Source organism: Thermopolyspora flexuosa, assembly GCF_006716785.1.
GTDB lineage: Bacteria > Actinomycetota > Actinomycetes > Streptosporangiales > Streptosporangiaceae > Thermopolyspora > Thermopolyspora flexuosa.
In genome coordinates this window covers 400656-458326 of the sequence record NZ_VFPQ01000002.1, presented here as the reverse complement: position 1 = coordinate 458326, position 57671 = coordinate 400656, and the positions used below count along the sequence as shown (strand labels likewise).

47 protein-coding genes, 4 tRNA genes and 1 riboswitch (1 of these 52 only partly in view) are annotated in these 57671 nt (G+C 72.2%); of the genes, 26 read left to right on the top strand and 25 right to left on the bottom strand.

Annotated elements, in window-relative coordinates; translation table 11 throughout:
- Positions 1-8: 8 nt before the first annotated feature.
- The 3 genes from hcp to FHX40_RS24460 all read left to right on the top strand — a co-directional run bounded on the left by hcp (position 9) and on the right by FHX40_RS24460 (position 3771).
- Positions 9-1670 carry a hydroxylamine reductase gene (gene hcp, locus FHX40_RS24470; RefSeq protein WP_142262312.1) on the top strand — a complete coding sequence of 554 codons (1662 nt, stop codon included), beginning with the start codon at positions 9-11 and terminating at the stop codon, positions 1668-1670.
- Complete coding sequence (locus tag FHX40_RS24465) at positions 1667-2743, top strand: 2Fe-2S iron-sulfur cluster-binding protein (protein ID WP_142262311.1); 1077 nt, start codon at positions 1667-1669, stop codon at positions 2741-2743. The genes hcp and FHX40_RS24465 overlap by 4 nt, the downstream gene beginning before the upstream one ends.
- A gap of 239 nt (positions 2744-2982) precedes the next feature.
- Positions 2983-3771, top strand: a complete 789-nt coding sequence (locus FHX40_RS24460) for a phosphotransferase enzyme family protein (protein ID WP_142262310.1) — start codon at positions 2983-2985, stop codon at positions 3769-3771.
- A gap of 12 nt (positions 3772-3783) precedes the next feature.
- On the opposite strand, the gene FHX40_RS24455 is transcribed toward FHX40_RS24460, so the two are convergent.
- The 5 genes from FHX40_RS24455 to FHX40_RS24435 all read right to left on the bottom strand — a co-directional run bounded on the left by FHX40_RS24455 (position 3784) and on the right by FHX40_RS24435 (position 6893).
- Entirely contained in the window at positions 3784-4644 is an 861-nt protein-coding gene (locus tag FHX40_RS24455; RefSeq protein WP_142262309.1) for a CPBP family intramembrane glutamic endopeptidase, read from the bottom strand.
- 283 nt (positions 4645-4927) lie between these two features.
- A tRNA-Phe gene (locus FHX40_RS24450) sits at positions 4928-5001 on the bottom strand.
- 24 nt (positions 5002-5025) lie between these two features.
- Positions 5026-5100 (bottom strand) — tRNA-Asp (locus FHX40_RS24445).
- Positions 5101-5176: 76 nt separating this feature from the next.
- Positions 5177-5249: transfer RNA gene (locus tag FHX40_RS24440), tRNA-Glu, on the bottom strand.
- A gap of 84 nt (positions 5250-5333) precedes the next feature.
- Positions 5334-6893 (bottom strand): metallophosphoesterase family protein, encoded by a 1560-nt coding sequence (locus tag FHX40_RS24435; protein ID WP_142262308.1) that lies wholly within the window; start codon positions 6891-6893, stop codon positions 5334-5336.
- A gap of 80 nt (positions 6894-6973) precedes the next feature.
- Here FHX40_RS24435 and FHX40_RS24430 point away from each other — a divergent pair, with 80 nt between their 5' ends.
- Together FHX40_RS24430 and FHX40_RS24425 are read left to right on the top strand one after the other, a co-directional pair.
- Positions 6974-7324, top strand: coding sequence for a metallopeptidase family protein (locus FHX40_RS24430; RefSeq protein ID WP_373286918.1), 351 nt, complete (start codon positions 6974-6976; stop codon positions 7322-7324).
- A gap of 182 nt (positions 7325-7506) precedes the next feature.
- Entirely contained in the window at positions 7507-8817 is a 1311-nt protein-coding gene (locus FHX40_RS24425) for an MFS transporter (RefSeq protein ID WP_142262306.1), read from the top strand.
- A 119-nt stretch (positions 8818-8936) separates the two neighbouring features.
- Here the strand turns inward: FHX40_RS24425 and FHX40_RS24420 are convergent, their stop codons facing one another.
- The 5 genes from FHX40_RS24420 to FHX40_RS24400 form a co-directional block, all read right to left on the bottom strand.
- Positions 8937-9368, bottom strand: coding sequence for a PspC domain-containing protein (locus tag FHX40_RS24420; protein WP_142262305.1), 432 nt, complete (start codon positions 9366-9368; stop codon positions 8937-8939).
- A 191-nt stretch (positions 9369-9559) separates the two neighbouring features.
- On the bottom strand, positions 9560-10357 hold the full coding sequence (locus tag FHX40_RS24415) for an ABC transporter permease (RefSeq protein ID WP_211350497.1): 798 nt from the start codon (positions 10355-10357) through the stop codon (positions 9560-9562).
- Positions 10358-10362: 5 nt separating this feature from the next.
- Complete coding sequence (locus FHX40_RS24410) at positions 10363-11223, bottom strand: ABC transporter ATP-binding protein (RefSeq protein ID WP_142262304.1); 861 nt, start codon at positions 11221-11223, stop codon at positions 10363-10365.
- A gap of 45 nt (positions 11224-11268) precedes the next feature.
- The gene (locus FHX40_RS24405) at positions 11269-12288 is read right to left on the bottom strand and encodes an ABC transporter substrate-binding protein (RefSeq protein WP_211350496.1); all 1020 of its coding nucleotides are present in this window, start codon (positions 12286-12288) and stop codon (positions 11269-11271) included.
- Between the two features lie 148 nt (positions 12289-12436).
- Entirely contained in the window at positions 12437-13222 is a 786-nt protein-coding gene (locus tag FHX40_RS24400) for an IclR family transcriptional regulator (protein ID WP_142262302.1), read from the bottom strand.
- A gap of 621 nt (positions 13223-13843) precedes the next feature.
- Here FHX40_RS24400 and FHX40_RS24395 point away from each other — a divergent pair.
- From FHX40_RS24395 to FHX40_RS24385, 3 genes are all read left to right on the top strand, one after another.
- A complete protein-coding gene (locus tag FHX40_RS24395) occupies positions 13844-14383 on the top strand; it encodes a UGSC family (seleno)protein (protein WP_142258295.1) in 540 nt (179 codons plus the stop codon).
- Positions 14384-14459: 76 nt separating this feature from the next.
- Entirely contained in the window at positions 14460-15554 is a 1095-nt protein-coding gene (locus tag FHX40_RS24390) for a hypothetical protein (RefSeq protein WP_142262301.1), read from the top strand.
- Positions 15554-15802, top strand: coding sequence for a hypothetical protein (locus tag FHX40_RS24385; protein WP_211350495.1), 249 nt, complete (start codon positions 15554-15556; stop codon positions 15800-15802). Before FHX40_RS24390 ends, FHX40_RS24385 begins: the two co-directional genes overlap by 1 nt.
- 315 nt (positions 15803-16117) lie before the next feature.
- Here the strand turns inward: FHX40_RS24385 and fxlM are convergent, their stop codons facing one another.
- The 4 genes from fxlM to FHX40_RS24365 all read right to left on the bottom strand — a co-directional run bounded on the left by fxlM (position 16118) and on the right by FHX40_RS24365 (position 20933).
- On the bottom strand, positions 16118-17401 hold the full coding sequence (gene fxlM, locus FHX40_RS24380) for a methyltransferase, FxLD system (RefSeq protein ID WP_211350494.1): 1284 nt from the start codon (positions 17399-17401) through the stop codon (positions 16118-16120).
- Positions 17402-17571: 170 nt separating this feature from the next.
- Positions 17572-18762, bottom strand: coding sequence for a helix-turn-helix domain-containing protein (locus FHX40_RS24375; RefSeq protein ID WP_142262300.1), 1191 nt, complete (start codon positions 18760-18762; stop codon positions 17572-17574).
- 807 nt (positions 18763-19569) lie between these two features.
- Complete coding sequence (locus FHX40_RS24370; RefSeq protein ID WP_142262299.1) at positions 19570-19983, bottom strand: PPOX class F420-dependent oxidoreductase; 414 nt, start codon at positions 19981-19983, stop codon at positions 19570-19572.
- Between the two features lie 95 nt (positions 19984-20078).
- On the bottom strand, positions 20079-20933 hold the full coding sequence (locus tag FHX40_RS24365; protein ID WP_142262298.1) for a CmcJ/NvfI family oxidoreductase: 855 nt from the start codon (positions 20931-20933) through the stop codon (positions 20079-20081).
- A 258-nt stretch (positions 20934-21191) separates the two neighbouring features.
- Between FHX40_RS24365 and FHX40_RS24360 the strand changes: the two genes are divergently transcribed.
- A complete protein-coding gene (locus FHX40_RS24360) occupies positions 21192-22016 on the top strand; it encodes an SDR family NAD(P)-dependent oxidoreductase (protein WP_142262297.1) in 825 nt (274 codons plus the stop codon).
- Positions 22017-22022: 6 nt separating this feature from the next.
- On the opposite strand, the gene FHX40_RS24355 is transcribed toward FHX40_RS24360, so the two are convergent.
- Positions 22023-22325, bottom strand: a complete 303-nt coding sequence (locus FHX40_RS24355) for a DUF1905 domain-containing protein (RefSeq protein WP_142262296.1) — start codon at positions 22323-22325, stop codon at positions 22023-22025.
- Positions 22326-22461: 136 nt separating this feature from the next.
- Here FHX40_RS24355 and FHX40_RS24350 point away from each other — a divergent pair, with 136 nt between their 5' ends.
- The 10 genes from FHX40_RS24350 (at position 22462) to FHX40_RS24305 (ending at position 32718) form a co-directional block, all read left to right on the top strand.
- Positions 22462-23223: a protein phosphatase 2C domain-containing protein gene (locus FHX40_RS24350; RefSeq protein WP_142262295.1), complete on the top strand. Its 762-nt coding sequence runs from the start codon at positions 22462-22464 to the stop codon at positions 23221-23223.
- Positions 23224-23390: 167 nt separating this feature from the next.
- A complete protein-coding gene (locus FHX40_RS24345) occupies positions 23391-23711 on the top strand; it encodes an MSMEG_0570 family nitrogen starvation response protein (protein WP_142262294.1) in 321 nt (106 codons plus the stop codon).
- Entirely contained in the window at positions 23708-25012 is a 1305-nt protein-coding gene (locus tag FHX40_RS24340) for an MSMEG_0569 family flavin-dependent oxidoreductase (protein WP_142262293.1), read from the top strand. Before FHX40_RS24345 ends, FHX40_RS24340 begins: the two co-directional genes overlap by 4 nt.
- A gap of 13 nt (positions 25013-25025) precedes the next feature.
- A complete protein-coding gene (locus tag FHX40_RS24335) occupies positions 25026-25841 on the top strand; it encodes an amidohydrolase family protein (protein WP_142262292.1) in 816 nt (271 codons plus the stop codon).
- Between the two features lie 86 nt (positions 25842-25927).
- Positions 25928-26455: an MSMEG_0572/Sll0783 family nitrogen starvation response protein gene (locus tag FHX40_RS24330; protein ID WP_142262291.1), complete on the top strand. Its 528-nt coding sequence runs from the start codon at positions 25928-25930 to the stop codon at positions 26453-26455.
- Positions 26456-26468: 13 nt separating this feature from the next.
- Positions 26469-27572 carry an MSMEG_0568 family radical SAM protein gene (locus FHX40_RS24325; RefSeq protein WP_211350493.1) on the top strand — a complete coding sequence of 368 codons (1104 nt, stop codon included), beginning with the start codon at positions 26469-26471 and terminating at the stop codon, positions 27570-27572.
- Positions 27573-27577: 5 nt separating this feature from the next.
- Positions 27578-29260 carry an MSMEG_0567/sll0787 family protein gene (locus FHX40_RS24320; RefSeq protein WP_142262290.1) on the top strand — a complete coding sequence of 561 codons (1683 nt, stop codon included), beginning with the start codon at positions 27578-27580 and terminating at the stop codon, positions 29258-29260.
- On the top strand, positions 29257-30108 hold the full coding sequence (locus tag FHX40_RS24315; protein WP_142262289.1) for a carbon-nitrogen hydrolase family protein: 852 nt from the start codon (positions 29257-29259) through the stop codon (positions 30106-30108). Before FHX40_RS24320 ends, FHX40_RS24315 begins: the two co-directional genes overlap by 4 nt.
- Positions 30109-30472: 364 nt before the next feature.
- Positions 30473-31321: a carbon-nitrogen hydrolase family protein gene (locus FHX40_RS24310; protein ID WP_142262288.1), complete on the top strand. Its 849-nt coding sequence runs from the start codon at positions 30473-30475 to the stop codon at positions 31319-31321.
- A gap of 323 nt (positions 31322-31644) precedes the next feature.
- Positions 31645-32718, top strand: a complete 1074-nt coding sequence (locus FHX40_RS24305; RefSeq protein WP_142262287.1) for an MSMEG_0565 family glycosyltransferase — start codon at positions 31645-31647, stop codon at positions 32716-32718.
- 41 nt (positions 32719-32759) lie between these two features.
- Here the strand turns inward: FHX40_RS24305 and FHX40_RS24300 are convergent, their stop codons facing one another.
- The 7 genes from FHX40_RS24300 to FHX40_RS24270 all read right to left on the bottom strand — a co-directional run bounded on the left by FHX40_RS24300 (position 32760) and on the right by FHX40_RS24270 (position 42873).
- Positions 32760-33755, bottom strand: a complete 996-nt coding sequence (locus tag FHX40_RS24300; RefSeq protein WP_142262286.1) for a ribonucleotide-diphosphate reductase subunit beta — start codon at positions 33753-33755, stop codon at positions 32760-32762.
- A gap of 47 nt (positions 33756-33802) precedes the next feature.
- Positions 33803-36178: a ribonucleoside-diphosphate reductase subunit alpha gene (locus tag FHX40_RS24295; RefSeq protein WP_229788427.1), complete on the bottom strand. Its 2376-nt coding sequence runs from the start codon at positions 36176-36178 to the stop codon at positions 33803-33805.
- 143 nt (positions 36179-36321) lie between these two features.
- Positions 36322-36538, bottom strand: a riboswitch (cobalamin riboswitch).
- Between the two features lie 72 nt (positions 36539-36610).
- Entirely contained in the window at positions 36611-38353 is a 1743-nt protein-coding gene (gene cydC, locus FHX40_RS24290; RefSeq protein ID WP_142262284.1) for a thiol reductant ABC exporter subunit CydC, read from the bottom strand.
- Positions 38353-40056 carry an ABC transporter ATP-binding protein gene (locus FHX40_RS25600; protein WP_142262283.1) on the bottom strand — a complete coding sequence of 568 codons (1704 nt, stop codon included), beginning with the start codon at positions 40054-40056 and terminating at the stop codon, positions 38353-38355. Before FHX40_RS25600 ends, cydC begins: the two co-directional genes overlap by 1 nt.
- A complete protein-coding gene (locus tag FHX40_RS24280; protein WP_142262282.1) occupies positions 40053-40805 on the bottom strand; it encodes an ABC transporter ATP-binding protein in 753 nt (250 codons plus the stop codon). Before FHX40_RS24280 ends, FHX40_RS25600 begins: the two co-directional genes overlap by 4 nt.
- Positions 40802-41860 (bottom strand): FecCD family ABC transporter permease, encoded by a 1059-nt coding sequence (locus FHX40_RS24275; RefSeq protein WP_142262281.1) that lies wholly within the window; start codon positions 41858-41860, stop codon positions 40802-40804. Before FHX40_RS24275 ends, FHX40_RS24280 begins: the two co-directional genes overlap by 4 nt.
- Positions 41860-42873 carry an ABC transporter substrate-binding protein gene (locus FHX40_RS24270; RefSeq protein WP_142262280.1) on the bottom strand — a complete coding sequence of 338 codons (1014 nt, stop codon included), beginning with the start codon at positions 42871-42873 and terminating at the stop codon, positions 41860-41862. The genes FHX40_RS24275 and FHX40_RS24270 overlap by 1 nt, the downstream gene beginning before the upstream one ends.
- Positions 42874-43019: 146 nt before the next feature.
- Between FHX40_RS24270 and FHX40_RS24265 the strand changes: the two genes are divergently transcribed.
- Both FHX40_RS24265 and FHX40_RS24260 read left to right on the top strand, forming a co-directional pair.
- A complete protein-coding gene (locus FHX40_RS24265; RefSeq protein ID WP_142262279.1) occupies positions 43020-43622 on the top strand; it encodes a superoxide dismutase in 603 nt (200 codons plus the stop codon).
- Between the two features lie 4 nt (positions 43623-43626).
- Entirely contained in the window at positions 43627-44190 is a 564-nt protein-coding gene (locus FHX40_RS24260; RefSeq protein ID WP_142262278.1) for an N-acetyltransferase, read from the top strand.
- A 341-nt stretch (positions 44191-44531) separates the two neighbouring features.
- Here the strand turns inward: FHX40_RS24260 and FHX40_RS24255 are convergent.
- Positions 44532-44606 (bottom strand) — tRNA-Lys (locus FHX40_RS24255).
- 413 nt (positions 44607-45019) lie between these two features.
- Between FHX40_RS24255 and FHX40_RS24250 the strand changes: the two genes are divergently transcribed.
- From FHX40_RS24250 to FHX40_RS24235, 4 genes are all read left to right on the top strand, one after another.
- Positions 45020-46135: a CapA family protein gene (locus FHX40_RS24250; protein WP_142262277.1), complete on the top strand. Its 1116-nt coding sequence runs from the start codon at positions 45020-45022 to the stop codon at positions 46133-46135.
- Positions 46136-46142: 7 nt separating this feature from the next.
- Entirely contained in the window at positions 46143-46781 is a 639-nt protein-coding gene (locus FHX40_RS24245; RefSeq protein WP_142262276.1) for a protein-L-isoaspartate(D-aspartate) O-methyltransferase, read from the top strand.
- Positions 46782-46871: 90 nt separating this feature from the next.
- Positions 46872-50123 carry a UvrD-helicase domain-containing protein gene (locus tag FHX40_RS24240; protein WP_142262275.1) on the top strand — a complete coding sequence of 1084 codons (3252 nt, stop codon included), beginning with the start codon at positions 46872-46874 and terminating at the stop codon, positions 50121-50123.
- A 38-nt stretch (positions 50124-50161) separates the two neighbouring features.
- Complete coding sequence (locus FHX40_RS24235) at positions 50162-50617, top strand: SRPBCC family protein (RefSeq protein ID WP_142262274.1); 456 nt, start codon at positions 50162-50164, stop codon at positions 50615-50617.
- Positions 50618-50697: 80 nt separating this feature from the next.
- On the opposite strand, the gene FHX40_RS24230 is transcribed toward FHX40_RS24235, so the two are convergent.
- A complete protein-coding gene (locus tag FHX40_RS24230) occupies positions 50698-52887 on the bottom strand; it encodes a transglycosylase domain-containing protein (protein ID WP_229788428.1) in 2190 nt (729 codons plus the stop codon).
- 516 nt (positions 52888-53403) lie between these two features.
- Entirely contained in the window at positions 53404-56505 is a 3102-nt protein-coding gene (locus FHX40_RS24225) for an AfsR/SARP family transcriptional regulator (protein ID WP_142262272.1), read from the bottom strand.
- Between the two features lie 575 nt (positions 56506-57080).
- Between FHX40_RS24225 and FHX40_RS24220 the strand changes: the two genes are divergently transcribed.
- Positions 57081-57671: the 5' portion of a hypothetical protein gene (locus FHX40_RS24220; RefSeq protein ID WP_142262271.1), read on the top strand. The gene runs 636 nt beyond the window's last position; 591 of the gene's 1227 nt are visible here — the first part of the coding sequence; its start codon is at positions 57081-57083; its stop codon lies beyond the right edge, outside the window.

Genomic DNA, 57671 nt, shown 5'->3' with positions numbered 1-57671 from the left:
GAGACGACGTGTTCTGCTACCAGTGCGAACAGACCGACCGCAGCGGTGCGAATCCCGGGTGTGGCGGCCCCGTCGGCAACTGCGGGAAGAACGCGATCACCTCTGACCTGCAGGACCTGCTCCTCCACGCGGTCAAGGGCATCGCGCAGTACGCCACGAGGGCGCGCTCCCTCGGCGTCCCGGACGACGAGGCCTCCGAGTTCATCCTCTACGCGGTCTTCACGACCCTCACCAACGTGAACTTCAACCCGACCCGGTTCGCCGGGCTGCTGCGCGAGGCCGCGGCCGTGCGCGACCGGGTGCGGGCCCGATACGAGGAGGCGGCGCGGGCGCGCGGCCTGGAGCCCGAGACGCTCGGCGGGCCGGCCGCCTGGAGCCCCGAGGCCGACCAGGACGGGCTGCGCCGCCAGGCCGGCACGAAGGGCGTGCTCGCCGGCCTCGACATCGTCGGCGCCGACGTGGTCGGCCTGCGCAACCTCCACCTGTACGCGCTCAAGGGCATCTGCGCCTACGCGTACCACGCGTGCGTGCTCGGCCACCGGCGGCCGGAGATCTTCGCCGAGATCGAGAAGGCGTTCGCCTACCTCGCCGAGGACCCCAAGGATGTGGAGGAGCTGTTCGAGCGGGCGCTCGGCCTCGGCCGGCTCAACCTCTCCGTGATCGAGCTGCTCGACGCGGCGAACACCGGCACCTTCGGCGCCCAGCAACCCACCGCGGTGCGGGTCACCCCGGTCAAGGGCAAGGCGATCCTGGTCAGCGGCCACGACCTGCGCGACCTCGCCGCGCTGCTCGAGCAGACCGCGGGCACCGGGATCAACGTGTACACGCACGGCGAGATGCTGCCCGCGCACGCCTACCCGAAGCTCAAGGCGTACCCGCACCTCGTCGGCAACTACGGCGGGGCCTGGCACGACCAGCAGCGCGAGTTCGCCGCGTTCCCCGGGCCGATCCTGATGACCTCGAACTGCATCATCGAGCCCCACGCGAGCTACCGGCGGCGCATCTTCACCGCCGGCCCGGTGGGCTGGCCCGGCGTGCGGCACATCGCGGACCACGACTTCACGCCGCTGATCCAGGCGGCGAAGGCGACGCCCGGGTTCACCGAGGACGGCCCGGAGGAGTACATCACGGTCGGCTTCGCCCGGGACAGCGTGCTCGCCGTCTCCGACCGCGTGGTGGAGGCGGTCAAGCAGGGCGCGATCCGGCACTTCTTCCTCATCGGCGGCTGCGACGGGCCCACCCCGGGCCGGGACTACTACCGCGAGCTCGCGCTCGCGCTGCCGCAGGACACCGTGATCCTCACCCTCGGCTGCGCCAAGTACCGGTTCAACCGGCACGACTTCGGCGAGATCGGCGGCATCCCGCGGCTGCTCGACGTCGGCCAGTGCAACGACAGCCACTCCGCCATCAAGATCGCCGCGGCGCTCGCGGACGCCTTCGGGTGCGGCATCAACGACCTGCCGCTCACCCTCACCCTCGCGTGGACCGAGCAGAAGGCGATCGCGGTGCTGCTCACCCTGCTCGCGCTCGGGGTGAAGGACATCCGCGTCGGGCCGCAGCCGCCCGCGTTCCTCACCCCCGCGCTCGCCGAGCGGCTCGCCGAGCGGTTCGGGCTGCGGATCATCGGCGACGTCCAGGCCGACCTCGCCAGCGCGCTGGAGCGGGCATGACCTCGATCGCCGAGACCGGGGCCGTCGGCGCGCGGCAGGCCGACGGCCTCCCGGTGACCCTCACCACCGCCGACGGGGAGGAGCTCCAGGTCACCTGCGCGCCCGGGCAGACCGTGCTCGAGGCCGCGGCGGAGGCCGGGGCCGCCCTCCCCGCCTCGTGCCGCAGCGGCACCTGCGGCTCCTGCCGCGCCACCGTGGTGCAGGGCGGGTACGAGCTCGGCGCGCACAGCCCCGCGGCGCTGCCGGAGGAGCGGCGGGCCTGCGGCGAGGTGCTGCTGTGCCGTACCGTGCCGCGGGAGCCGCTGGCGGTGGCGCTGCCGTACGAGTCGTCGCGGATCCTGTACGGCGGCATCCCGGTGCGCGAGGCCGAGATCATCGGGCTCGACCCGGTGGCGCGGGACACGGTACGGCTGACGCTGCGGCTCGCCGAGGACGAGGCGGGCGGCCTCGACGCCCAGTTCGAGCCCGGGCAGTTCATGGAGCTCCAGGTGCCCGGTGAGGAGGGCGTGAAGCGGGCGTACTCGCTCGCCAACACCGGGAACTGGGAGGGGCTGCTCGAGTTCTACATCCGGCTGCGGCCCGGCGGGGCGTTCTCGTCCTACCTGCGGCAGGACGCCCGGATCGGCGGGCGGCTGCTGGCGCACGGGCCACAGGGCGCGTTCGGGCTGCACGAGACCGGGCTGCGGCCGCGCTGGTTCGTGGCCGGCGGCACCGGGCTGGCGCCGCTGCTCGCCATGGTGCGGCACATGGCCGAGTGGCAGGAGCCGCATCCGGCGCGGCTGTTCCTCGGGGTGAACGAGGAGGCGGACGTGTTCGGCGTCGCCGAGCTGGACGCGGTCGCGGCCGAGCTGCCCGGCTTCGGCTACGAGGTGTGCGTGTGGAAGCCGGGGCCGTCGTGGCAGGGGCGCGTGGGCACCCCGGCCGACGCGGTCGCCGCCGCGCTCGCCGAGGCGCCGGAGGTGCCCGACGTGTACGTGTGCGGGCCGCCGCCGCTGATCGACGCGGTCACCCAGGCCACCGCCGGGATCGTGCCGCCCGACCGCGTCTTCTACGAGCGGTTCCTCGCCACCTGAGCTCCGGTGCGGCGGCCGCATCGGGCGGACACACACGGCCGCCGACCGGCCCTTCCCTTTCCGGGGGTCGCAGAGAGAGGGGTGCCCGCCTCCCGCCCTGGGGCGGGCACCCCGCCCTCGCGCCGCACGCCGTAGGGATCGCAACCGGTTGCACCGGGGCGCCGGGCGGGCCGGGCCGTACCGCCCGCGCCCGGAAAATCGTGTGCCGCGCGGCCGCCCGCGCGGGCAGAGTGGGGGCCGTGCGGACGGACGACGAGGTGCCGCTGCACGGCGGCAACGTCAGCGGTGGCGTGGTGCGGGTCGGCGACACGGTGCGGCGGCCGAGCGGCCCGTGGACCCCGGCGGTGCACGCCCTCCTTGCCCACCTGCACGAGGTGGGGTTCCGGGGCGCGCCGCGCCCGCTCGGTATCGACGAACGGGGCCGGGAGGTGCTCACCTTCGTGCCCGGCGAGGTGGTGTGGCCCGACCGGTTCGCCCTGCTCGACCCGCCGGACCGGCTCGCCCGGGTCGCCCGCCTGATCCGGGAGTTCCACGACGCCGTGGCGGACTTCGTCCCGCCGCCCGACGCCCGGTGGCAGGTGCTCATGCCGCCGGACGGCGAGACCGACATCATCGCCCACAACGACCTGGCCCCGTGGAACCTCGTCGCCGACGGCCACGACCGCTTCGCCTTCATCGACTGGGACTGCGCCGCGCCCGGCACCCGGCTGTGGGACCTCGCCTACGCCATCCACGGCTTCGTGCCGCTGTCGGCCCACCCCACCTGGCAACGCCCCGACCCCGACGCCGCGGCCCGCGTGCGCGCCTTCGCCGACGCCTACGGCCTGGCCGAGGCCGAGCGCCGCGCGCTCGTCCCCCTGCTGGCCCGCCGTACCCGGGCCATGCACGACTTCCTCCGCGACCAAGCGGCCATCGGCGCCGAACCGTGGACCACGCTGTGGCGCGACGGCCACGGCGGGTACTGGCGCGACGACGCCGACTACATCGAGGCGCGCGAACGGCTGTGGGCGGACGCGTTGCTGGCGTGACCCGTCCGCCGGCTAGGCGCGGCCCAGGAGCATGGGCACGTAGACGAGGTTCGTCACCGTGTGCACGAAGACGATCGCCCAGAAGTTGCGGTACCGCGCCCACAGGTGGCCGAGCATGAGCCCGAACACGCCCTGGAAGGCGACGATGGTGGCCAGGCCGAGCAGGATGCCGTCCGAGGTCACGCGGCCGCTGTGCATCGCGGCGAACAGCAGGGCCTGGGCGACGATCGCGGGCCACCGGCCGTACCGGACCTCCAGCCGCGTCTGCAGCCAGGCCCGGTAGAACACCTCCTCCAGCAGGCTCGCGGTCAGGAACGTCAGCAGCGAGCCCACGGCGAGCGTGACCGGATCGGGCAGTTGCCGGGTCAGCGGAATCGCGAGCGGGCCCACCTGCGACAGCAGGAACCACGCCGCGACCGCGGGCAGCGGGGCGAGCCAGGTGACCGGGGCCGGGATCGCCCTGGCCTTCTCCCCCGTGCCCCTGGTCAGCCGGAAGGCCACCAGCGGCACGATCAGCAGCAGGAGGAGCTTGGCGAGCGGGTAGAGCCCTCCCTGCGCGAACGGCGCGGCCAGCGCCATGACGACCGCCGCCCCGACCAGCGCCCAGGCCTCCCTGGCCACGCGGCCTGGCGGCAGGCCGGCGAGCGGCAGCGGCACCCGGGCCCGCGGCGAGACGGCCCAGGTGAGCACGATGGCCGCCAGCGGCGGCAGGATCGCCGACCACAGCGACGCCTTCGCCGCCCCCGGATCCCGCGACACGCTGATCGCGGTGTTCCCGGTGGCCAACAGGTACCCGTACGCGAGCACGAAGACCGCCAGACCCGCGGCCAGGAACACGCGCTGCGGCGGCGTCATCCGTGATTGCACCGGCATGGTTTCTTCCTACGTCGCGACCAGGACGATCGCGAGGCACCCGGGACCAAGGCGGCGCCCGCCGCGGCCTGCACCCGCCCGTGGGTGGCCCGTACGCCGTCGTGGCACGCGTGCCACGCACGCTCCGGCCGGCCCGGTTCACCGTACGGCTCCGGCCGCCTGACGAATGCGAGACGGGTTTCCCGGCCACCCGGTGCCGTGGTCGCGCAAATAGGTCGCCCGGCAACGCAAAAACGCCCCGGCCCAAGTGCTTGGGCGGGGCGTCGTCGCTACTCGGATCGGGTGGTCAGGGGCGGGGTCGAACCGCCGACCTTCCGCTTTTCAGGCGGACGCTCGTACCAACTGAGCTACCTGACCTCGGTAGGGTCCGCCTACCGGGAGCGGTCCTGACGGGATTTGAACCCGCGACCTCCACCTTGACAGGGTGGCGAGCACTCCTAGCTGCTCTACAGGACCTTGTGTCGAGGAAGTTTGTGGCTTCCGCGTTGTTCGGCTCGTTTAGCGTACCAGCTCTCTGGTGTGCTTCGCGCCGTGCCCCCAACGGGATTCGAACCCGTGCCGCCGCCTTGAAAGGGCGGTGTCCTAGGCCGCTAGACGATGGGGGCTAGGGCTGCCGCCCTGTCCTTGACGCCTTCCCGTCGGGGACGACTGAAGCATAGGGGACGATGGTCCTCGATGCCAAAGTGATTTCAGCCCGCGAGCGTGGACGGCGTCGCCGTGGGGCCGGCTGAGCTCGCTGGCGACGAGTCGGCCGGTGGTCCCGGCTCGATTGTACGCCCCGGGTCGGTCTCCAGGTGACGCTGGATCTGAACCGACTGCTGCCCCAGGCCGCCGAGGGTGATGTCGTCCCACGCCTGCAGCCGCTTGTCCTTCTTGTCGAAGTAGAGCACCGAGGCCATGATCGGGGTCGGCTCCTCGTGCTCCAGGCCGCGCAGGCCCGCGCCGCCGGTGGAGCCCTGGATCATGAGGCGGGTGCCGCCGGGCAGCATCTCGGTGCGCCGGTCGTGCACGTGGCCGCTGAGGATCAGGTGGACCCGGCCGGCGAACGGGCGGCCCATGGTGTGGTCGTGCACCGCGACGACGTCGGCGGGGATGCGGTCGGGCGCCGAGGTGGACGACGAGCGCGGCCACTCCGGCGGGACCACCCGCGAGGCGTGCTCGCGGCCGATCTCGGCGAGCTTCTCGTCCGGGATCGGCTTGGCCGACTTGTCCGGGGTGAACCGCGGGTCGCCGATGCCGTAGATGCGCAGGCCCTTCACGGTCGCGGCGGTACCGTCGAGCACGATCGCGTTCTTGTGCCTGGCGACCGCGCGCTCGGTGGTCTTCGAGTCGTGGTTGCCGCGCACGAACACGTACGGCACGCCGAGGCGGCCGATCTCGTCGAGGAGCCTGTTCTCCGCCTTGGTGCCGTGGTCGCTGATGTCGCCGGTGTCGATGATCAGGTCGATCTGGAACTGCTCGGTGAGCGACTTGATCACGTTCCACGCGGCCACGTTGAGGTGGATGTCGGAGACGTGCAGCACCCGGATCGTGTCCGGGTCGGGCTCGAACACCGGCAGGCTGCGGCCGGCCTGGTAGAGCCGGGACACGTTGGTGACGAGCTTGGCGAGCTGGCCCCGGTACTCGGAGAACCGGGTCACGATCGCCTCGGCCTCGCCGACGAGGGACGGCACGCCGGTGAGCAGGCCGGTGTAGCGGGGCTCGGAGATCGCCTTGGGGTTGAACGTGGCCGCGGACAGCCCGGCCGTGAGCGCGACCGCGACGAGCCCGGTGAGCGCGGCCCAGGTGGCCCTGCGCAGGCTCCGGAACACCACGAGACCGGCGATCCCGGCCCCGAGGACCGCGAGCACCGCCGCCTCGGCGAGGAGCCGCCACAGGCCCTCCTGGAGGTCCTCCTCGATCCGCTCCGGCAGCCGGTCGGCCCAGCGCGGGTTCTCCAGGATTTCCTGGGCCTTCTCCGGGTGCACCCCGTCCACGGTCATGTCGAGCCGCAGCGGGGCGTTGTGGGTGTCGAAGCCGAGGGTGCCGAGCGGGCGTACGTCGAGGACGGTCTCGCCGGTGAGGGACGGGGTGAGGCGCAGGCCGATGTCGGCCGGTCCGACCTCGGTGCGCACCTGCGCGCCGAGCGTGATGCCGAGCAGGGCCCCGGCGAGGGCCACGGCGACCACGAAAAAGATCGCGGCCGCCCGCCGTACCAGGCGGTGCCGCGTCAGCGCGCGAGCGTGCTCGACCAGACGTGTCGGATTCATCCAACCTTTGCCTACCCCGTATCGCCTCCGTTCTCGCCTGTGCGCCGCGGTCTCGCGCGGCCCCGCGTACCGATGGAACGATGGACGGCGTGATCGATGTTTCGCGGGAGAGGTTCGAGGAGCTCGTCGCGGAGGCGTTGGACACGATTCCGCCGGAACTCGCGAAGTTGATGGACAACGTGGTCGTCGTGGTCGTGGACGACCCGCCGGAGCCGGGGCTGCTCGGCCTCTACACCGGGGTGCCGCTCACCGAGCGAGGGAGCTGGTACTCGGGCGTGCTGCCCGACCGCATCGAGATCTACCGCAACCCCACGCTGGAGATCTGCGAGACCGAGGAGGACGTGGTCGAGGAGGTGCAGATCACCGTCGTGCACGAGATCGCGCACCACTTCGGCATCAGCGACGAGCGCCTCCACGAGCTGGGGTGGTGAATCCCGGCCTACCCGACCTTCCCCCCGTTACCCGCCGCATCGCGACCACCACATCCGATTACAGTTTGAAACGGCCTGACTCCAACCGGTTGCAAACGCCTCCGGCGGCGGGCACTGTAGGTTACGTCGTGAACACAACCTGTCAGTGATGGGCCGCGCGCCCGCGACTCAGGCGGAGGCACATGACGGCCACCGGGTCCGGCCGGCTGCCGCGGCGACCGCTCGACACCGAGCGCGCCACATCCGACGGCCGGGCGACGTATCGCGAGGTCATCGCCCTTGGCGAGTTCCGCGCCCTGTGGCTCGCCCAGGGGCTGTCGCTGCTCGGCGACCAGTTCGCCCAGGTCGCGCTCGGCGTGCTCGTCTACCAGCGCACCGAGTCACCGCTGGTCACCGCCGTGGTGTACGCGCTGACCTACCTGCCGCCGATCGTGGGCGGCCCGCTGCTCGCCGGTCTCGCCGACCGGTACGCGCGCCGGCGCGTGATGATCGTGTGCGACCTGGCCCGGGCGGTGCTGGTCGCGGCGATGGCCGTACCCGGCATGCCGCTCTGGGTGCTGTGCGTGCTGCTGTTCGGCGTGATGACGCTGAGCGCGCCGTTCTCCGCGGCCCGGGCCGCGCTGCTGCCCGACATCCTCACCGGGGACCGGTACGTCGTCGGGTCGGCGCTGCAGAACATGACCAACCAGGGCGTGCAGCTGCTCGGCTTCGCGCTCGGCGGCGTGGCCATCCTCAACCTCGGCCCGTACCGCGCGCTCGCGCTCGACGCGGCCACCTTCCTCGCCTCCGCGCTCATCCTCGTCGCCGCGGTACGGCGCCGCCCCGCCCCCTGCCGGGACGGCGAGGCGCGCCCGTCGCCGCTGCGCATGGCGGCCGCGGGCGCCCGGCTGGTGTTCGGCGACCGGCGGCTGCGCACGCTCGTGCTCATGGCCTGGCTGTGCGGGTTCTACGTGGTGACCGAGGGCATCGCCGTGCCGTACGCGGCCACGGTCACCGACGACCCGGGCATGCTGCCGGTGGCGAGCGGGTTGCTCATGGCCGCGCTGCCGACCGGGACGGTGATCGGGGCGGTGCTGTTCACCCGGTACGTCTCGCCCACGGGGCGGCTGCGGCTGATGGGCTGGATGGCGATGCTGAGCTGCGCGCCGCTCGTGCTCTGCGTGCTGGAGCCGCCGCTGCCGGTGGTGCTGCTGCTGTGGATCGTCTCCGGGATCGGCGGCGCCTACCAGCTGGCGGCGAACGCGGCGTTCGTGCTGTGCGTGCCCGCCGAGCGGCGGGGGCAGGCGTTCGGGCTGGTGCAGTCGGGGCTGTTCGCCGTGCAGGGGGTGGGGATCCTGCTCGGCGGGGCGGCGGCCGAGCGGCTCGGCCCGGAGCCGGTGGTCGCCCTCGCCGGGCTGGGCGGGCTGGTCTGCGCCGCCCTGCTGTTCCCCGGCTGGGCGCGGTCGCAGGACGGGATCATCGCCCGGATGCGCGCCCAGCCGACCTCGGGCTGACCGGCCCCGCCACCACGCGGGTGCGGGCTGGCCGCCCGCGGGTCGTGGCTCCCCCACCGGGCCGTCCCGGTCCCGCCCGGCCGGGCGAGAGCGAGCGGCCCCGGTGGGAGGGCCGGCGGTCAGACATCCGTCCCCGGCCGCTCGCCGGTGGGACGCGGGCCGGTCGGGGCCTGCTCGGGCTGGGGCCCGGGCTGGGGCGCCGCCTCGGCCGGGCCGTACGGGGCGCCGTTGCCGTACGTGGTCGGCGTGGTGGACGACGGGGTCGGCCACTGGATCCGCGGCCAGGAGCCGTCGGCCTGCCGCGCCTTCTGCTTGTCGATCAGGTCCTGCAGGATCGAGCCGCTCTTGCCCTCCTCGGGGATGATCAGCCAGGCGACGGCGTAGACGCCGATGCCGAGGCCGCCGAAGAAGCTCGCGATGGCGAGGGCGACGCGGACGATGTTGGGGTCGACGCCGATGAAGTCGCCGATGCCGGAGCAGACGCCCGCGACGATGCGGCCGTGACGGGTACGCCGAAGCTGTTTCACCGGGTGTGGCTGCAGTTCGCTCATGCCTCCACACTGCCCGCGACTTATCGCCGCGTATATCCGGATTCACCCCGGCGTCACCCTGGTTCCGCCCTGAGGCCGGCAGGGGAGCCCCGCCTCCCCACCCCTGGTACGGCGGGCCGTACCCTGGGCCGGGATCCCTGACCCGCCCCGAGGCCCGGCCGGGAGAACCGGGCCCCGGGAGGGTGGTCTTGTCAGCCGTTGAGGTCCTGCTGCGCGTAGACGGACTCGTGCCAGGGGATGAGGAACCGCTTGAGCGCGTTGACCGCGAAGTAGAGCAGCAGGCCGATGAGCGACAGCAGGATGGTGGTGGCGAACATCGCCGAGGCGTTGAGGTCGTTGAGGGTGCGCACCAGCATGTAGCCGAGCCCCTCGCTGCCGCCGAGGTACTCGCCGACGATCGCGCCGATGATCGCGAGCACGATGCCGACCTCCATGCCGGCGAGCACGTACGGCAGCGTGCTCTTCATCTCCAGGTGCCGGAACGTCTGCCACCGGGTGGCGTTGAGGCTGCGCATCACCTCGCGCTGGCCCGCCTCCACCGAGCGCACGCCGAGCTGCGTGTTCAGCATGATCGGGAAGAAGGCGAGCATCGCGGAGATGACCACCTTCGAGGTGATCCCGAACCCGAACCAGATCACGAACAGCGGCACGAGCGCGACCTTCGGCACCACCTGGGAGGCGACGATCACCGGGCGGAGGCTCAGCTCCAGCCACGGCACCTTGCCCAGCACCACGCCGGCCACGACGCCGACCACGAGGGCGATGAGGAAGCCGCCGAGGGTCTCCGAGGTGGTGATCCAGGCGTGCTCCCAGGTCTCCGCCGTGGTCAGCACCGTGACCATCTCCGACAGCACCCGGCCCGGCGGCGGCAGCACCGCGTCGGAGATCTCGGAGACGCGGACGAAGACGTCCCAGGCGACGAAGGCCAGCACGAGAATGATCGGCGTGCTGATCCAGGGCAGCAGCTTGCGGGATCGATCGCGGGACACGCCCCTCACCTCTTCTCGTCCTCGTCGAGCGCGTGGCGCAGTTCCCGGACGATGACGCCGAACTCCGGCTCGGTCTGCACGTCGATGCTCCGCGGCTTGGGGAAGTCGATCGTACGGATCTGGTGGATCCGGCCGGGCCGGGGCGTCAGGTGCACGACGCGGTCGCCGAGGAACACCGCCTCGTTGATGTCGTGGGTGATGAAGACCACCGTCGCCTTGGTGGCGAGCGAGATCCGCTGCAGCTCAAGGTTCATGCGCTCGCGGGTGAGCGCGTCGAGGGCGCCGAACGGCTCGTCCATCAGCAGCAGCTTCGGGTTGATGCTCAGCGCCCTCGCGATCGCGACGCGCTGCCGCATGCCGCCGGAGAGCTCCCGCGGGTAGGAGCGCTCGAACCCGCCGAGCCCGACGAGCTCGGCGAGTTCGTACGCGCGCTTCATCCGCGAGGCCTTGTCGTCACCGCGAAGCTGCAGCGGCAGCGCGATGTTCTCGGCCACGGAGTACCAGGGGAAGAGGTTCGCCTCCTGGAACACCACGCCGAGCTGCGACACGACGGAGGTATCGACCTTGGTGCCGTTCCACAGCGACCTGCCCTCGACCAGGATCTGTCCGGTCGTGGGACTGAGCAGCCCTGCGAGCATGCGCAGCAGCGTGGTCTTGCCACATCCCGACCGCCCGATGATCGAGACGAACTCGCCGTCGTTGATCGTCAGATTGATGTCCGACAGGGCGACGGTGTGCGCACGCTTGGTGCGGAACTCCTTGCCGACACCGATGAGCTCGAGTTTCGCCGCTCCGGCGGCCCCGGTTCGGGAGCTCTGCCGGGCTCCGGCGGTCGTCTTGACCGCCTCGGCGCTGTCCGGGGACATCCGGCTCCTTTCGTCGATACGTGCCCGTCGGCCGGCCCGCGAGGCCTACGACTTGGGCAACAGGCTGTTGTCGAACCAGGACTTCGGGTCCTCGCCGGACTGGAGGAGCCCTGCGTCGGTCAGTTCCTTGTATCCGGCCGCCCACGCCGCCTCGTCGGTGACGAGCAGGGGCTTGCTGCGATCGCCCCCGGTCCAGCTCTCGCGCAGCATGCCGAGGCTCGCGCGGGCGATGGCGTCGTTGTCGAGGGTGGCGAACTTGTACTTGCCACGCAGGATGGTGATCGTCTCGTCGAAGTTCTCGTCGGCCACCATGAACGCCATCGCCTCGCGGATGGCCGCGAGGAACCGGCGCAGGCTGTCCGCCTCCTTGGTGAGGTTCTCCTTGGTGGTGGCGTAGAGCTGGCCGTCCGACTTGACGTACTTGGTGGGGTCGAACACCCCCGCATCGGGATTCTGTGCGGTGAGGATGTTGGCCGTGTCGATGCTCACCACGTAGCCGGCGATCCGCCCCTGCTGGACAAGGTTGAACGTGCCCGGCGAGAGGCCCACGACCTGGCGCTTGACCTCCGTGGGCGCGATGCCCGCGTTCGCCAGCACCAGGGAGACGACCTTGTCGCTGGTCCCGCCCTCGGAGGGCACGCCCATGATCGTCCCGACCATGTCCTGGGGCTTCTCGATCGGGTGGTTCTTCTTGCTGTAGACGAACCGCAGCGCGGTGGTGCGGAACGGCATGGCGATGTTGACCAGCGGCTGGCCGGCGGTGGCGATCGCCGTCATCGCGTCGATCTGGCCGATGCGGGCGACCGGCGCCACACCGGACAGCAGGGTCTGCATCGCCTGGGCCGTCCCCTTCGTGGCCTGCAGCTCCACCTCGAGCCCGTGCTTCTCGAAGTAGCCTCCGGCCACCGCGAGCAGCTCGGGCGCAAGGGAGAGCGACTCGAGGGGAATCGGGCTGAGGAAGGTCATCTTCCGGGTGCCGCCCCCGGAAGAGTCACCACCACCTCCTGTCTCGGACTCGGTGCCGCAGGCGGCGAGGAGTCCGCCTCCGGCTGTGGCCGCGGTCACGGCAAGGGCGGTGCGGCTGATAAAGGACCGTCGGCTTAACGGGAGCTCGTTGCGGGGGGTAGTACGCACGTCGTCTCCTCGATGCGTTGGTGTCGACTCACAGCCAAAGTCGACGCGAATGAGACTTGCGTCTCATAAGCGTCATTGCCTAGCCACCTTTCCACATATTGGAAGGCATCGCAGGTCGTATCCGCCCCTGAGGGGCGCCCAACGCACGGGAGATGCCGCGCGCGGTGGCGAGGAGATGGGCGAGGCTCGGTCCGTACGGCTCGTTCAGCGGCAGGATCAGGGAGAGCGCGGCGACCACCTGGCCGGTGTGGTTGTAGATGGGGGCGGCCACCGAGAGGTGCTCGTTGCGGACCACGCTGGTGGCGTAGCCGGCGCGGCGGATGTCGGCGAGTTTCTGCCGCAGCTCCCGCTCGGTGATCGGGGGGTGCCAGTTCGGCCCGTTGAGCGGGCCGGTGACGATCTCCTCCTGCAGCTCGGTGGGGGCGTGCGCGAGCAGGACCAGCCCGATCGCGGTGGCGTGCAGCTCGTACCTGCCGCCGACGCGGGTCCGGTCGGTGGCGGTCTCCGGGCTGAGGAAGCGCTCGACGAAGACGACCTGGTCCTTCTCCCGGATCGCCAGGTGCACGCCCCGGTGCGTGGTCTCGAAGAGGTCCTGCATGAACGGCAGGGCCACGCTGCGCAGGCCGCCGGACCGCGGGGTGGCGGCCGCGACCTCCCACAGCCGTAGCCCGATCCGGTACTCGCCGGACTCGTCGCGCTCGAGCGCACCCCATTCGTGCAGCTCACCGACGATGCGATGGGTGGTGCTGAGCGGAACCCCCGATCGCCGGCTGATCTCGGAGAGGCTGAGCCCCTCCCCTGCATCCTTGATCGTGTCGAGGATGCGCAGCGCTCGGCGGAGCACCGACCGCCGCTCGTTCGCCATGTCGATCCGCTCCTTCCGCACCCCGGCCCGGCGGCCACGTCGGGCCGAGGGCGCGCCTGCATCATCCGCGCAGGTCAGGGCCTGCCACAACCTCGGCGGTGGGGACATATCGGGATGGATTGGTCATTCCCCCACACACCCACCCGCTTTGGCGATTATGGACAATCCTGTAAACGATAACTACGCTGCAAACGTCGACAGGAAGGCGACCGGAGCGCCCGACGGTGCTCGTCGACGGCCACGCGTACGCGGCCGGCCCCGCCGCCGGCCCGCACAGCCCGTACGCGCTCGGCATGTGGTGTCGCTCTCCGCCGGGGCGAGGAGACCCGGCCCCGTTCGCGGCTTCGCCCGCGGACCCGCGGAGCGTGCGACCGTTCGGTGACCCCGCCATCGCGGTGTGCGGTATGCGCCCGCGCGCTGTCGCGTGCCGTACCGACGTCCCATCCGCGGATCCCTTCTGCCACGGGGCGGAGCCATGTCCGGGGAGAGAGATCCGCCGTCGCGGCTGCACGGACGACAATCTGTCGGGCAATATTGTTCACAATCTTGTCATCCATCCGGGGTCGTGCTTAGCTGACCACCAAGCACCCCCATGACCCAACCCAGGAGGCGTCCGGGGACATGCCCGAACTCGAACACCTGCTCGACCCGACCGGCAACGCCGACCAGGCCGCCGACACCACCCTCGCCCCCAGGCCCGGAACCCTGCAGGGCCTGACCATCGGCCTGCTCGACAACACCAAACCCAACGCCACCAACCTGCTGCGGCACGTGGCACGCGAACTCCAGGCCCGCCACGGCACCGGCCAGGTCCGCGAATACGCCAAAGACTACTTCGGCACCCCCATGACCGAGCAGGTCCTCAACAAGCTCACCGCCGAATGCGACCTGGTCATCACCGCCGTCGGCGACTGCGGCTCCTGCAGCGCCGCCACCGTCGCCGACGGCATCATGCTCGAACGCGCCGGCATCCCCGCCGTCGCCATCGTCTCCGACTCCTTCCTCGTCTCCGGCCGCGCCATGGCCCAGCTCCAAGGCTTTTCCGGCTACGAGTTCGTCGCCGTACGCCACCCCGTGGCCAGCTGCGACGAGACCGAGCTGCGCCAGCGCGTGCTGGAGGTGCTGCCGGACATCCAGCGCATCCTCGGCCTGGAAAACTGACCCCCCACCCCGGCTCCCACCCCCGACCCGTCCCTTTCCTGACCCCCTGATCGACTACGAGGGCTGATCGCAGATCATGAGCACCAAGCTCGACACCCCGGCCGTCGACGCCGCCGCCATCCGCGCGGCCATGGAACACTACGCCCGAAACGGCTGGACCGACGGCCTGCCGGTCGTCCCGGTCACCGAGTCCTACCTGGCCGAGTTCCTCGCCACCACCGGCCGGGACCCCGATGAGGTGCTGTTTGTCATGCCGCACCTCAACCGCAAGCTCACCGTCCGCCTGGCGGCGATCAACGCCGCCCTGGCCGGATGCCTGCCCGAGTACTTCCCCGTCGTGCTCGCCGGCTGGGACGCCCTGGCCAAAGAGCCCTACCCGAAGAAGGGCATCTGGCAGTCGACCACCGGCACCGCCCCGCTGCTGATGGTCAACGGCCCCATCCGCGACCGCATCGGGCTCAACAGCAAAGGCAACGTCTTCGGCTCCGGCTTTCGCGCCAACGCCACGATCGGGCGGGCGATCCGCCTGACCGCGATCAACGTGTTCGGGGTACGCCCCCACCAGCTCGACCAGGCCACCCAGGCCACCTTCGGCAAATACAGCGCCTGCATCGCCGAAAACGAAGAGGACTCCCCCTGGGAGCCGTTCCACGTCGAACACGGCCTGGATGCTGAGACCAGCGCGGTGACCGGGCTGACGATCCGCTCGTGCATGCACATCGAGGCCCGCCACACCCGCATCCCCGAACAGCTCGGCCGCGACCTTGCCGACAGCGTGCGCCGCACCGGCGCGCTGATCCACGAGACCACCAGCGTGCTGATCGTGCTCGGCCCCGAGCATGCGAAGATGTTCGCCTCCTGCGGCTGGAGCAAGCAGGACGTGCGCCGCTTTGTCTATGAGAACGCGGTCAACACCCGCGAGGAGCTCAAGGCGGTGGGCAAGGACGCCATCTCCCGGCTGAGCCGCTGGCGCCTGCCGTCCGACCACCCCGACGCCATCCCCGACACCGCCTCGGCCTCCGAAACCCCCGAGCGGGTGCCGGCGCTCAACAGCCCCGAGGCGATCCTGATCGCGGTGGCCGGGGCGAACAACGCCGGGGTGTCGACGATCATCGAGACCTTCGGGCCGCGGGGGGACGCCCCTTCGATCGCGCCGGTGAGGGATGTGTGATGACGCAAAAGACCCTGGATGCGGCGTTCGGCCATTTCAAGGAGATGCTCGCCTCCGACGGCTACAGCCTCGACTGGCAGGTCGGCGAGGGGGAGAAGGTCGTGGTGCGGATCGAGGCCGGGCCGGACGCGTGCGCCGACTGCCTGGTGCCGCTGCCGGTGATGCAGGCCATCCTGTCGGACGCGCTGGCCGGCACGCCGTACTCGCTGGATCGGATCGAGCTGCCCGCGGACACCCCGGGCCACTGAACCGCCGAACGGCACCGCCCGGCGGCCCCGCCCCGATCGTGCCGACGCCGCGCCGTCGCCGATTCGATCGGATTGGGTGAGGGTGGGCCGCCGGGCGGGCCGGGCTCGGTGACCGCGGACCACAGACCTGCCAGGTGGGCACGGGCCGGCCGCCCGCCCGGACGGGCGCCGGCAGGCCGCGGTACGCGCGTCCCGGCGAGCGCGGCGAGGCCGTACCGGCCTCGACCCCGACCCGGACCCGGAGCAGGCGCGTCGGCCGTCATCAGGGTCCCCACGGCCGACGACCAGGGGTCCGGGCGCGCTCGCCGCACGGGCTCAGCCGACGTGCAGGGTGTCGTACCACGGGTGCGGGACGAACCCCGGGCCGGTCGGCGAGGGCCATCGGACCGCGACGCGGACGTGCCGCCTGGCGATGACGCGGCCGTCGGGGAGGCGGCCCGCGTCCGTGGGCCCCGCGGCGTCCCCGGCCGGATGGACCGTGATCCGCGGGCCGGGGCCGCCGCGGTGGTACCGGTCCCAGACCTGCACCTGCTCGGCGAGTTCCTCGGCGAGCCGGGCCGCGTCGGGGCCGTAGGCGTGCGCGCCGAACTCCGCGATGGGGCCGGTACGGCGCAGCGCGAGGTGGGCGAGGCCGCCCGCGCCGGCCATCGCGGGGCAGGCGACGCGGTGCGCCGGATCGACGCGGCCGGAGTCGCGGGTGGGGTTCACCGACAGCAGGCAGAAGCCGTCGAGCACGCTCGCCAGCCACAGCTCGAGCAGCTCGAACGGCTTGCCGAGGCCGATCCGCACCCCGGACCAGGCCTCGACGCGCGGCGCGTCGAGCGCGGCGGCGAGCATCTCGGTGTCGCCGGGCCGTTCCCCGTCGAACCGTAACGCGATCTCCCGCCCGCCGAGGGTCACCAGGTGCTCGGCGCACGCCGCGGCGCCGCGCAGCGGGACGAACCCCCAGACCTGCGCCGAGCGCGCGACGAGGTGGTCGTCCTCGCGCTCGAGCACGAGCCCGCAGGTGAGCCCGCGGATGCGCAGCGGAACCACGATCGCGCCGTCGTCGGTGAGCTGGTCGATCCAGGTCGGCGGCACGTCACAGGCGCCGGAGGTGACGATCACCCGGTCGAAGGGGGCGTGCTCGGGCGCGCCGTCTTCCCCGTCGGCGCGGCACAGGGTCACCTGGCGGTACCCGGCGGCGGCGACGCGGCGGGCGGTCCGGTCGACGACGTCGGGGTCGGCGTCGACGGCGACGACCTCGCCCTCCTCCCCGACCAGCTCGGCGAGGAGCGCGGTGGTGTAGCCGGCGCCGATCTCCAGGCAGCGCATGCCGCGTTCCACGCCGGCCTGCTCGAGCAGCATCGCCTCGAGCCGGGTGGCCGAGGCGCGCCCGGCCGTCCGGACGCGCGAGAAGTGCCGGTCCACCGGCCGGTCGAGGGCGTAGCCGGCCTCCAGCGGCTCGTCCGGTGCGAACAGGTGCCGGGGGACCCGGAAGAACGCGGCGGCGACGCGCGGGTCGCGAATGTCACCCAGATCTCGCAGCCCGTCGACCATGGCCGCGCGCGGTGGCGCGGCGGGACTCGCGTCGACATCGGTGGGCCGAGGCCTCGACATTGCGTTTCTCCCTTGTGCACGTCGCCCGCCGGCATCGCAACCGATGGCCGGCGGTTGTAATCCCTCACCTGCTCCCCAGGGGTCGCGGGGGCCGTTGCACACCTTAGAAATAATCGCGACGGCCGTTGTTCACATCTTGTGAACAACGGCCGCCTTGACAAAAACGATTATCAGAGTCCCATCCGGCGCTCGAGCGCGCGCAGGGATTCCGGAAGGGTGCGATACTTCCGCTCGAGCTCCATGACCGTTTCGCGCGATGTGGGATGATATCGCGTCATTTGTGGCGCGATCTTTTCCGCTTTCAGGATTCGGTGGAGCGCCTCTTTGTGCCGCCCCACGCCCAGGCAGGCGCGGGCCATATCGATTTCGTGGTGGGCGCGACGCTCCGGCCAGAGGCGGGGGGAGAGCACGATGCGTTCGTCCATGCGCAGCGCGCAGTCGTAGTCGCCGAGTTCGACCGCGATGGCGCAACCGTGAATCGCGACATTGCCCGGCAGCACCTGCAGGCCGTACGGATCAGGTCCGTTGCCGAGGCGCCGCGCCACCTCCTCGGCCTCGCCGTGATGCTCCCAGGCCTCCCGCGCCCGCCCGGCGCGCGCGGCCGCGACCGCGGCCCGCAACTGCAGCGCGCCGTACACGGTGAGCCCGCCCGGCTCGTCCCGGTCGACCTCGGCGGCCGCCCGTACGGCCATCGCCAACGCCAGGTCCGCCGCCTTGGCGCTGAGCAGGAGCAGCGCGCGCGACAGCACGACGAGCCGCGGCAGCAGCGGATCGTCGGCCCGCTGGGCGGCGAACGCGGCGCGCTCGATCGCCACCTGGGCGAGATCGTGGTAGCCCAGCCGCCGGGCGAGCGAGGCCGCGACCGCGTCGGCACGGTTGAGCAGCAGCCACGCCCGGGGCAGGTCGGTCTGCACCGCGTGCACGGTGAGCTCCTCGATGATCGCGGGCAGCCGCGCGCCGAGCCGCACGTACTGGGCCGCTCCCTGCAGCCGCTGCACCGTGGCGAGCTCCTCGTCGAGCGCGTCGAGCGAGCGCGGGGGCGTGTCCACCTCGGGCGCGAGGTCCGCGTACGCCAGTGCGCGCCGGATCGCGGGGATCGCGCGGTGCGCGGCGTCGCCGCGGCCGTCCTCCCTGCGGTACGGCGGGCCGGACAGCAGCGCCGGCTCCACGCCCAGCGCGGCGGCCACGGCCGCGACCAGCGAGGACGTGGCGGGCTTGTGCCCGGCCTCCACCTGGGCGATCAGACTTCGCGAGACGTGCGCCTCGCGGGCGAGCCCCGACTGGGTGAGCCCCCGGACCTTGCGCCAGTGCGCGATGCGCCGACCGACGTCGTCGCCGTATTCATATCCGCCGCCATTCACCGCCGGCCTTCCTCGGTGTGTTCGGGTGTGCGAGCAATATCGACCGATATCGGTTACGCCGGCCTCGCCCGCACCGTTTCTCCCCGTGGTGCGTGAAGCAGGCGCGAAGGCCCCCGAGTCTCCCGGCCCGGCCGTCGGCGTCGGTGCCGATCTTCGGCCTGGCCGACTGCCCTTATACCGGCTTCCGGGCCTCGACGCCTACCGGGATCCGCCGCTCTGTTTCCGTACCGAAATATTTACGGGTTCGGTCACGTCCGAATCCTGGTCAGCCTGCGTGCCAAATCCGGGCAGAGAGGGCTTGGGCCGCGTCTCCGGCGGAAAGGGGAGAGTGCGTCACCGCGGCCGGGGCGCGGGGAGAGGTCCCGGCGGGCGCGGCGGCGGAACCCGCGAGCACGGCGGCGGGAGATTACTCCGGTGAATGGCTCACGGCACGGCGGAAGATGGCGTGAACAATTGCATAGGAAATGGTTAACGACGCCGGAATAACGGCTGTGCGGAATCGCAATTACGGCACTGCGTGATGTGATGGCCGGTACCGCGGCGAACTCCCCGGCGCGCCGACTTCGTTGATCTTCGGCGGCTCGGCCTCGGCACGGGCCGCCGGGAGCGGCGGCGTGGCACGGTGTGGCACGACGTGGCACGGTGTGCGCGGCGGGCCACGGTGCCACGGTGCATCGGGGCCGCGCGGACGCGGCCCAGGTCACGGCGGGGCGGGGCGCCGGACCGCCGACGTTTCCGGCGACGCGGGCCCCGCCTCTCCGGGCGAGCGGTCGTCGTGGACACGCCCTGCCCGGCGGGAACGCGCGCTCAGCGCCGCAGGTCGGTGCCGACGACGCGCTTGGGGTGAAGGATGACGAGCGAGCGGGTCTCCCCCGGCTTGTCGTGCACCCGGAAGTCCGCGTTGTACTTGCCCTGGCCGATGCGGGCGCACCAGGAGAAGTCCGGGTCGGGCTGGATCTCCGCGTCGGCCCGGATTTCCAGGGTCCGGAACGGCGTCTGCGGGTCCACGATGAGGAGCGTGCACTTCGGATCCCGGCGCAGGTTCTTCATCTTCTGCCGGGTGTCGTTGAGGGAGATCTTGATCAGCCCGTCCTCGGCGTCGTAGAGGAATGAGATCGCCGACACCTGCGGCCGCCCGCTGGGGCCGTTGGTCGCGAGGATGGCCACCGGGGCGTCGAGCAGTTCCTTGTACTCGTCGGGGATCGTCGCCTTCTCGGTCATGCGAGGACCTTACCGTGTCGTTTTGCCGGGATTATCAGCTGTTCCGCGTGGCGAAAGACGGTGTCGCGCCCGGGGACCACGCCGTCCGGGTCGGGTCACTCGAAGAACGCGACGCTGCGGAACTCGATGCTGTGCCGGGGCGTGGTCGCCTGCACGGTCCGGTCGTGGAACGCCGAGTGCGGCACCATCCAGGCCCGCGTCTGGTCGCTGTCGTTGAGCTTGAAGAACAGGATCTCGTCGCGGGTCATGTCCGGGAAGTACCACCACTTGTGGTACGGCTGGTGGAGGAACTCGAAGCCGCTCGTGCCGGGGTGGTCCTCGGGCATCTCCTGGAACAGGTCGTCGGGGATGCGGTCGACGAAGTAGAGCCGGTTCGGGATGCCCTCACCCTCGCGCACGCTGGTGTAGTCGCAGATCGCGAGCGGCCAGTCCTGCGGCGGCGGGCTGAACACGCGCCACAGGCTCGTGATCAGCGCCCGCCGGTAGCCGGGCCCGTCCGGGAAGTGCCGGGCGTACAGCGAGGCGGCCCGCTCCTGCGCGCCCTGCACCGAGAAGTCGTCGTGCACCAGCGCCGCCGCGGGCTGCGAGGCGTTCGCCGCGGGGTCGGCGGCGCGGCGCAGCACCCAGCCCATCGGCACCACGTGGTCGGCCCCGGTGTACGACTTGATGAACTCCACCACCTCGCCGACGTACACCCGATCGACCTCCTCGCGGTCGGTGAAGTCCCGTACGGCCGAGCGGTGCTCGATGATCTCGAAGCCGTTGCGGTCGAGGGTGAACCGGTCGGCGACCGGCCGCCCGTTGTGGATCGTCATCTCGTACGTGCGGTAGATCCCGGTGTTGACGCTCGCTCCCGGGGCGGTGAAGCGGCGCAGCACCTTGGACTCGGGGGCGAGATAGCTGAGCTCGCCCTTAATGGTGGGAACCTGAGTGGTTTCGGCGACCGTCATTGGTGGTACTTCTCCCGTTTCACGGCCCGTGACGTGCCCTGATGGCCGAGATCCCGCGGATCCCGATTTCGTCCTGCGGCTCCCATTCAAAGGTTTCCGGAAATTTTCCTGTCCCGTCTTTTCACCGGACGGAAAGGAATTTCTCGGGACATACGGGACGGGTTCCCCGGCCCCACGTACGCCCCGCCGTCGTGGCGCCGCCTGGCGACCGGGCGGAAATCCGGTGAGACGCCGGGCGCCGGCTGCGAGACTGGGCGCATGATCGATCCGGGCCTGACGGGCAGGGTGGCGCTGGTCACCGGTGCGAACCAGGGCATCGGGGCGGCCACGGCGATCGCGCTGGCCGCGCACGGGGTCGCCGTCCTCCTCACCTACAAGCGGCTGGATCCGGCCGAGCACGCCGACGACACGGCCTTCCCGCCCGCGTACGGCGAGCTGCGCGCGCGGAACGCCGACGAGGTGCTCGCCCGCATCCGCGCGAGCGGCGGGCGCGCCGAGGCGGTCGAGGCCGACCTGGCCGACCCGGCGAGCGTGCCGATGCTGTTCGACCGGGCGGAGGCGGCCTTCGGCCCGGTGGAGATCCTGGTGAACAACGCCAGCGGCTGGCTCGCCGACACGTTCCTCCCGGACGCCCGCGACCGGTTCGGCCGCGCGCTGCGCCCGGTGAACGCCGAGTCGTACGACCGGCAGTTCGCCGTCGACGCCCGCGCCCCGGCGCTGCTCATCGCCGAGTTCGCCCGCCGCCACATCCGCCGCGGCGCCACCTGGGGCCGGATCATCGGCCTCACCTCCGGCGGCCCGTCCGGCTTCCCCCAGGAGGTGTCGTACGGCGCGGCCAAGGCGGCCCAGGTGAACTACACCATGTCCGCCGCGGCCGAGCTGGGCCGCCACGGCATCACCGCGAACGTCGTCCACCCGCCCGTCACCGACACCGGATGGGTCACCCCCGAGGTCGAGGCGGAGGTGCGCGCCTACAGCCCCACCGGACGGGTCGCGACCCCGGAGGAGGTCGCCGACGTGATCGTCTTCCTCGCCTCCGAGCAGGCGCGGCGGGTCACCGGCCAGGTCGTCACGATGTCCTGACCCCGCTCAGCCGCCGAGCACCTCGACGGTCACGGTGGCGACGTCACCGGCCTCGACCCCCTCGGCCTGACGGACGGCGCGCTTGATCGGCAGCGCGTAGGCGCCCTCCCGGCTGTCCGGAAAGATCGAGGTCGTCCACGTGGTGTCGCCGATCGTGGCCCGGACCCGCAGCGACCCGAACCCGCGCAGCCGCCCGGCGAACCGCTCGCGGATCTCCTCGGACGCCTCGACCGGCAGGCTGACGAACGTCCAGCTCTCGCTCCGCCGCGCGTCCCAGATCCACAGCTCGCCATCGAACACGACCTTCACGCCCGCAGCATCGCACACGGGTCCGACACTTCCCGGCCCGCGCGGAGGCCGGCACCGCCCGGCGGGGTATGCCGGTGTGGGCGCCGAGCCGTACGGCGCCGCGCATCCACGACGATCCCCGAACGGAAGGGCACGGATGACGATCAGCTATACGACCGAGGCCGCCCCGGCGAGCCCGCCCCGCCCCAACGAGGACTACGTGGTCTGCGGCCCGGATTGGGCCGTCGTGCTCGACGGGGCCACCCCCGTCCCCGGCGCCGACACCGGGTGCCGCCACGGCGTGCCGTGGCTGGTCGGCCGCCTCGGCGGCGCGCTCGCCCTCGCCCTCGCCACCGGCCCCCAGGCCGGCCTGGCAGAGATCCTCGAGGAGGCGATCCGGGACACCATGGCCGCCCACGCCGGCACCTGCGACCTGGCCAACCCGCGCTCCCCCTCGGCCACGGTGTCGATCGTCCGCCGCCGCGGCGACACCCTCGACTACCTGGCCCTGTGCGACTCCCCGATCGTGCTGCGCCACCGCGACGGCAGCGTGCGGGAGGTGCTCGACGACCGCGTCGCCCGGTTGCCCGGTGGCCGGCCGTACCCGCCGGGGCTGGTGGACGCGATGCGCAACCGGCCGGGCGGCTTCTGGGTGGCGTCGACGAGGCCCGAGGCGGCCCGCGAGGCGCTCACCGGCGCGGTGCCGGTCACGGACCTCGACGGCGTGCTGGTCTGCACGGACGGCGTCCACCGGCTGGTCGAGTGGTACGGCCACACCTGGGCGCAGGTTGTCACGATCGCGGAGAAGTACGGCCCGGCCCGGCTCGTCGAGCTGGTACGCGAGGCCGAGCGCACCCACGGGCCGCGCGGCACGGCGAAGGTCCACGACGACGCCACCGCGGTGTGGATCCCGTTGTGACGGCCCGCACAGCCCCGATCCTGCGCAGGCAAGATCATCGTTACGCTCCCGTCACGTTGCGTCAGGTCGAGTAACAGCGGGTTATTCCGGATGACCCCGTTCGGTAATCGCCGCAGGTTGAAGTAGTGCTCAGCGCGACGGCGAGGCAGGTCGCGCGTGGAGGAACCATGCCTGAGCTCTACTTCGACGTGCGCTGGCCGGACGGCCGGACCCAGCGCTGTTACTCCCCCTCCACCGTCGTCGCCGACCACCTGGCCCCGGGTGAGTCGTACGACGTGGCGGACTTCGTGGCACGCAGCCGGACCGCGCTGCGGATCGCGAGCGAACGGGTGCGGGCCAAGTTCGGCGTCGCGTGCACCGCCGCGGAGGCCCAGCTCGCCGAGATCGAGCGGATCGCCGCCGGGTACGGCTCGGCCCCCGGGGCGGCGGTGACCGTGGAGCGGCTGTACTCCCCCGGCGGGAACGTTCCAGGCGGGAGCGCCCGGTGAGCGCGCCGCGCGTGGCCGGGGCCCGCTACCCGGTCGCGGTCGTCGGCGGCGGCCAGGCCGGCCTGTCGATCAGCTACCACCTGCGCGAACGCGGCATCCGGCACATCGTGCTCGAGGCCGAGCGGGTCGCGTACGAGTGGCGGGAACGGCGCTGGGACAACTTCTTCCTGGTGACCCCGAACTGGCAGTGCCGCCTGCCCGGCTTCCCCTACCGCGGGCCCGACCCCGACGGGTTCATGAACCGCGCGGAGATCATCCGGTACATCGAGGAGTACGCCGCGTTCGTGCGGCCGCCGCTGGCCGAGGGCGTGCGGGTCACCCGGCTGCGCCGCGCCGTGTCCGGCGCGTTCGAGCTGGCCACCACCGCGGGCACGCTCACCGCCGACCAGGTGGTGGTCGCCACCGGCCCGTACCACGGCCCGAAGATCCCCCGGATGGCCGAGCGGCTGCCCGCGACCGTCACCCAGCTGCACTCCTCGGAGTACCGCAACCCGGACGCGCTGCCGGAGGGCGCGGTGCTCGTGGTGGGCAGCGGCCAGTCCGGCTGCCAGATCGCCGAGGACCTCCACCTCGCCGGGCGGCAGGTGCACCTCGCGGTCGGCAGCGCCCCGCGGGTGGCCCGGTTCTACCGGGGCCGCGACTGCGTCGCCTGGCTCGACGAGATGGGCCACTACGCCAAGACGATCGACGAGTTCGACGACCCCGAGGAGGTGCGCGAGCGGGCCAACCACTACGTCACCGGCCGCGACGGCGGGCGCGACGTCGACCTGCGCGCCTTCGCCCGCGACGGCATGCGGCTGTACGGCCACCTCACCGGCATCACCACCGGCCCCGGCGGCACGGTCCTGGAGTTCGCCGGCGACCTCAAGGAGAACCTCGACCGGGCCGACGCGGTCGCCGAGGGCATCAAGGACGCGATCGACGCGCACATCGCCGCGAACGGCATCGACGCCCCGGCCGAGCCGCGGTACGTCCCGGTGTGGGAGCCGCCCGCCGACCATCCGCGCACGCTCGACCTGGCCGAGGCCGGGATCACCACGGTGATCTGGGCGACCGGGTTCACCCGCGACCACCGCTGGATCGAGGTGCCGGTCTTCGACGGCCGCGGCGACGTGGTGCACTGGCGCGGCGTCACCGGCTGCCCTGGCCTGTACTTCCTCGGCCTGCCCTGGCTCCACACCTGGGGCTCGGGCCGGCTGGAGGCGGTCGGCCGCGACGCGGCGTACCTCGCCGACCGCATCGCCGACCGGGCGCGGCCCGCCGACGTCTGCCGCATCCTCACCGGTGCGGCGGCGGGCTGAGCGGAGGCGGGCGATGGTCTTCGACGCACACCGCCACATCGGGATCCTCCCGGCGTACCCGTTCTACGGCGGCCCGCCGGTCAACCCGGACGTCACCGCGCGCGGCACGGTCCGGCAGCTGCTCGCCGACCTCGACGCCGAGGGCGTCGAGCGCGCCCTCGTGCTGCCGAACTACGGCGTGCCGGACCCGGAGGTGGCGTTCTCCCTCAACGCGCTCGCCCTCGAGGCCGCCCAGGCCGACGACCGCATCCGGGCCGGGCTGTGGGTGTCCCCGCTGCCCCGGGACACCGAGCGCACCGCCTCGGCGCTCGCTCTCGCCACCGAGCCGGGGGTGCGGGCGCTCAAGCTCAGCTTCCTGCTCGGCGGCCGCCCCACCGACCCGGAGTGCCGCCCGCACCTGGACCGGATCTTCGACGCGGCCGAGCGCCACGGCCTCGTCGTGCACGTGCACACCTCCCCCGGCGCGGCGTCCGACATCGACGAGGTCGGCCACCTCGTCGAGTGGTACGGCGACCGCGTGCCGATCCACCTGGTGCACTTCGGCGGCGGCATGAGCGGCCACATCAAGCTCGCCGGATCCCGGTTCTTCGACTGGATCGCGGCGGGCAAGCGGGTCTACACCGACCTGTCCTGGTCGATCGGCTTCGCGCCGTACTGGCTCGCCCGGGAGATCGAGCGCCGCGGCATCGGCCACGACCGGGTGCTGTTCGCCAGCGACCGGCCGTGGGGCGACTTCGCCGGCGAGCACGCCCGGGCGGCGGCCGCGTTCGGCGACGGCGAGCTCGCCAAGCGGGTGTTCCACGACACCTTCGCCGCCCTCTACGACTGACCCTCCCGTACGACGACCCCGTCCCGGCTTTCTCCCAAACCCCTGCGCACCGGCACAACCACACACAAGCCACAAAGGAGGCATCCATGTCCGAGGCCGTCCGCGCCGAGCTCACCGAGCTGGAGAAGCAGTCCCTCAACGAGATCCCGCACCCGTCGCTGCCCGAGGGCTCCAGCCTGTACGGCAGCACCAAGGTGTTCCCCGACTACAAGGCGGAGAACGGCGAGGCGTACTTCACCCTCATCCACGGCATCGCGCACGAGTCCTCGGTGAGCTTCGTGGCGATCCTGCAGGCCACCCGGGCGCTGCGGAAGGGCTTCGAGAGCGCGATCTACTTCTACGGGCCGGGCGCGCTCAACTGCCTCGCCACCCGCGGCTACCCGACCACCGGCACCTCCGCGTTCCCCGGCGAGCACAACATCAACAACCAGCTGAAGACGTTCATCGCCGAGGGCGGCAAGGTGTACTGCTGCCGGTTCGGCCTCTCGCTGCACGGCGCCCGCGAGGAGGACCTCATCGAGGGCGTCATCCCGACCCACCCGCTCGACGTCCAGGACGCGCTCATCCACTACGCGCGCAAGGGCGCGATCATCAACTCCACCTACCAGCTGTAAGGGGGGTGATCGAGTGAGCGTCGGCACCCCGGCGGCGGGCGCCTCCGCCGGCACGGCCGTGGACGTGCGCATCCTCACCCGTGCCGAGCTGGCCCTGTACGGCGTGCGCACGCCGGCCCCGGTGCGGCGGCCGGAGGGCGCGGGCCCCAGCGACGACGGGCACGTGCTCGTCGACGGGGCGAACGCCGCCCTGCCCATCAACCCGGAGAGCCCCTACGCGGTCCGCGACGGTCGGGTGTGGCTCGGCGACGCCGACACCGGCCTCACCCTGACGCCGGTGCGGCGGCCCCGGTTCTACGATCTGGCCACCGCGGACGGCGTGCCGTACGAGCACATCGCCCGCCTGCACGGCGCCGACGTGCTCGCCACCACCGTGGTGCAGACCTGCGTGCGCTACGCGGAGCCGGAGCGCTGCCGGTTCTGCACGATCGAGGAGTCGCTGCGGTCCGGCGCCACCATCGCGGTGAAGAGGCCCGAGCAGCTCGCCGAGGTGGCCGAGGCGGCGGTCCGGCTCGACGGCGTGCGGCAGATGGTGATGACCACCGGCACCACGGCCGGGCCGGACCGCGGCGCCCGCCACCTCGCCCGGTGCGTGCGGGCGGTGCTCGCGGCCGTGCCCGGCCTGCCGATCCAGGTGCAGTGCGAGCCGCCCGGCGACCTCGCCTGGATCCGCGAGCTGCGCGACGCCGGGGCGACGTCGATCGGCATCCACGTGGAGTCCCTCGACGAGGAGGTACGGCGGAGCTGGATGCCCGGCAAGTCGCGGGTGCCGATCGCCGAGTACGAGGCGGCCTGGGACGAGGCGGTGCGCGTGTTCGGCCGCAACCGCGTCTCCACCTATCTGCTCGTCGGCCTCGGCGAGGACCCCGACGAGCTGGTGGAGGGCGCGAGACGGCTGATCGAGCGCGGCGTGTACCCGTTCGTGGTGCCGTTCCGGCCGATGCGCGGCACCCTCGCCGCCCGCGACGGCGTCACCGGGCCCGACCCCGAGCTGCTGCGCCGGGTCACCGAGCAGGTCGCGCTGCGGCTGCGGGCCGCCGGCATGCGCGGGGCCGACCAGCGGGCGGGCTGCGCCGCGTGCGGCGCGTGCGGCGTGCTGAGCACGGCGGGCGGGTGACGCGCATGGCCCACGAGTTCCCCGGCGGGGACATCCTGCTCCTGCTCGGCGACCGCGCCACCCTCGCCCGGCAGCCCGAGCCCGCGTTCCGCGTCGAACCGGCCGAGGACGCCGCGGCGCACGCCGCCTACCGGCGGCTCCGGCGGCAGGTGTTCGTGCACGAGCAGGGCCTCTACCAGGGGCACGACCTCGACGACCGGGACGACGACCCGCGCACCGTGGTGCTCGTCGCCCGCGACCGCGACGGCGAGATCATCGGCGGGGTACGGCTCGGCCCCGCCGACGCCGGGCCGGACATCGGCTGGTGGACCGGCGGGCGGCTCGCGGTCGCGCCCGCCGCCCGGCGGAGCGGGGCGGGCGTCGGCGCGGCCCTCGTGCGGGCCGCGTGCGCCCGGGCCGAGGCCGAGGGGGCGCTGCGCTTCGACGCCACCGTGCAGGCCCGCAACGAGGTGTTCTTCCGGCGGCTCGGCTGGCGGCCGGTGCGGCCGGTCACGGTCGCGGGCGCGCCGCACGTGCTCATGCGCTGGCCCATCGGCCGCATCGCCGCCCAGGCCGCGTCGGCCAAGTCCGCGCTCGGGCCGCTGCTCGGGCGGCTGCTGCTCGGCGGCGCCCCGGGCGCTGTAGCCGGGGCCTTGGGGGCGCCGGGCGAGTGGCACGGCCTGGCAGGGGCGCGGGCCGCCGTCGCCGACCACTCCGCCGTCGCCGGGGCCACGCTCGACGGGCCGGGGTCCATCGATAAGGCCCCAGTGCCCGACCTGACAGCGGCAGTCGACCGGGCCATGCCCGACGAAGCGGGTTTCCTCGGCGGCGACAGTGCTCCTATGCCCGGCACGGGCCCGGCTCCGGCATGCGGCCGGGCCATGCTCGGCGGGCCGGGGTTCGTCGGCGACGACGGGGCGCCGGTGCCCGGGACGGATCTGGTCGCGGCGTGCGACGCGATCGTGCCGTCGATGATCGAGCGGGATCCGGAGTGGGCGGGCTGGTGCTCGGTGCTGGTGAACCTCAACGACCTCGCCGCGATGGGGGCCGAGCCGATCGGGCTGCTCGACGCGCTCGCCGCCCGGGACGCCTCGCACGCCGCGCGGGTGCTCGCCGGGCTGCGGCGGGCCGCCGACGCGTACGGCGTGGCGGTGCTCGGCGGCCACACCCAGCTCGGGGTGCCCGCGGCGCTCGCGGTCACCGCGCTGGGCCGTACCGATCATCCGGTGCCCGGGGGCGGCGGGCGGCCCGGGCACCGGGTCCGGCTCACCGCCGACCTCGGCGGCGGGTGGCGGCCGGGCTATCGCGGGCGGCAGTGGGATTCGACGACGCATCGCCGTACCGGGGAGCTGCGGGCGATGCTCGGCGCGGTGGCCGCCGCCCGGCCCGCCGCCGCCAAGGACGTGTCGATGGCCGGGATCGCCGGCACGCTCGGCATGCTCGCCGAGGCGAGCGGCTGCGGTGCCGTACTCGACGTCGCCGCCGTACCCCGCCCGGCGGGCGCGACCGCCGGCGACTGGCTCACCTGCTTCCCCGGGTTCGCGATGCTCACCGCGGCCGAGCCGGGCGCGCCGCCGCCGCCCGCCGGACCGGCGGCGAGCGCCGAGTGCGGGGAGCTCGTCGCGGGCCGCGGCGTGGCGCTGCGCTGGCCGGACGGAGAGATCACCGAGGCGGTCGCCGGGCCGGTGACCGGGATGGGGACGGCATGAGCACCGTTCGCATGGCGGCCGTCGCCGCCGAGTTCGGACGCGACCTGGAGGCGGACTTCGCGACCATCGAGTGGCTGATCGCGCGGGCCCGGGACGCGGGCGTACGGCTGCTCGCGCTGCCCGAGGCGTGCCTCGGCGGCTACCTGCTCAGCCTCGACGGCGACGCCGACGGCCGCGACGAGGGGCCGCCCGCGCTCGCCCTCGACGGGCCGGAGATCCAGCGGCTCGCCGCGCTCGCCGGGGAGATGACGGTGATCGCCGGGTACTGCGAGGCCGACGGCGGCGAACGCTACAACAGCGTGGTCTGCGTCACCGGCGACGGCGTGCTCGGCAACCACCGCAAGGTGCACCAGCCGCTCGGCGAGCACGCCAGCTACTCCTCCGGTGACCGGTTCCACGCCTTCGACACGCCGGTCGGCCGCATCGGCATGATGATCTGCTACGACAAGGCGTTCCCGGAGTCGGCCCGGGCGATCGCCCTCGACGGCGCGGAGATCGGCGTGTGCGTCTCGGCCTGGCCGTGCTCCCGCACGAACGCCGCGCGCGACCTCGCCGAGGACCGCTGGACCCGGCGGTTCGACCTGTTCGACCGGGTGCGCGCGCTGGAGAACCAGATCGTGTGGCTGTCGGCCAACCAGTCGGGCACGTTCGGCTCGCTGCGCTTCGTCGCCAGCGCCAAGGTGGTCGACCCCGGCGGCGAGATCCTCGCCGGAACCGGCGTCGCCCCCGGCATGGCGATCGCCGACGTCGACGTGGCCCGAGCCCTGGAGACCGCCCGGCGCTCCATGGCCCACCTGCGCGACCGGCGTCCCGAGACCTACGCCCTGGCCACGGCGGCGAACCCGTGACCCCGATCGTCGGCCGTCCCTGCCCGGGGGAGAGCCTCCGCCGCACTCCGCCGCCTGGCCGCCGTACGGTCGAGCAGGTGGCGGGTGCCCGTGCCCACGGGGTGGCGTCTCCCCTCCTGGCCATCCGGCCAGGAGACCCCCTCCGCCACCCACGACGTAGCGAGACCGGGGCGACTCCCCGCGCGGCCATCCGGCCAGGAGACCCCCTCCGCCACCCACGACGTGGCGAACCCGAGGTGACTCCCCGCGTGGCCTTCCGGCCGGGAGGCCGCCTCCGCCTCGCCGCTGTGGCGCGGCGCTTGGCCGTACCGACAGGGACCGGACGCAAACGGGCGTGCCTGTCGCCGCCGAACGGCGGGACCGGATGAGCGGTCCCACCGGCCCGATCCGGATCGCGGCCGCCGCCGCGCACTTCGGCCGCGACCTGGAGTTCGACCTGGCCCGGATCGCGAAGCTCATCGACGACGCCCGCCGGGAGGGCGCGCGGCTGCTCGTGCTGCCCGACGCCGCCCTCGGCGGCTACCTGGCGGACCTGCGGCACCCCGACCCGGAGGCGCTGCCGCCCGCGCTGAAGCCGGACGACCCGGTGATCCAGCGGGTGGCCCGGCTCGCGGCCGAGATGGTGGTGTGCGTCGGCTACTGCGAGGACGCCGGCGACGAGCGCTACAACGCGGCCGTCTGCGTCAACGGCGACGGCGTGCTCGGCCGCCACCGCAAGGTGCACCTGCCCGCCGGCGAGGTCGCCGCGTACGCGCCCGGCGACCGCTTCAATGCCTTCGACACCCCGGTCGGCCGCATCGGCATGATGATCGACTACGACAAGACGTTCCCGGAGTCCGCCCGCTCCCTCGCCCTCGACGGCGCGCGCATCCTCGCCTGCCTGTCCGCGTGGCCGGCGAGCCTCACCAACCGGGCCCCGCGCATGGCCCAGGACCGGCAGGCGAGGCTGTTCGACCTGTACGACCAGGCGCGCGCGGCCGAGAACCAGGTGGTGCTCGCCTCGGCGAACCAGACCGGCTCGATGGGCGGCATGCGTTTCCTCGGCCAGGCCAAGGTGGTCGGGCCGGGCGGCGACATCCTCGCCCGCACCTGGGCGAAGGCCGGCCTCGCCGTCGCCGAGGTGGACGTCGAAGCCGAGATCGCCCGCGCCCGCCGCGTCCTGCGCCACCTCGACGAACGCCGCCCCACGGCGTACCGGGGAGGCCCGCCGTGAGGACGCGTGAAGCTGTCCTGGCGGCGGCGGCCTCCCGCCGATCCGCGGGAGGCCGCCGAGTTCGTGAGCATGGGCGACGACGGCCCACCGGCCGCGAACCGGAGAGGTTCCCGTGAGCGCTGGGACCTGGCGGTACCTCCCGATGGACCGGCGGGAGGCCAGCGTGGCCCCTCTGCGCACAGCGCGCGTGGCACGACGGGCTCCGGGGACGTTGGTTCCTCGCCGTCCGGCATCGAGGGTCCCAGAGAGGTGAGCGATGTCGGCGAGCGCGGCCCGGCCGATGCTCTGGTCCCGCCGGCATCGCGGTCCCGGGGAGGTGAGCGATGAGGATCGCCCTGCTCAGCTACTCGACCAAGCCGCGCGGCGGCGTCGTGCACACGCTCGCCCTGGCGGAGGCGCTCGCCGCCGCCGGGCAGGACGTCACGGTGTGGACGCTGGGCCGGGGCGGCGACACGGGGTTCTACCGGCCGGTCGACCCGGCGGTACGGCTGCGCGTCGTCCCCTTCCCCGACCGGCCCGGCGAGGGCGTGGGCGAGCGGGTGCTGCGATCGATCGCGACGCTGCGCGAGGCGTTCGACGCCGGGCCGTACGACATCGTGCACGCCCAGGACTGCATCAGCGCGAACGCGGTGCCCCACTGCGTACGCACCGTCCACCACATCGACCACTTCACCACGCCCGAACTCGCCGCCTGCCACGAGCGGGCTATCGTCACCCCGTACGCGCACATCTGCGTGTCAGCGGCGGTCGCCGCCGAGCTCGCCGAAGGCTGGGGCATCAAGGCCACGGTCATCCCGAACGGCGTGGCGTACGACCGCTTCGCCACCACCGACCCGGCGGCCCGCGCCCGCCGGCGGGACCGCCTCGGCCGCTACGTCCTCACCGTCGGCGGCATCGAGCCGCGCAAGGGCTCCCTCGACCTGCTCGAGGCGTACGCGCTGCTGCGCGCCCGGCACCCGGACGTGCGCCTGGTCATCGCGGGAGGCGAGACGCTCTTCGACTACCGCGACTACCGCGCCCGCTGGGAGGCGCGCGCCGCCGAGCTGGGCGTCGAGCCGATCGTGCTCGGCCCGGTCCCCGACGACGATCTGCCGCCACTGGTCGCCGCCGCCGACGTCTTCGCCTTCCCTTCGGTGAAGGAGGGCTTCGGCCTCGCCGCGATGGAGGCCCTCGCCGCGGGCGTCCCCGTGGTCGTCCGCGACCTCCCGGTCTTCCGCGAGATCTTCTCTCCCGCCGCCCGCTTCGCCGCCACGCCGTACGACTTCGCCACCGAGCTCGCCGCCGCCCTCACCGGCGACGACCCGGTACGGCGCCGCGAAGGCCGCGCCCTCGCCGCCCGCCACACCTGGCAGGCCGCCGCCGAGCGGCACCTCGCCTTCTACCGCTCGCTTCGCTGACCGAGGTGCCGCCCGTCCGGCCGCCGGGCCCGCCGGCCGGATCAGAAGTCGTCGTCGAAGGTGACCGTTCCGGGGACGGCGATCTGGTAGGCGGATACCCGGCGCTCGAAGAAGTTGGACAGCTCCTGGACGTCCTGCAGCTCCATGAAGGCGAACGGGTTGCGCGAGCCGTACCGGGGCGGGATGCCGAGCTGGGCCAGGCGCCGGTCGGCCACGTGCTGGAGGTATTCCCGCATGTCGGCGAGCGACATTCCGGGCACGCCCCGGCCGAGCAGGTCCTCGGCGAACTGGACCTCGCACTCGACCGCCTCGGCGAGCATCTCCTCGACCTGTGCGGCCATGCGCTCGTCGAACAGCTCGGGCTCCTCCCGGCGCACGGTGTCGACGACGTCGAACGCGAACGCCATGTGCATGGACTCGTCGCGGAACACCCAGTTGGTGCCGGACGCCAGGCCGTGCAGCAGCCCGCGGGAGCGGAGGAAGTACACGTAGGCGAACGCGCCGTAGAAGAACAGGCCCTCGATGCAGGCGGCGAAGCAGATCAGGTTGAGCAGGAACGCCCGCCGGTCCTCACGGGTCCGCAGCTCGCGCAGCTCGAAGATGGAGTCGATCCAGCGGAAGCAGAAGTCCGCCTTGCGCTTGATCGAGGGGATGTTCTCGATCGCGGCGAAGGCCGCGGACCGTTCGGCCTCGTCGGAGACGTAGGTGTCGAGCAGGTTCAGGTAGAACTGGACGTGCACCGCCTCCTCGAACAGTTGCCGGGACAGGTACAGGCGCGCCTCCGGCGAGTTGATGTGCTGGTACAGGTTGAGCACGAGGTTGTTGGCGACGATCGTGTCGCCGGTGGCGAAGAAGGCGACCAGCCGGCTCACCAGGTGCCGCTCGGCCGGGCCGAGCTTGTGCAGGTCGGCGAGGTCGGAGTGGAGGTCCACCTCCTCCACCGTCCAGGTGTTCTTGATCGCGTCACGGAAGCGGTCGAAGAAGTGCGGGTAGCGCATGGGCCGCAGGGTCAGGTTCATACCGGGATCGAGCAGCATCGTTCGTGTCTCCTTGGGGGCGGTGGTGGCCGTGCCGAGGCCGGATTTCACTGGCAGGCGTCGCAGATCTCGGGGTTCTCCAGTGAGCACGACACGTCCGCGGCCGGCGTGCGCGCCGTCTCGGCGGGGGCGACGGTCGCCTGCTGGATCCGGGTCGCCGGGCGGGACCGCAGGTAGTAGGTGGTCTTCAGGCCCGCCTTCCACGCGTACAGGTACATCGACGAGAGCTTGCCGATGGTCGGCGCCGCCATGAACAGGTTGAGCGACTGGGACTGGTCCACGTAGGGGCCGCGGGCGGCGGCGAGGTCGATCAGCGCGCGCTGCGGCAGCTCCCACGCGGTGCGGAACAGTTCGCGCAGGTCGGCGGGGAGGGCGGCGATGTGCTGGACGGATCCGTCGGCCCGTTTGATCTCGGCCCGGATGCTCTCCGTCCACAGCCCGCGCGCCTTGAGCTCGCGCACGAGCGCGGTGTTGATCTGCAGGAACTCGCCGGACAGGGTCTCCCGCTTGAACAGGTTCGACACCTGCGGCTCGACGCACTCGTAGCAGCCGGCGATCGAGGCGATGGTCGCGGTCGGCGCGATCGCGACCAGCAGCGAGTTCCGCAGCCCGTGCCGGGCGATGCGCTCGCGCACCGCCGCCCACCGGGCGGTCTGGGTGGGCGTGACCCCCCACAGGTCGGGCTGGAGCAGGCCCTGGGCGGCCCGGGTCTCGGGGAAGGCGGAGTGCGGGCCGTACCGTTCGGCGAGGTCCGCGGAGGTCTCCAGGGCGGTGAGGTAGATCTCCTCCGCGATCCGGGTGGACAGCTCCCTCGCCGCCGCCGAGTCGAACGGCAGGCGCAACGCGAAGAACACGTCCTGCAGGCCCATCACGCCGAGCCCCACCGGACGCCAGCGCGCGTTCGACGCGGCCGCCTGCGGGGTCGGGTAGTGGTTGAGGTCGATCACCCGGTCCAGGAACACCGTCGCGGTGCGCACGGTCTCCCGCAGGCGCGGCCAGTCGATGTCGTCGCCGCCGAGGTGGGCGGCGAGGTTCACCGAGCCGAGGTTGCACACCGCGGTCTCCGCGTCGGAGCTCACCTCGATGATCTCGGTGCACAGATTGGACAGGTGCACCACGTTGCCCGGGCGCCCGGTCTGGTTGCACCGCCGGTTCGCGGTGTCCTTGAAGGTCATCCACCCGTTGCCGGTCTGCGCCAGCGTGCGCATCATCCGCCCGTACAGGTCGCGGGCCCGCACCTGCCGCACGTACCGGCCGTCCCGCTCGGCGGCGCGGTAGGCGGCGTCGAACGCCTCGCCGTACAGGTCGACGAGCTCGGGCACCTCGGACGGGTCGAACAGCGACCACATCTCGTCGGCCTCGACCCGGCGCATGAACTCGTCCGGGATCCAGTTGGCGAGGTTGAGGTTGTGGGTACGGCGGGCGTCCTCGCCGGTGTTGTCGCGCAGCTCCAGGAACTCCTCGATGTCGGGATGCCACGGCTCCAGGTAGACGCAGGCGGCGCCCTTGCGCCGGCCGCCCTGGTTGACCGCGGCGACGCTGGCGTCGAGGGTGCGCAGCCACGGCACGATGCCGTTCGACCTGCCGTTGGTGCCGCGGATCAGCGCGCCGCGCGACCGGACCCGCGACCAGGCGATGCCGATGCCGCCGGCGAACTTGGACAGCTTCGCCACCTGCGCGTACCGCTCGTAGATGGAGTCGAGCTCGTCGCGCGGCGAGTCGACCAGGAAGCACGAGGACATCTGCGGATGCGCGGTGCCGGAGTTGAACAACGTCGGCGAGCTGGGCAGGTACGCCAGGCTCGACATGAGCCGGTAGAACTCGATCGCCTCGGCCGGGGTGCGCGACAGGCCGCAGGCGACCCGCAGCAGCCAGTACTGCGGTGTCTCGATCACCAGCCGGGATGTCGGGTGCCGGAGCAGGTACCGGTCGTAGACGGTGCGCAGCCCGAAGTACTCGAAGCGCAGATCCCCCGCCGGGTCCACGGCGTCGTCCAGCTCCCGCGCGACGCCCGCGACGAACGCCGCGGTGGCGTCGCCGATGAGGCCCTCGGCGTGGCCGGTCCGGATCGCCTCGCTGAACGAGGTGATGCCCTGGCCGCGGACCTCCCGGTCGATGCGGTCCGCCAGCAGCCGGGCGGCGAGCCGCGAGTACTGCGGCTCCTCGCCGATCAGGTCGGCGGCGGTCTGGATGGTCAGCCGGTCCAGCTCGTCGGCGGTGGCGCCGTCGTACAGGCCGTTGATCGTCTTCGTCGCCACCCGCAGCGGGTCGACGTCGTCCAGATCGCCGGTCCATCGCTCGACCGTCTTGACGACCGTGTGGACCTCGACGTACCCGAGCGCGCCGTCGTGCCCGCGCACGCGCCGCCGCTCCGGCTCACCGGTGGTGGGCCCGCCCGCCGCCAGGGGTCGCGTAATCGTCACCTGTTCGCTCTCCTCGTGTCTCCCGCCACGGAAGGCCACGCGGACGCGGACAGGCCGGGACGCCACCGCGCGCGAACGCATGATGCCGTCGCAGCCGTCGGCCGTCCCGCGCGGCCTCGGACCGCCGCACCCGTCTCGGCTCGGCGGGCACGGCATAGCCGGCAGGTCTTCGGACTCGCGGGCACGACCGGATCACTCCGGTCACCTACTGGCCGTCACTTCCCAGGCCACGACGGGCCCAGTGTGCTCGACGACGGTCGTTCCCGCTCACCGCTGCGGGGCAGTCCCGGACTCGCACCGGGTTCCCTGTTACCCCGGCCGGACTGGATGCCCGGCCGAACCGGCTACGCGGGCCACTATATCTTGTGCCTCTGACACCGTCACGCACCTACATGTCGTGATGTCGCCCTCTGGTGTACCGCAAGCCCGCGGTCAGGCGTCGGGCGGCCACGCCCTTCCGGAGCCGGTGAGCTGGGCGGCCATCAGCCTGGTGTAGGGGCCGGGGCGTTCGATCAGCTCCTGGTGGGTGCCGATGCCGGCGACGCGGCCGTTCTCCAGGACCACGATGCGGTCGGCGGTGAGGATGGTCGACAGCCGGTGGGCGATGATCAGCGTGGTGCGGTCGCGGCGGACGCTCGCCATCGCGGCGGCGACCTCCTGCTCGCTCTCGGTGTCGAGGTTGGAGACGGCCTCGTCCATGATGAGGATCGGGGCGTCCTTGAGGATGGCGCGGGCGATGGCGATGCGCTGGCGCTGGCCGCCGGAGAGGCGGGCGCCCAGCTCGCCGGGGAGCGTGTCGTAGCCGTCGGGCAGGCCGCGGATGAACTCGTCGGCCTGGGCGGCGCGGGCGGCGGCGATGACCTCGTCCCGGGTGGCCTCGGGGCGGCCGAGGCGGATGTTCTCGATCAGCGGGATGTCGAAGAGGTGGACGTCCTGCGGGACCAGGGTGATGAGGCGGCGCAGGTCGTCCTGGGGGAAGTCGCGGATGTCGTGGCCGCCGATGGTGATCGAGCCGGCGTCCACGTCCCACAGGCGCATGAGCAGGCTGGCGCAGGTGGACTTGCCGGCGCCGGAGTGGCCGACCAGGGCGACGGTCTCGCCGGGGGCGATGTCGAAGGTGATGTCGGTGACCGCGTCGGGCAGCGCCGGGCCGTACCGGAAGCGCACATTCGTGAAGTTGACGCGGGGCTCGATCGGGCCGGGCGGCGGCGTGGTGACGCGGTCGGTGACCGGCGGCGGGGTGGTGAGGATCGTCATGATGCGCTCGGCGGCGGCGAGCACGAGGTTGACGTCGCGGGCGACGTCGGTGACGGCGACGACGGGCGCGAACGTGGTCGCGGCGAGGACGACGGCGACGGGGAAGAACGTGGCCGCCAGGCCGCCGGAGGTGACCAGCAGGGCGGCGGTGAGCAGGACGGCGAGCAGGCCGATCGTGGTGAGCGCGTTGGTGACGGCGTGTTCCAGGCCGGAGCGGCGGGCGTGCGCGAGCTTCGCCTCCAGCAGGCGCCCATCCTGTACGGCGAGCCGGTCGAGCTGCCGCTCCCCCGCGCCGGAGGTGATCAGCTCCCGCAGCCCCTGGATCGTGTCGACCGCCTCGGCGTTGAGCTCGCCGAGCCGGGCGCGCAGTTCGGCGCCCTGGGCCTGGGCCCGGCGGCGCAGCCAGGCGGGGACGAGGGCGAGCGCGACGAGCGCGGGCGCGAGCGCGAGCGCCAGGGCCGGGTGGAAGACGGCGAGCGCGGTGAGGGCCGCGACGGGCACGGTCGCCGCGCTCACCAGCGGGCTCAGCGTGTGCGCGAACCACAGCTCAAGCTGCTCCACGTCCGCGATGGCGGCGGAGCCGAGGTCGCCGGAGCGGCGCTGCAGCAGGTAGCCGGGGGCGAGGCGGTCGAAGGCGGCGTAGACCTGGCCGCGCACGTCGGCCAGGACGCGGAAGGCGGCCACGTGGGCGAGGTAGGACTCCAGCCACGGCGTGACGGCGAGCAGCGGAAGCAGCAGGCCGAGCGCGATCAGGCCGCCGCGCAGCTCGTCGGCGGACGCACCGGTGATGGCGTGGCTCACCACCCACGCGCCGACGCCCGCCGACGCCAGGACGACCAGATGGTGGGCGATGCCGCTGAGCACCGCCGCGAGCAGCAGCCACCGGTGCGGGCCGAGGAGCTTGGTGAGCGCGAGCATCAGACGGCTCCTTCCTGGGCGGCGACGAGGCGGGCGTAGGCGCCGCCCCGGTCGAGCAGGCCGGCGTGGTCGCCCTCCTCGACGATCCGGCCGTCGGCCATGACGATGACGCGGTCGGCGTCGCGGACCGTGGAGAGCCGGTGCGCGATCATGATCGTGGTGCGGCCGCCGGTGAGCGCGTCGAGGGCCTGCTGGATGCCGGACTCGTTCGCCGCGTCCACGCTGGAGGTGGCCTCGTCCAGGATCAGGATCGGGGCGTCCTTGAGCAGGGCGCGGGCGATCGCGATGCGCTGCCGCTCGCCGCCCGACAGCTTGAGGCCGCGTTCGCCGACGATCGTGTCGAGGCCCTGGGGCAGGTCGTGCACGAAGCCGGCGCGCGCCGCCCGGATCGCCGCCTCGAGCTCGGCGTCGGTGGCGTCCGGCCTGGCCAGCGTGAGGTTGTGCCGTACCGTGCCGTGGAAGAGGTAGGTGTCCTGCGACACCACGGCGATGAGCGAGCGCAGCTCGTCGAGCGGCAGGTCCCTGATGTCGGTGCCGCCGATCGTGATCCGCCCCTGCTGGGGGTCGAAGAAGCGCAGCAGCAGGGCGGCGACGGTGGTCTTGCCCGCGCCGGAGCGGCCGACGAGCGCGACGCGCTCGCCGGGGGCGACCCGCAGCGTGAACCCGTCGAGGGCGGGCCGGTCCCGGTCCCGGTAGGTGAAGGTGACGTCGTGGAAGCCGACGTCGTGGCGGGAGGCGGTCCCCGAGCCCTGAGCCGGTGCCGGGGCGTCCAGCACCTCGAAGATCGCGGTCAGCGCGGGGACGGCGTTGTAGCTGGAGTGGTAGGCGGACTCCAGCTCCTTCAACGGCCGGAAGCACTCGGCGGTGAGCATGAGGATCAGCAGCAGCTCGGTCGCGCTCAGCTCGCCCGCGACCAGCCGCATCGCGCCCACGCCGAGCGCCACGGCGGTCCCCAGGCCGATGACGAACGCCATGCCGCCCACGTAGGCCACGACGATCGCCATCAGCCGGATCGAGTCACGGCAGAACCGCTCGGCGAACGCGGCGAGCTCCCGGCCGCGCCGGCCGCTGGCGTTGAACGCCTTGAGCGTGGCCATGCCCTGCAACGCGTCCAGGTTCTCGGCGTACAGGCCCCGGTAGCCGCGCAGCCAGGCGTCGTTGCGGTCCTTGAGCACCCGGTTCGACGCCAGCGGCAGCACCGCCATCAGCACCGCGCACGCCAGCACGGCCACGCCGATGATCGGATCGAGCACGAACAGGAACGAGGTGACCCCGACCGCGCCGAGCAGCGAGGCGATCGTCTGCGGCAGGAACCTGCCGATGTAGGCGTCCACGGTTTCGATGCCGTCGACGAGCGAGGTCTGGGTGGAGCCGGTCCGGCCGCGCTGCGTCCAGCCCGGCCCCAGCAGCAGCAGCTTGGCGGTGAGGCGGCGGCGCAGCTCGGCCTTGACGGCGCCGGAGGCGCGCAGCGCCACGCTCTCCCGTACGGCCAGCGCCGCGCTGCGCACGAGCTGCAGGGCGGCGATGCCGGCGAGGAACCAGACGATCGAGGAGACCGGCCGTCCGGCGAAGATCCGGGCGAGCGACTGGGCGACCAGCACACCCTGGCCGACGTAGGTCGCGGTGATCGTGATCAGCAGGACGACCAGCGCCGCCAGGCGTGGCCGGACCGCGGGCGACAGGCTCAGCAGCCGGGTGATCACGGCTCCTCCTTGAGCTCGAAGGCGAGCTGGGTGCGGGGTACGGCGCGCACGCCGTACACCTGGGAGATGCGTTCGGGGGTGAGGACCTCCTCCGGGGTGCCGCCGGCCACGATGCGGCCGCCGTCCATGAGGTAGAGGCGGTCGCAGTGCTCGGCGGCCTGGTTGAGGTCGTGCAGCGCGGCGAGGGTGCTGACGCCGAGGTCGCGCACGAGGCGGAGGATCTCCAGCTGGTGGCGGATGTCGAGGTGGTTGGTGGGCTCGTCGAGCAGGAGCAGGCGGCTCTGCTGGGCGAGGGCGCGGGCGATGAGCACCCGCTGCTTCTCCCCGCCGGACAGCGTGGCGAATTCGCGGCCGGCGAGGTGGGAGGCGCCGACGCGTTCGAGGGCCTGGGCGCAGATGAGCTCGTCCTCCTCGGTGGTGCGGTCGAGGGGGCGTTTGTGCGGGGTACGGCCCATCGCCACGATCTCGGCCACGGTGAAGGCGAGCTCGGCCGGGGTCTCCTGGGCGACCACGGCCGTGCGCCTCGCCGACTCGCGCGGCGACAGCCGTACCAGGTCGTCGCCCTCGACCGTGATGAGGCCGGCGGCGGGGCGCAGGGCGCGGTAGGCGCTGCGGAGCAGGGTGGACTTGCCGCAGCCGTTCGGGCCGAGCAGGCCGACGAACTCGCCGGGGCCGACCTCGAGGTCGGCGTCCTGGACGATGAGGCGCCGGTCGATGCGCAGGCTCACGCCGTTGATCCGCAGGGTCATCCGCGCCTCCGCAGCAGCCAGAGGAAGAACGGCACGCCGAAGACGGCGGTGACGATGCTCAGGGCGAGCTCCTGCGGGGCGGCGATGGTCCGGGCCGCGACGTCGACGAGTTGCAGGAAGACCGCGCCGAGCAGGGCGGAGACCGGCAGGACCCGGCGGTGGTCGGCGCCGACGAGCAGCCGCGCGGCGTGCGGGACGATGAGGCCGACGAAGGCGATGGCGCCGGTGACGGCGACCATGACGCCGACGAGCAGCGAGGTGAGCACGAAGAGCCGAACGCGCAGCGAGGCGACGCCGACGCCGAGGGAGATCGCGGTGTCCTCGCCGGCGCTCAGCGCGTTGAGCGGGCGATGCTGCACGAGCAGGTAGAGCAGGCCGGCGAGGAGCACGACCGCAGGGATCGGCAGCGTCTCCCAGCGGGCCCCGCCGAGGCTGCCCATGAGCCAGAACAGCACCTGCTGGGCGGCCCGGCCGCTCTGCGCCCGCTGCAGCACGAAGCTGTACAGCGCCTGGAACAGGTACGCCAGGGCGACCCCGGCGAGCACGAGGCGGGCCGGGGTGATCCGGCCCGACCGCTGCGCCAGCAGGTAGACGAGCGCCATGGCGAGCAGCGCGCCGAGGAACGCGGCCATCGACAGCGACAGCCCGCCGAGCGCGGACGTGCCGAGGATGAAGACGAGCACCGCCCCCAGCGACGCGCCGGAGGAGACGCCGAGCAGGAACGGGTCCGCGAGCGGGTTGCGCACCAGCGCCTGCAGCACCGCGCCGACCACCGCCAGCCCGGCCCCCACGAGCAGCGCGAGCAGGGCTCGGGGCAGGCGGAACTCCCAGACGATCTGGGCCTGCGCGGCCGTCCAGTCGGCCGCCACCGTGCCGGGCGCGAGCCGGTCGGCGACGATGCCCCACACCTGTGCCGGGCTCACCTGCACCGCGCCGATGCTCACCGCGAGCAGCGTCGAGGCGACGGCGGCGAGGCCGAGCGCGATGTTGATCACCCAAAGCCGGCCGGAGGCGCGGGCCGCGAGGGCCGGCCGCAGTGCTCTCGCCTGGCTCATCAGGAGAACGCTTCGGGGTGCAGGAACTTGGCGATCTCGATGACGGCCAGGACGTTGCGGTAGCCGGGGTGCTGGGCCGCGACGGGCAGGGGCAGGTAGCGCCGTTCCTTGGCGGCGGTGCTGTTCCTGGCGATCGCGAAGGTGTCCGCGGCCTTCTGCGGCGCGGTGGGCATGGGCTCACCGCGCAGCGTGGCGTACTCGCTGACGATCAGTGCCTCCGGGTCGGTGGCGGCGATCTTCTCGGCGCTCACCTCCGTGTAGTCGGCCCGCACGTCGGCGAGCACGTTCTCGCCGCCGGCGAGCCTGATCAACTCGTTGGTGAGGCCGGTACCGCCGTACGCGTTGACCGGGCCCTTGCCGCCGTCGGTGGCGAGGACCCTGACCTTGGGCCGGTCGGCGACCCGCCTGGTCGCGTCGTCGAGCTGGGCACGCAGCTCGGTGATGAGCTTCTCGGCCCGGTCGGGCACGCCGAAGATCGCGCCGAGGTTGCGCAGGTCGGTGAAGATCTGCTCGATGTCGAATTCGAGCTGGCTCTCCGGGTCGCACCAGTTGCCGAGCAGGTAGACGGGGGTTCCGGCCGCGGCGAGCTCGTCGATCGTGGCGTACCCGCCCGCCGGGTCGAAGCTGGCGGGGGAGTTGTCGATCACGAGGTCCGCGCCCTGGGAGAGCATGATCTCCTTCTGCGGCAGCATGATCGTCGGAGAGATCTCCGGGATCTTGTCGTAGTGCTCCTTCTGCCCCGGCAGGAACGCGCTTTCGGAGAAGTTGGTACGGCCGGCGACGCGGTCCTGCAGGCCGAGCGCGATCAGGGTCTCCAGGGCGGGGTGGTAGCCGGTGACGACCTTGGTCGGAGGCTTGTCGAAGGTGTAGGTCCGGCCGCAGTTCTCGATCGTGACCGGGAAGCCCGGATGTTGCGCGCCGGATCGGTCGGCGGCCGCCTGATGCGTCGCGGGGCGGCTGCCGCAGCCCGCCACGACGAGCACGGACACCAGCAGCAGGACCAACCGCCTCATGATCACTGAATCTCTTCGCAAGTAACTTTCATCTGCAAACTATTCGCAAATTAGGTCCGGCCGGATGCGCGGTCAAGCCTGTCCGGCCCACTGTTGCGGTAGTACCGTTGTTGCAAAATACTTGCAACTGCCGATGAGGAGTAGCTGTGGGTCAGTACACGCTGCCCGACATGCCCTACGACTACGCGGCCCTGGAGCCCGCCATCAGCGGGGAGATCCTGGAGCTGCACCACGCCAAGCACCACGCCGCCTACGTCAAGGGCGCCAACGACACCCTGGAGAAGCTCGCCGAGGCGCGGGAGAAGGGCGAGTTCGGCGGCCTCGTGGGGCTGGAGAAGACCTTCGCGTTCAACCTGTCCGGCCACGTGCTGCACTCGATCTTCTGGCAGAACCTCTCCCCCGACGGGGGCGACCGTCCCGACGGCGAGTTCGCCGACGCCATCGACGAGCACTTCGGCTCCTTCGAGGCGTTCAAGAAGCAGCTCACCACCGCGACCGTGACGGTGCAGGGCTCCGGCTGGGGCGTGCTCGCCTGGGAGCCGCTCGGCCGCCGGCTCGTGGTCGAGCAGGTCTACGACCACCACGGCAACGTCGGCATGAACACCACGCCGCTGCTGGTCTTCGACGCCTGGGAGCACGCCTACTACCTGCAGTACCGCAACGTGCGCCCGGACTACGTCGAGAAGCTCTGGGACCTGATCAACTGGAACGACGTGATCGCCCGGTACAACGCGGCCAAGGGCGCGTGACCCGATGACCACGGCGCCCGCCCATCCGCGAGCGGCTTCGGCCACCTCGGCCGCTTCAGCCGCTTCGGCCGGTTCGGCCGGGCGGGCGGGCGCCGAGATCCGGCTCGTCCCGGCCGCGGACCTGTCGTGTTATCTCGCGTCGATCGCCGACGTGGGCGGACGGTGCTTCACCCGCCCGCCGTGGTGCGAGCCGTACCCGCTGGCGAGGAGCGTCGCCGCGCGCGTGCTCGCCGACAGCGGGCGGCCCGGCTTCGTCCTCGCCCTCGCGCTGTGCCGCGACGAGGTGTACGGCTTCGCCTACGGGCTCCGGTGCTCGGCGCTGGCCCGGTGTGCCGCGCGCCCCGCGGGTGACGACTTCACCCTCAAGGAACTCGCCGTCACCCCGGAGCTGTGCGGCATAAGGCTCGGCCTCGCCCTGCACGACACCGTCCTCGCCGCGGCCGAGGGCGGCCCCTACTGGCTGTCGACCCATCCGGCCGCGCACGCCGCGATGGGGCTCTACCGGCGCCGCGGCTGGCGGGTCGTCGCCGTACCCGCGCCGAGCCGGGTGATCATGTACAAACGCTGACGTCCTCGCGTCCGGCCCGCCCCGGACGGCATGGCAGGCGGACCGACTCGGCCGATGGAACCCCTGCCGGCCCCTCCCGCTGAATCCGCCGGCCCGCGCGGACGACGGGTACCCTGACGGCGGATCCTGCCCACGGCTTGGATCAAATGCCGTGCACGGGCGGGCGGTTTATTCGGCCGCGGGACGGCCCGGCGACCGTCGTCCGGTCGGCAACACGCCCTGGTCGTGTCCCGTCTCCATCGGGCCGCCGTCCTGGGACGCAACGGTCGGACACCGGTGTCGGCACCCGGAAAAGGGCAGGCGCATCCCGGGGTTTGATCAAGGGATGCGCTGGTCGGAAGTGGTGGGGCGCCAGGGGCTCGAACCCTGAACCTACAGATTAAAAGTCTGCAGCTCTACCATTGAGCTAACGCCCCTCGTGGGCAAGGATACAAAGCCATCCCCGCCCTCGGCGACGAAGTTACCGTCCTGCGCGTCTATGACAGCTTTTCGCCGAGGACGTCGGCTAGCCGGAAGTCATCCGGCGGTCATACGCCCGCGACTCAGGATAGCCGACGGCGTCAACGGTCCGGGTGGCAACGGTTACGCGAGGTGCTCGGCTCTGGCGGTGTCGAAGTCGGTCAAGGCGGTCCGCGCGGCCCCCTGAAATGATCGATCGGTGCCGGTGTGGTGATCGGCCGTGGTTCGACGACCCCCGGGTCGCGTGGCGGCGGCGGGTGCCGTGCTGCCGGTGTAAGGCCCGCTCATGCCGGGCAGCGGTGGTGAGTGGCGGCCTCGGCGCGTCCGTGGTCGGGAAAACGTCCGCAAGTGATCGTCTCTGGGTGACGACATGGGGTCTGACCTGCTGACACTGGCCCTCGGCGGCGACGTCATGCTCGGCCGGGGGGTTGATCAGATCCTGCCGCATCCGGGGGATCCGGAACTGTGCGAGCCGTACGTCGGGGACGCGCGCGAGTACGTGATGCTGGCCGAGGAGGCGAGCGGCGCGATTCCACAGCCGGTGGGCTTCGACTGGCCGTGGGGCGACGCGTTGCGGGTGCTGCGGGAGGCGGCGCCGGATGTGTGGGTGGTGAACCTGGAGACCGGGGTCACGCGCAGCGGCGACTTCGCGCCCGACAAGAGCGTGCACTATCGGATGAACCCGGAGAATCTGCCTGGCCTGTTGGCGGCGCGGCCGGATGTGTGCGTGCTGGCGAACAACCACGTGCTCGACTTCGGCGAGCGTGGGCTGGTGGAGACGCTCGACGTGCTGGCGGGCGCGGGGGTGCGGGCGGCCGGGGCGGGGCGCGACGAGGAGGAGGCCTGGCGGCCCGCGATCGTGGAGGCCGGTGCGGGGCGGCGGGTGCTGGTGTTCGCGTTCGGCATGCCGTCGAGCGGCATCCCGCCGGGCTGGGCGGCGAGGCCGGGGCGGCCCGGTGTCGCCTATGTGCCGGCGCCGTCGCCGGGGCGGGCGGCGGAGGTCGGCGAGCGGGTACGGCGGGCGAAGCGGCCGGGCGACGCAGGCGACACAGTGGTCGCGTCCGTGCACTGGGGGTCGAACTGGGGGTACGAGGTGCCCCGCGACCACATCCAGTTCGCCCACATCCTGATCGACTCGGGGGTGGACGTGGTGCACGGGCACTCCTCGCACCATCCGCGCCCGATCGAGCGGTACCGGAACGGGCTGGTGCTGTACGGCTGCGGCGACCTCATCGACGACTACGAGGGCATCCCGGGCTACGAGGAGTACCGGGACGAGTTGCGGCTGCTCTACCTGGTCACGCTCGGCGACGAAGCGCCAGCCCGGCTGCGGATGGTGCCGCTGCGCGCCCGGCGGATGCGCCTGGAGCGGGCCGGGCGCGGGGACGCCGAGTGGCTCGCGGCGATGCTCGACCGCACCGGGCGGCGGCTGGGCTCCCGGGTCGGCCTCGGCGCCGACGGCATGCTCGCGCTGCGGGCCGGGTGACCCGAGCATGGGCTTCGCCCTCGCCCCCGAGGACCTGGCCGAGACGGTACGGCAGGCCGGGGTCACCGACGAGCGCCTGCTGCAGGCGATCCGGACGATCCCCCGCGCCGAGTTCGTTCCGGATTCGGGCGTTTCGCTCGCCTACCGCGACCAGCCGATCCCGATCGGGCACGGCCAGGTGACCACCCAGCCGTCGCTCTCCGCGGCGATGATCGAGAGCCTGGAGCTCACTGGCACCGAGCACGTGCTGGAGGTCGGCACCGGGCTGGGTTTCCAGACCGCGCTGCTCGCCGCCCTCGCCGCCGACGTGGTCACCATCGACATCTGGCCCGACCTGGCCGAGCAGGCGCGGCGCGCCCTCGACCGGCAGGGCGTCCGCAACGTCGAGTCGCGGGTCGGCGACGGCAGCGCCGGGGTGCCGGACCGCGCGCCGTACGACGCGATCATCGTGTCGGCCGCCTACCCCGCCGTCCCTCCGCCGCTGGTCGAGCAGCTTCGCCCCGGCGGGCGGCTCGTGCAGCCGATCGGGCCGGGCGGGCACGAGCGGGTGACGTTGTTCGAGCGGGTCGGCGACCGGCTGGAGGAGCGCCGGCTCGTCTCGCAGGCCTGGTTCGTACGGCTGCGCACCGCGTACGGCGGGGGCTGACGCGGCTCGCCGTACGGCCCGGCCTCGGCGGATATCGCGGGGTAATCATTCGGCCGCGCGGGTTGATCCGGCTGTGGCACAATCTCGCGGGTGCGTTTCATCGCCGACCTGCATATTCATTCGAAATACTCCAGGGCCTGCAGCAAGGACTGCGATCTGGAACATCTCACCTGGTGGGCGCGGCGCAAGGGCGTAACGCTCGTCGGCACCGGCGACTTCACGCACCCGGCGTGGTTCGACCACCTGCGCGAGACGCTCGTCCCCGCCGAGCCGGGCCTGTTCCGGCTGCGCGACGACCTCGACCGCGAAATCGCACGCAAACTGCCGCCGCGGCTCGCGAACGAGCCGGTCCGGTTCATGCTCTCGGTCGAGATCTCGACGATCTACAAGCGCGGGGACCGCACGCGCAAGATCCACCACCTGATCTACGTGCCGGGGTTCGAGGAGGCCGAGCGGTTCAACGCCCGGCTGGGCCGGATCGGCAACCTGGGGTCGGACGGGCGGCCGATCCTCGGGCTCGACTCCCGGGACCTGCTGGAGATCACCCTGGAGTCCGGCGAGGGGTCGTACCTGATCCCGGCGCACGTGTGGACGCCGTGGTTCGCGGTGTTCGGCTCGAAGTCCGGGTTCGACGCGATCGAGGAGTGCTACGTCGACCTCGCCGACCACATCTTCGCGCTGGAGACCGGCCTGTCCAGCGACCCGGCGATGAACTGGCGGGTGTCCGCGCTCGACCGCTACCGGCTGGTCAGCAACTCGGACGCGCACTCGCCGCCGATCCTCGGCCGCGAGGCCACCGTCTTCGACACCGGCCTCGACTACTTCGCGGTGCGGGACGCGCTGCGCACCGGCGAGGGGCACGTCGGCACGCTCGAGTTCTTCCCGGAGGAGGGCAAGTACCACGTCGACGGGCACCGCAAGTGCGGGGTGCGGATGGAGCCGCGGGAGACCCGCGCCGTCGGCGGGCGGTGCCCGGAGTGCGGCAAGCCGCTCACGGTCGGCGTGCTCAGCCGGGTGGAGGACCTCGCCGACCGGCCCGAGGGCTTCCGGCCGGAGGGCGCGGCCGGGTTCGAGAGCCTCGTGCCGCTGCCGGAGATCATGGGCGAGATCCTCGGGGTGGGGCCGAAGAGCAAGCGGGTCGCCACCGAGATCGACAAACTCACCGCGGCGCTCGGGCCGGAGCTGGCGATCCTGCGCGAGGTGCCGGTCGACGAGGTCGAGCCGCACTCGCCGCTGCTCGCCGAGGCGCTGCGGCGGCTGCGCCGCGGCCAGGTGATCCGCGAGGCCGGGTACGACGGCGAGTACGGCGTGATCCGGCTGTTCGAGCCCGGCGAGCTGGAGCGTGCCAACCCGGTGGCCACGCCGTCGTTATTCGACGACCTGCCGGTCGCGGCGCCCGCGCCCGCCCCGGCCGCCAAGCGGCGCCGTACGGCCAAGGCCGCCCCGGCGGAGAACGAGGCCCCGGCGGCGGAGGCACCGCAGGCCGCCGCGGAGACGCCCACGGTACGGCCGGCCGTACCGGCCACCGGGTCGCTGCTCGACCGGCTCGACCCGGACCAGCGGGCCGCGGCCGAGATCACCGAAGGGCCGCTGCTCATCATCGCCGGGCCGGGAACCGGCAAGACGCGCACGCTCACCCACCGGATCGCCCACCTCGTCACCGCCTGCGGCGTACCGGCCGAGCAGTGCCTGGCGATCACGTTCACCCGGCGGGCCGCCGAGGAGATGGCCGAGCGGCTCGCCGCGCTCGCCCCCGGGCACGCGCCGCGGATCACCACCGCCACCTTCCACTCGCTCGGCCTGCGCATCCTGCGCGAGCAGCACGAGCGGGCGGGCCTCGGGCCGCGGTTCGGCATCGCGGACGAGGCGGCCCGGCTCGCCGTGGCGGCCGAGCTCACCGGCGACGAGCGGTCGGCCCGCCGCCTGCTGCCCGCGATCTCGGCGTGGCGGCGCACCGGCGGGGCGGCCGAGGGCACGGACGCCGAGATCGCCGACCTCGCCGAGCGGTACACCAAGGCGCTTCGCCGCCTCGACCTGGTGGACTTCGACGACCTGATCGCGCTGCCGGTCGCCCTGCTCGAGGCCGACGAAGGGCTCGTCGCCGCCTACCGCGACCGGTACCGGTGGATCTCGGTCGACGAGTACCAGGACGTGGACGAGACGCAGTACCGGCTGCTGCGGCTGCTCGCCCCGCCGGACGGCAACCTCACCGCGATCGGCGACCCCGACCAGGCTATCTACCGGTTCCGCGGCGCCGACGTCGGGTTCTTCCTGCGGTTCCGGCAGGACTTCCCTGCCGCCCGCGAGGTGCGGCTCACCCGCAACTACCGCTCGGCCGCGCCGATCCTCACCGCCGCGCTGCAGGTGATCGCGCCGACCACGCTCGTGCCGGACCGCGAGCTGCACCCGTCGGGCGACCGCGGCGACGCCCCGGTGACCGTGCACCGGGCCGCCACCGAGCAGGCCGAGGCGTCGTTCGTGGCCCGCACGATCGAGCAGCTCATCGGCGGGGCGTCGTTCCACGCGTTCGACAGCGGCCGGGTCGACTCGGACGGGGCGAGCGGCCTCGGGTTCTCCGACTTCGCCGTGCTGTACCGGACCGAGCGGCAGGCCCGGGCGGTGATGGCCGCGCTCACCAACGCCGGCCTGCCGTTCCAGAAGCGCTCCCACGACCGGCTCGCCGACCGGCCCGGAGTGGCGGAGATCCTCGCCGAGCTGGCGTACGCGCCCGCCGGGGCCAACCCGGACGAGCGCATGCCGGTGCTGCGCCGGGTACGGCTCGCCGCCGACGCCCTGCTGGAACGGCTGCCCGCGGACGCCGCCGACGAGGCCGAGGACGGGGAGACGCCGCCCGACCGGCTCACCCCCGAGCAGATCCACACCGCGGTGGAGCTGCTCAAGCCGCTCGCCGAGCGGTGCGGCGACGACCTGGAGCGGTTCCGCACCGAGCTGGCGCTCGGCGTCGAGGTGGACACCTGGGATCCGCGGGCCGACCGGATCTCGCTGCTCACCCTGCACGCCTCCAAGGGCCTGGAGTTCCCGGTGGTGTTCCTCGTCGGCTGCGAGGACGGCCTGCTGCCGCTGCGCCCGCCCGGCACCCGGCCGGAGGAGCTCGACCCCGAGCACGTGCGGGAGGAGCGCCGCCTGCTGTTCGTCGGCATGACCCGGGCCGAGCGCCACCTCTACGTCAGCCACGCCGCCGAGCGCACCCGGCAGGGGGTCACCCGCGCGACCGGGCCGTCCCCGTTCCTGGCCGACCTCGACGCCTCGGCGTACCGCGTCGTCGGCGATGCCGTACCGCGCCGCGCCAAGCCCCGGCAGGTGCAGCTCCGGCTGCTGTGAGACGCCTGCCGCGGGCGCGGCGGGGAAGTGGCCAGGGCATGATCGAGCTGACGGAGACGATGGAGGTCGCGGCGAGCCCGGAGCGGGTCTTCGCCGTGCTCGCCGACTGGGAGCGGCAGCACGAGTGGATGCTGCTGACCCGGGCGCGGGTGACGCACGGGGACGGGCGCGGCGCGGGGAGCGGGATCACCGCGTTCACCGGGATCGGGCCGGTGGGCTTCCACGACACGATGGAGATCACGCGGTGGGAGCCGCCGCACACGGTCGAGGTGCGGCACACCGGGCGCGTGGTGCGCGGCACCGGTGCCTTCCGGGTACGGCCCGGCCCCGGCGGCGGCGCGACGGTCCGGTGGGAGGAGCACCTCGAGCCGCCGTTCGGCCCGCTGGGCCGCCTCGGCCTGCCGGTGGCCGGGCCGGTGTTCACCGCCTTCCTGCGGCTGTCCCTGCGCCGCCTCGCGCGGCTGTGCGAACGGACCGGGGCCGCGGCGCGTTAGAAAGCGTTCACCGGCCTCCCCGGACGGGAGGCCGGTGAGAGAACGTCGTCAGCCGCTGTGGCACCGCGTCTGCGACGAGGTCAGTCGTCGCCGAAGCCGCCGCGGCCTCGGCCGAAGCCGCCGCCTCCCGGGCGGCCGAACGGACCGCCGCCGGGCCCGCGGTCGTCACGGAACTCCTCGTCGCCGCGGTCGCCGTCCTCGTCGTCCTTCTCCCGCTTCACCGGCTGGCAGCTCGTGCTGCAGCCGCCGAAGCGGGCCGAGTTGATCGGGACGAAGTCCTCGGCAGGCACGCCCTTGAGCGCCTCGATGAAGGTCTCCTTCCAGATCGGGCCCGGAATGGAGGCGCCGAACACCGCCGGGTAGTACTTCCCGCCGATGGTGACGTTGCTCAGCCGGTGCACGTTCGCGCCGCGCGGGTCCCCGATGCTCACCGCGCCGGCGAGGTTCGGGGTGAAGCCGGCGAACCACGCGGTGGCGTACGCGTCGGTGGTGCCGGTCTTCCCGGCCGCGGGCCGCCCGATGCCGCCCACACCCCGCATCGTGCCCCTGGTGAACACGCCTTCGAGGATGTGGGTGGCGGCGTCGGCGACCTCGGGGTCGAGCGCCTGCCGGCACTTGGGCCGGTACTTGGTGCTCTTGCCGTACCGGTCGATGATCTCGGTGATCGCCATGGGCTGGCAGTACTTGCCGCGCGCGGCGATCGCCGCGTACGCGCTCGCCACGGTCACCGGGTCGGTCTCGTTCGTGCCGAGGACGAACGTCGAGTACTCGGTGAGCGGCTGGCCGTCGGCCCGCTTCAGGCCGAGTGACTTGGCGGTCTTGATCGTGTCGCAGAGGCCGACCCGCTGCTCGAGCGCCATGAAGAAGGTGTTCGACGACGCCCAGGTTCCGGTCTGCAGCGAGTAGAACCCGGCGCCGCCGCCGTCGGCGTTGGTGACCACGTGGCTCGGCTCGCCGACGTTGTTGCCCTTGCAGTTCTTGAACGCGTAGTAGCCGGGCGCGCTGTAGGAGGCGCCGACGGTGATGCCGTCGTTGATCTTCATGCCCTTCTTCAGGGCTGTGATCAGCGCGAAGACCTTGTTCGTGGAGCCGTTCTGGAAGCCGATGCCCCCACCGTGCGCCGCGTCGGCGACGAGGTTGTAGGAGATCTCGTTCTTCCGCTTGTTCGTGCCGTACTTACGGCTCGCCGCCATCGCCTTGATCGCACCCGTGCCCGGCTCGACGAGCGCCTGGGCGGCGACCGGCTTGTCCGTGGGGTACACGTACTTGCGGATCACCTTCTCGGCGGCCGCCTGCATCTTCGGGTCGATCGTGGTCTTGATCGTGAGCCCGCCGCGGTTGAGCAGGCGCTCCCGCGCCTTGCGGGTCTTGCCGAAGATCGGGTTGTTGAGGATCTCGTACCGGACGTAGAGGCAGAAGTACGGGTACTTGCTCGCGCCGCAACCGCCGGGCAGCGGGGTGCCCTTGTACCCGAGCTTCTGCTTCTTCGCCTTCTCGGCCTCCTCCGGGGTGATCTTGCCGAGCTTGGCCATCTTGTCGAGCACGACGTTACGCCGCGCCAGCAGGCGGTCCCGGTTCTTCTTGCCCAGCGCCGGGTCGGTGCGGTTGGGGTCCTGTACGGCTCCCGCCAGCGTGGCCGCCTCCACCAGGTTGAGGTCCTTCGCCCGCTTGCCGAAGAACCGCTTGGCCGCCGCCTCGATGCCGTTGGCGCCCGCGCCGAAGTAGGCGATGTTGAGGTACTTCTCGAGGATCTGGTCCTTGGTGTACTTCTGCTCGATCGCCATCGCGTAGCGCAGCTCGTTGAGCTTGCGCGAGATGCTGGCCTCGACCGCCTTGTTCTTCTCCTCCAGGGTCTCGGCCTGGTTGAGCAGAATCTGCTTGACGAGCTGCTGGGTGATGCCGGAGCCACCCTCGCTCACGCCGCCGGACGTGATGTTCCTGATCGCGGCACGGAGGGTGCCCTCGATGTCGATCGCGCCGTGCTCGTAGAACCGCTCGTCCTCGATCGCGACGATCGCGGTCTTCATGATGTCCGAGACCTCGCTGAGCGGGATGACCTCGCGGTACTGCTCGTAGAACTGCGCGATCGGCTTGCCCGTGGAGTCGAGGACGGTCGTCTTCTCCGCGAGCGGCGGTTCCTTCAGCTCCTCCGGTTTGAGGTTGAGCTCGTCAGCGACGGTCCGGACGCCCAGTCCGGCACCACCAACGGCAGGGAACGCGAGGCCTGCGACGAGCAGCCCCGCGACCGCGCCCGCCCCCAACAGGCGCATCACCACCGTTGACCCACCCCAAGCCGGACCTTTTCCCCGATTTGGCATGTCAACCAGGTTATTGCGTTCCCCGGTGGCCCGGAGACCGAATACGACACGGATGGCTAACACAGGCGGGCCCCACGGGCGCCCGCCCGTGCCGCGGTCGCGGCCATTCAATGATCTTGCCGATCGCCTGTCGTACCGCCGGGACCCGGTTCGATCTGGCTCGATCCCTCCCCTGCGCCCGTACGCCGCGGCGGCGAATCCCGCACCAACCTCCGGCATGGGACGTTCAGGAATCGTGCACCATTCGTAACCCTTTCCCTCCCCCACCCGCCGGCCCGTACCGGACGGACATTGCCCGGCCATATCTCACCGTGTGCGAGCGCATGGATTCACCGCGTGAATCCCGGGAAGTCCACCACCACACCCGTGTCCGTCACCGCAGCCGGTGGCCGGACGGGCGCCGCCCGGCCACCGGCGTCACCGCGGACGGGCGGCACCCGTCATGTCCGGCGCCGTATTCGTTCAGGGCTACTTGTCGTCGAACGCGCGGTCGCCCAGCATCTTGAGCTTGAGGTCGATCTCCTCGGCGAAAGCGTGCAGGCCGATTTGCCGGTAGAGATAGCGAGCCTCCCACCACAGCCACCGCGCCTCGTCCCGGTGGTCTTCGTCCAGCCGTACGTGGGCAAGACGGTCGATGATCAAGGCCAGCTGCCGGAGGTCGTCGATCGTCCTGGCGAGATTGTGGGCGTCCATGTACAGACGCGTGGCGTCCTCGTGCCTTCCCAGCTCGCGGTCGATATCGGCCAGTCCGACCAGCGCTCTGGCGAGCTGCGAGCGACAGGAGATCTCCTCCGCCAGACGCTGCGCCCGCTTGAAATGCTCAAGCGCCTCGTTCGTTCGTCCCAGGCCCAAACAGGCTTCGCCTATCGCGTTGAGTACCTCCGCCTCGTACCGGCGGTTGCCTGCGCTCCGGTACGAGCAAAGGGCCCGTTCGTAGCACTCCAGCGCGGTCTCGTACCGCCGCTTGTACTTGTGCAGGTCTCCCTGGTTGTGATCGAGGATGGCGTGGTTCTCCTCGCCGGTGAGCTCCCGATAGATCGCCGACGATTCGCGGAACAGCCTGTCGGCGTCCCGATGGCGCGCCATGTGTTGCGCCACATGCCCCTTGCCGGTGAGCGCCTTCATCTCGCCGATGCGATCACCGAGTTCGCGATAGATGCCAAGGGCTTCGTCGAAGAGCCGCTCCGCGTCGGGGTACCGGCCGGTGCTCCACTTCGCCATCCCCTTGTGCCGGAGGGTGTCCGCGACCCCTTTCCGGTCGCCCGCCTTCCGGTAGTACTCCTCCGCATCCTCGAACAGCGCCAGCGCCCGCCTGTGCTCTTCCTGCGACCAGCGAACGAGCCCGTGAAGCTCCAGGCACCTGCCGATCTCCCGCGGACGTCTCTCCGCTGAGAAGATGCGCTGCGCCGCCCACAGGTGATTCACCGCTTCCTCGCAGTTCGCGGTGCGGAACCGAGCGAACGCGAGGTCGAGCAGGGCCCGGGCCCGTCCAAGCCGGTCGCCGATGTCACGGCAGGCGCGTACGGCCCGCTCGTGCCCCTCGGCGGCCTCGGCGTGGCGGCCCCGGAAGTCGAGGTACTCGGCCACCAGGTGCATGAGATCGGCGCACTCGGCCTGCCACTCGTGCTCGGCCGCGTACTTGGCCAGGCTGAGGATGGTGCGCCACTCGGCCTCGAACCACGCGAATGCGTCGGCGACGGTCGGCCGGGTGAACCTTTCGCGGTCCGAAAGCGAGATCATCCGCCACCGATGGGGAAACAGCGCGCCGTCGTCGGCCTCGGCGGTTCGCAGGTAGTGGCGGAGCACGCGGCTGCCGAGGGCTCGGATGTCGCCTGTGGTCTCGGTGTTTCGGGCGAGCTCGGCCGCGGCGGCGCGGATCAGGGGATGGAGGCGGACTCTCTCGGTGGCGCCTTCGCCGGCAAGGTCGACCAGGTGGCTGCGGGCCAGCGCGGCGATCTCTGCACGAGGGTCCTGCGCAGTCGGATCGATGACCTGGGTCGCCACGTCCATGGCCGTGTCGTCGCCGGGGAGCAGCCCGAGGCGGCGGAAGGCCCGTTGTCGCTCGGGGGTGAGCCGCCGGTAGGAGCGTTCCACGGCTTCGCAGACCTCCCGGATCGGTCGGTGTGGGTCTCCTCCCGGCACGCCACCGCGGCGGGCGAGGGCCTCGACGGCGAGGGGCAGCCCGGCGCAGCCTGACCACAGCCGCCGGCGCAGGGCAGGGTCGAGGCGCTCACCGGTGAGGTGGTGCCACATCTCCGCGACCTCGTCGGCGGCCAACGTGCCAAGGGGGATGCGCCGTACCCCGCGAGGTTCGACCCGGTCGCGCGTGGTGACGATGACGAGCCCGTCCCAGTGCTCGGGGTCGGCGGGCAGGAGCGGGCGCACCTGCTCGAGGCCGGCGGCGTCGTCGAGCACCAGCAGGGCACGCGAATCCGCCATCCGTGCCCGCCACCGCGCGGACAGCTCGTCGAGCGAGAGCGACGGCCGGGCCTGGGTGTCCCCGAGCATCGCCAGGAGCCGGGTGATCGCGACCCGTGGGGTGAGCGGTGGGGACGTGCGATCGTGGGCTTTCAGGTCGAGGTAGAGCTGCGCGTCCGGGTAGTCCGCGGCGAGCCGGTGCGCGGCGTGCACCGCGAGAGCGGTCTTGCCGACCCCCGGCATGCCCTCGATGACCACGACTCCGCCGCCCGGCCGATCGGCGAGCACGATGCCGACCTGTTCGAGTTCCGCTTTCCTCCCCACGAAGTGGGGGATGTCCGCGGGCAGCCGGCACGGGCCGGGCACCTTCCGGCGGCCGGCGCCGGTCACGTCGCCATCCCCCTGAAGGATGCGTCGTTGCAGCTCACGAAGGCTTCGGTCCGGCTCGATGCCCTGGGTCTCGACCAGGTGATCGCGATGCCGCCGGTAGGCCTTGAGTGCATCCGCTCTCCGGCCGGTGGCGGCAAGGGCGGTCATGAGGTTCCCGACCAGCACGTGATCGTCCGGACGCTGCTCCACCAGATCGGCCAGCTCGTCGAGCACCTCGTCGTACCGGCCCAGCCGTACCTGCAGCGCCGTGCGCCTCTTGCGGACCTGAAAGAACTTCTCTTCGAGGTCCTGCCTCACCTCGCGGGCCCAGGCGCTGGTGAACCCCGACAGCGGTTCGCCGTCGAAGAGGCCCTCCGCCTCCCGGTACAGCTTGATGGCACGTTCCAAACAACCCTGCCGCTCCGCTGCGATCGCCTCACGCCGTCGCAGGTCGAATAGGTGGACGTCGATCGTCTCGGGGGCGGTCTCCAGCCGGTACGTGCCCTGTTTGCCGATGATCTTCACGCGGTCACCGAATAGCCCGCGCAGCCGGCCGCGAATCTTCGTGACGTACCTTTCGATGGTTTCGCGGCTCGCGCGGCACGGGCTCTCATCCCAAACGTGATCGCTGATCTTGTCGACGGACACCGCCTTGTTCGGCGACAGCAACAAGATTGCCAGCAGAGATTGCTCCTTCGGCGTACCGGCCTTCTCGCCACGGCCTCCGGCTTCGAGCCAGAGGCCCGGCCCCCGCGCGAGAAGCCGGAAAAGAACCCCGCTCATCCGGTGTTCCACACACTCCCATGTCCGGATTTCCCGATACCGAAAGTTTCTCGTCTTCGCGAACAAAAATCCAAGACAACCTTGTTATACGATATGATTAATTTACGGACGGCCACCCATATCGGATCGCACGCGGATTTCCGTGCCACCAGAAAGCGTTTCGGCCGCAAGAAACGCGGCCGCGCTCCGGTCGAATCACGGGAAACGCGGCGTACGTACGCGATCACATCCCGTGCAAACATCTCTAGAGAGGTAGATCCCCCTCCCCGGCGGGCAGCGAGGGGGTTTACTCGAAGGTCAGCTCGGACCCGGCCGAACGAGTCACATACCGGCCACAGACAGAAATCACCGCAGCTCAGATCCCCATATCACGCGCACGACCCGCCTGAGGGACGCCCACGGCACGGCCCTGACCCGAGGGGAACTCACTTATGTCCGCAGAGTGCCCCGCCGGCCTGCGACCGAATCCCTCCATCCGGCGAACCTCCCGGTTTTCCGGGGGCGAACCATCCGGTGTGCGCCCGCATGCTCGGCCCGATCCCACCGGACTCACACGGACGAGCATGGAGGCCGTCGTGACCTGTGCACAGATCGCCGCGGGCCCGTTCTCCCTGGAGGCGGCGTACGGCAACACCCGCGACATCGAGCGCACCGTCCTGGTGGCGGTGCACTACTTCACCGCCGCCACCCGTCTGATGGACATCGTCCCGCTGATCGAGAGCGACCACCGCATCCAGGTCGTCTACACCGTCCCCCCGTCGTCGATCTTCTCCCGGGGCGCGCACGAGTTCCTCCGGGACACCGGGGCGCTGATGATCCCGTGGGGCCAGGCGACCCAGCGGCGCTTCGACCTGATCCTGGCGGCGGGCCAGGGGTCGCTCGAGCACCTCCACGGCCCGATCATGACGTTCCCGCACGGCGCGGGGCCGGCCATCCACGCCCGGCGGCTGCCCGGGGACGGCCCGGCCGCACCCTGCCGGATGGAGGGTCTCGGCCTGCGCGGCCTGGTCGTGCGCGGGCGGGTCATCCCGTCGTCGATCGTGCTGGCGCACGAGCGGCACCGCGAGCTGCTCGCCCGCGATTGCCCGGAGGCGGTCCCGATCACCGTGGTCGGCGGTGACCCCTGCTACGACCGCCTGCTCGCGAGCCGGCCGTACCGCGACGCC

Coding starts and splice junctions, on each gene's coding strand:
- FHX40_RS24465 (WP_142262311.1), top strand. CDS start 1,667: ATGACCTCGATCGCCGAGACCGGGGCCGTCGGCGCGCGGCAGGCCGAC.
- FHX40_RS24455 (WP_142262309.1), bottom strand. CDS start 4,644: ATGCCGGTGCAATCACGGATGACGCCGCCGCAGCGCGTGTTCCTGGCC.
- FHX40_RS24435 (WP_142262308.1), bottom strand. CDS start 6,893: ATGAATCCGACACGTCTGGTCGAGCACGCTCGCGCGCTGACGCGGCAC.
- FHX40_RS24430 (WP_373286918.1), top strand. CDS start 6,974: ATGGACGGCGTGATCGATGTTTCGCGGGAGAGGTTCGAGGAGCTCGTC.
- FHX40_RS24425 (WP_142262306.1), top strand. CDS start 7,507: ATGACGGCCACCGGGTCCGGCCGGCTGCCGCGGCGACCGCTCGACACC.
- FHX40_RS24420 (WP_142262305.1), bottom strand. CDS start 9,368: ATGAGCGAACTGCAGCCACACCCGGTGAAACAGCTTCGGCGTACCCGT.
- FHX40_RS24410 (WP_142262304.1), bottom strand. CDS start 11,223: ATGTCCCCGGACAGCGCCGAGGCGGTCAAGACGACCGCCGGAGCCCGG.
- FHX40_RS24400 (WP_142262302.1), bottom strand. CDS start 13,222: ATGGCGAACGAGCGGCGGTCGGTGCTCCGCCGAGCGCTGCGCATCCTC.
- FHX40_RS24395 (WP_142258295.1), top strand. CDS start 13,844: ATGCCCGAACTCGAACACCTGCTCGACCCGACCGGCAACGCCGACCAG.
- FHX40_RS24390 (WP_142262301.1), top strand. CDS start 14,460: ATGAGCACCAAGCTCGACACCCCGGCCGTCGACGCCGCCGCCATCCGC.
- FHX40_RS24385 (WP_211350495.1), top strand. CDS start 15,554: ATGACGCAAAAGACCCTGGATGCGGCGTTCGGCCATTTCAAGGAGATG.
- fxlM (WP_211350494.1), bottom strand. CDS start 17,401: ATGTCGAGGCCTCGGCCCACCGATGTCGACGCGAGTCCCGCCGCGCCA.
- FHX40_RS24370 (WP_142262299.1), bottom strand. CDS start 19,983: ATGACCGAGAAGGCGACGATCCCCGACGAGTACAAGGAACTGCTCGAC.
- FHX40_RS24365 (WP_142262298.1), bottom strand. CDS start 20,933: ATGACGGTCGCCGAAACCACTCAGGTTCCCACCATTAAGGGCGAGCTC.
- FHX40_RS24360 (WP_142262297.1), top strand. CDS start 21,192: ATGATCGATCCGGGCCTGACGGGCAGGGTGGCGCTGGTCACCGGTGCG.
- FHX40_RS24350 (WP_142262295.1), top strand. CDS start 22,462: ATGACGATCAGCTATACGACCGAGGCCGCCCCGGCGAGCCCGCCCCGC.
- FHX40_RS24345 (WP_142262294.1), top strand. CDS start 23,391: ATGCCTGAGCTCTACTTCGACGTGCGCTGGCCGGACGGCCGGACCCAG.
- FHX40_RS24335 (WP_142262292.1), top strand. CDS start 25,026: ATGGTCTTCGACGCACACCGCCACATCGGGATCCTCCCGGCGTACCCG.
- FHX40_RS24330 (WP_142262291.1), top strand. CDS start 25,928: ATGTCCGAGGCCGTCCGCGCCGAGCTCACCGAGCTGGAGAAGCAGTCC.
- FHX40_RS24320 (WP_142262290.1), top strand. CDS start 27,578: ATGGCCCACGAGTTCCCCGGCGGGGACATCCTGCTCCTGCTCGGCGAC.
- FHX40_RS24315 (WP_142262289.1), top strand. CDS start 29,257: ATGAGCACCGTTCGCATGGCGGCCGTCGCCGCCGAGTTCGGACGCGAC.
- FHX40_RS24310 (WP_142262288.1), top strand. CDS start 30,473: ATGAGCGGTCCCACCGGCCCGATCCGGATCGCGGCCGCCGCCGCGCAC.
- FHX40_RS24305 (WP_142262287.1), top strand. CDS start 31,645: ATGAGGATCGCCCTGCTCAGCTACTCGACCAAGCCGCGCGGCGGCGTC.
- FHX40_RS24300 (WP_142262286.1), bottom strand. CDS start 33,755: ATGCTGCTCGATCCCGGTATGAACCTGACCCTGCGGCCCATGCGCTAC.
- cydC (WP_142262284.1), bottom strand. CDS start 38,353: ATGCTCGCGCTCACCAAGCTCCTCGGCCCGCACCGGTGGCTGCTGCTC.
- FHX40_RS24280 (WP_142262282.1), bottom strand. CDS start 40,805: ATGACCCTGCGGATCAACGGCGTGAGCCTGCGCATCGACCGGCGCCTC.
- FHX40_RS24275 (WP_142262281.1), bottom strand. CDS start 41,860: ATGAGCCAGGCGAGAGCACTGCGGCCGGCCCTCGCGGCCCGCGCCTCC.
- FHX40_RS24270 (WP_142262280.1), bottom strand. CDS start 42,873: ATGAGGCGGTTGGTCCTGCTGCTGGTGTCCGTGCTCGTCGTGGCGGGC.
- FHX40_RS24260 (WP_142262278.1), top strand. CDS start 43,627: ATGACCACGGCGCCCGCCCATCCGCGAGCGGCTTCGGCCACCTCGGCC.
- FHX40_RS24250 (WP_142262277.1), top strand. CDS start 45,020: ATGGGGTCTGACCTGCTGACACTGGCCCTCGGCGGCGACGTCATGCTC.
- FHX40_RS24245 (WP_142262276.1), top strand. CDS start 46,143: ATGGGCTTCGCCCTCGCCCCCGAGGACCTGGCCGAGACGGTACGGCAG.
- FHX40_RS24235 (WP_142262274.1), top strand. CDS start 50,162: ATGATCGAGCTGACGGAGACGATGGAGGTCGCGGCGAGCCCGGAGCGG.
- FHX40_RS24230 (WP_229788428.1), bottom strand. CDS start 52,887: ATGCGCCTGTTGGGGGCGGGCGCGGTCGCGGGGCTGCTCGTCGCAGGC.
- FHX40_RS24225 (WP_142262272.1), bottom strand. CDS start 56,505: ATGAGCGGGGTTCTTTTCCGGCTTCTCGCGCGGGGGCCGGGCCTCTGG.